Origin of the sequence: Cryobacterium sp. TMB1-7 (genome assembly GCF_004402435.1) — a bacterium.
Classification (GTDB): Bacteria; Actinomycetota; Actinomycetes; order Actinomycetales; family Microbacteriaceae; genus Cryobacterium; species Cryobacterium zongtaii.
Map to the genome: position 1 here is coordinate 1 of NZ_SOFZ01000009.1, position 57333 is coordinate 57333.

A 57333-nucleotide genomic window follows, 5' to 3' on the forward strand; every position below is an offset into this window, starting at 1 on the left:
AGACCAAATCCACGAACCTCGTCCGCGTTCCCGCCGGAAAAAGCTTGACCATCCAACACTCCTTGAATCAGAGCGTTGCTATGACCGTATGACTTTGCCGCGGGCTTCTGGGGCTCAACTCACAGTTCGCGGGGGCGTCAGCGGAGGATTTCTACCATCAGGACCCAGGCGTCGAGCATGGAGCCGATGACGGTGAGGATCACCCCGGCCGCGACCAGGTAGATGCCGGTGGAGGAGCCGGTGACGATGAGGAGCACCGCGCCCAGCGCGAAGGGAAACAGTTGAAGGGCCGCGAGCGGTAGATAGAGGGCCAGGGAGAACCGCCCACTCGCGCTGTTCCGTGCCCGGTGGCGGAGTGAGATCGTGTGCAGGACGACCGCCGGGCCCACGGCGACGAGCACCTCGACGCCCAGGACCGCCCCGGGCTGGCCGGGCACCAGAAGGAGGCCGCCGGTCACCACCACCAGCACGAGGGAGCCGACGGCGGCCGCGGCCCGTGCCGTCAGCCCGGGCAGCGCGAGGATCTCCCGGATGTTCACCGAGATCGCCACCATGACGAGGCCCGCCAGCGCCGCGGCGGCGCCCACCATGGCCACGGCGAAGTCACTCCAGCCTGTCGTCACTGTCTTGTCGCTGTCTCGTCGCTGTCTCGTCCATGGTTGCCTTCGCTCGGATGCCGACACGATAGCGCGACCGCTCCGATCGTCATGAACCCATCGGTGCCTGACACCGGCCACGGCGCGGGACCAATGACCCCCGTGTGACCAGCAGTTTGACAGCCGTTTGTTCTACGCTGGGGGCATGAGAAGGCGCAGCGGGGAACCGATCTACAGCACGGCGATTGCAGCGGGTCGCACAATTTTCGGAGCCTTCAGGCTCAGGCCGTCGGCGTCGGGCCTCACCAACCTTCCGGACGCCGGAGGGGCGGTCCTCGCCATCACCCACTTCGGCTACGCGGACTTCGCCCTCGTGGAGTGGATGACCTGGCGAAAGAACCGCCGGCACATCCGCTTCATGGCCAAGAAGGGTGCGTTCGACAAGCCCGTCGTCGGCTGGCTGTTGCGTGGGATGCGGCACATCAACGTCGACATGACGGCCGGGGCCCAGGCCTACGCCGACGCGGTGCGGGCGCTCAACGCCGGCGAACTCGTCGGGGTGTTTCCCGAAGGGGGAGTGAACGCGTCGTTCACCGTGCGGGACCTGAAGACCGGTGCGGCGCGGATGGCGATGGAGGCCGGGGTGCCCATCGTGCCCATCGCTGTCTGGGGTGGCCACCGGCTGCTCACGAAGAACCACAAGCCATCCGTGCGGGAGGCCTATCGCACCCCGGTCTCCTTCGCGGTCGGCACGCCGGTACGTGTAGACGCCGAGGACGATCCGCAGCAGGTGACCCAGCGACTGCACGGCGTGCTGCAGGAGCTCGTGGACGGCCTGCAGGCGCGTTACCCGGAGCCTGGTGCCGGCCGCTGGTGGCAGCCCGCCCACCTGGGCGGAACCGCGCCCACCCCGGCGGAGGCCGCCGCGACGGAAGCGGAACGACAGCGACGCAAGGCGGCCGCCAGAGCGGCCCAAACCCCGGCCGGGTGAACCGCGCCGTCCGCAGGTTGGCCACCGCGGGGTCGGCACCCACCGGCCCGAACCGGATGAGCTAGATGTGCTGCCCAGGGACGTTGGTCGAGGTGTGATTCAGCTGTAGACGGGTGAGGACCTCCGGTCGAGAGTGGAGCTGTCTAGTTCTCTCACTGTCGACCAGGAGGCCTCGTGTCCCACGCTAACGCTGCTTTAACTCCGATCCAACGTTCTCGTATCGGGAGGCTCGTCGTCGAGGACGGCTGGTCCGTCGCCCACGCCGCGCTCTACTTCCACGTCTCGTGGCGGACGGCGAAGCGGTGGTCCGACAGGTATGCCGCGATGGGCAGGGCCGGGATGCAGGATCGCTCGTCCCGGCCGCATTCCAGCCCGAATCGGACCCCGCAGCCGCTGGTTCGCAAAGTCGTCCATCTGCGGTGGAAGCAACGTCTCGGACCGGTCGCGATCGGTGCCAAGCTCGGCATGCCCGCCTCGACCGTCCACGCGGTGCTGACCCGCTGCCGGCTGAACCGGCTCCGCCACGTCGATATCCGCACCGGGGAACCGGTCCGCCGTTACGAGCACGAGAAACCGGGCGCGATGATCCACGTCGACGTGAAGAAGATCGGCAACATCCCCGGCGGCGGCTGGCGGTTCGTCGGCCACCAGCAGGGGATGAAGAACCGCTCGGCGACGGCGAAGCGCACGGGTCGCCGCGGGATTGCCGGCGATATGACCGTCGGCACCGCGTTCATCCACACCGTTATCGACGACCACTCCCGGGTCGCCTACGCCGAGATCCACAGCGACGAGCAAGCCGCCACCGCCGTCGGCGTCCTCAAGCGCGCGGTCTCCTGGCTCGAGGCCCGCGGCGTCACCGTCGAACGAGTCCTCTCGGACAACGGCTCCGCCTACAAATCCCATCTCTGGCGCGACACCTGCGCCGGGCTCGGCATCGCGGTCAAGAAGACCCGCCCCTACCGGCCGCAGACCAACGGAAAGATCGAGCGCTTCCACCGCACCCTCGCCGAGGGCTGGGCGTTCGCACGCCACTACAACTCCGAATCAGCCCGCAGGAACGCCCTGCCGGCTTGGCTCCATGAATACAATCACCACAGGCCCCACACCGGAATCGGCGGCGCCGTACCCATCAGCAGATTGACCAACCTGCCTGGGCAGCACAGCTAGAGCGTTTCGCCCAACGCCCGGTACTGGCGTTCGTGGTAGATCAGCGCCTCGTCGTCATCGCCGAGGCCGCCGCCCTCGATCTGCACTACGACCACAGCAGAGTTGTGCACGGTCACGCGCTCCACGATCCGTCCCACCATCCACGACGTCACGTTGTTGAGAACGGGCAGGCCGTACGGTCCCACCCGCCAGTGATCGCCGACGAAGCGCTCGGCGTTGGGTCCGGCCAGCCGCTCGGCCAGGGTGCGGTTGCGCAGCCCGAGCAGGTGGATGACGACGCGCTCGGTCTCGTTGATGGCCGGCCACGAGCTGGCCGACTTCGCCATGTTGAAGGTAGCCAGGGGCGGCACCGCCGACATGGACGCCAGGGATGTCGCGGTGAATCCGACGGGCTTGCCCTGAGCGTCCAGCGCGGTCACGACCGCGACGCCCGCCGCATGACGGCGAAACGCGTTCTTGAACGCGGCCAGGTCGCCAGGCGCGTTCGGGTCGGTGTCGAGGGCCGGGGCGTGGGGGAGACCTGCGGAGGGAAGACCTGCCGGTGCGGTGGTGCGTTCGTTCATAGTGGTGCCAATCGTTTCACCGATCAGCCTATTCCCGTGCGAGCACCGTTCTTGGATAAGCTGGAGTGACATGATCCAGACGATTGACCTTCGAGGAACGCGGCCTGCTCCGGCCGAACTTTTGGCCTCGGTGCCCCGGGCGCTCACCAGCGTCACGGTCGCCAGTGACGTTGCCGCCGAACTGATCGATGATGTGCGCGCACGCGGCGAACAGGCCCTGCTCGACCAGGCCGAGCGCCTCGACAGGGTACGCCCCGAGCACGTTCGCGTTCCGGCTTCCCACGTCGCCGAGGCCCTTGAGGCCCTCGACCCGGATGTCCGCGTCGCGATCGAGGAGACCATCCGCCGGGTACGCCTGGCCAGTGCCGCACAGGTGCCGCCCCTGGTGACCACCACGATCGCCGACGGCGCCGAGATCGTGCAGCGCTGGCGCCCCGTCCAGCGGGTCGGCCTCTACGTTCCCGGCGGCAAGGCCGTCTACCCGTCCAGCGTCGTGATGAACGTGGTGCCCGCGCAGGTGGCCGGGGTCACCTCCATCGCCCTCGCATCCCCGCCGCAGAGCCACTTCGATGGACGAGTGCACCCCACCATCCTCGCCGTCGCCGGTCTTCTCGGCGTCGACGAGATCTACGCCATGGGCGGCGCCGGCGCCGTGGGCGCCTTCGCCTACGGCGTGCCCGGCCTCGGCCTCGACCCCGTGCAGCTCGTCACCGGCCCCGGCAACGTCTACGTCGCCGCCGCCAAGCGGCTCGTTCGCGGCGTCACCGGGATCGACTCCGAAGCCGGACCGACCGACATCCTCGTGATCGCCGATGCCGCGGCCGACCCGGCCTTTGTCGCCGCAGACCTGGTCAGCCAGGCCGAGCACGACGAACTCGCCGCCGCCGTGCTCGTCACGGACTCCGCCGAGCTCGCCGAAGCCGTCGAAGCGCTCCTGAACGACCTGGCCACCACCACCACGCACGCCGAACGGGTCACCGCATCGCTGGGTGGCAGCCAATCGGCCATCGTGCTGGTGGACGACCTCGAGCAAGCCGCCGCGTTCAGCAACGCGTTCGGTCCGGAGCACCTCGAGATCCAGACCGAAGACCCCGACGCCGTCCTCGGCCAGATCGACAACGCCGGCGCCATCTTCCTGGGCCCGTACGCGCCGGTCAGCCTCGGCGACTATGCCGCCGGCTCCAACCACGTGCTGCCCACCGGGGGACAGGCGCGGTTCTCGGCGGCCCTCGGCGCGTACACCTTCCTGCGCCCGCAGCAGGTCGTGCGCTACACCAGAGACGGCCTCGCCGGCGTGGCCGACCACATCCTTGCCCTGTCCGCTGCAGAGGCGCTGCCCGCCCACGGTGACGCCGTCAGCGTCCGATTCAGCACGGCCGCGGAACGGTAGGCTCGTAGGCACAATGTATTGCCCGTTCTGTCGCCACCCAGATTCCCGTGTCATCGACTCCCGCACCAGCGACGACGGGCTCTCGATCCGTCGCCGCCGGCAGTGCCCGGAGTGCGGTCGCCGGTTCAGCACCACCGAAACCGCCAGCCTGAACATCATCAAGCGCAGCGGCGTGGTCGAACCGTTCAGCCGGGAGAAGATCGTCTCCGGCGTGCGCAAGGCCTGTCAGGGCCGCCCGGTCACCGACTCTGACCTGGCCATGCTCGCGCAGAAGGTCGAGGAGACCATCCGTCAGACCGGTGCGTCCCAGATCGAGGCCAACGACATCGGCCTGGCCATCCTCGCCCCGCTGCGCGACCTCGACGAAGTGGCCTACCTGCGCTTCGCCAGCGTCTACCAGGCATTCGATTCGTTGGAAGACTTCGAGAGTGCGATCGGCCAGCTGCGCACCGAGCACACCGCCGCGTCGGAATCCGATCTCGAACCCGAACGGTAGACGTGTACCCCACCCTTTTCAAGCTGGTGCTCACCCGGATCGACCCCGAGCGGGCTCACCACTTGGCCTTCGAGGTCATCCGGTGGATGCCGCGCCTCGGTCTCGGCCCGCTTGTGCACAGGTTCACCCGCCCGCGCACCGACATCGGGGTGGACACCCTCGGCTTGCATTTCGACTCGCCGTTCGGTGTTGCGGCGGGGTTCGACAAAGACGGCCACGCCGTCATCGGGCTCGGCCGGCTCGGCTTCGGGCACGTCGAGGTCGGCACGCTCACCGCGGTCGCCCAGCCCGGCAACCCCACACCGCGCCTGTTCCGTCTCGTATCCGACCGCGCTGTCATCAACCGGATGGGCTTCAATAACGGCGGTGCCGAGGCGGCCGTCGCGCGCCTGGGCCAGGTTCGCCGTACCCCCAGCCGTCCGGTCCTGGGCATCAACATCGGCAAGAGCCGAGTCACCGCGGTCGAAGACGCCACGGCCGACTACCTGGTCAGCACCGTTGCACTGGCCCCTCTCGCGGACTACCTGGTGGTCAACGTGAGCTCCCCCAACACCCCGGGCCTGCGTGGCCTGCAAGAACTCGATCAGCTCGCCCCACTGTTGCGGGCGGTGCAGGAACACGCCGGCGATACCCCGCTGCTGGTCAAGATCGCACCCGACCTCACCGATGACGAGGTGACCCGCATCGCCGGTCTCACCGTGGAACTCGGCCTGGCCGGCATCATCGCCACCAACACCACCCTCAGCCGGGAGAATCTGTTGACCGACCCGGCCGTCGTGGCCGAGGCCGGCGCCGGCGGGCTCTCCGGTGCGCCCCTGAACGACCGGTCGCTGTCCGTCCTGCGCCTCATCCGGGCCTCCGTGCCGGCCGAACTGTGCGTCATCTCGGTCGGCGGCGTCGAGACTGCGCAGCAGGTCGTCGAGCGTCTCGACGCCGGCGCCACCCTCGTGCAGGGCTACACCGGCTTTCTCTACCGCGGACCGCTCTGGGCACGCCAGATCAACCGCGGACTCGACAGACTCCTCGCGGGTCGTTCCACCGGCCCGATCCTCTCCTGACCGGCAGGCCGGCACCCGCCGGCGCCCGGCCACGAGTCAATCGGTGGGTCCGGGCGCTCCGGGATCAGTGATGAGTCCGAGGCCGGCCAGCTGGGCCGCGAGGCTCGCGCCGTCGGGTCCGTAGACCCAGAGCGGATCCGGCTTGGCCTCCACGGCGTCCTTGGCCCTACGGCCGGCCAGCACGGCCTCGCTCGGCGACAGCCGACGGATGGCGACCGCGGCGACGCACTGCGGGAAATCCTGTTGGAACTCGCTGTAAATCGCCTCGTCGTGCTGACCGTCGTCGCCGATGAGGACCCACTTCATGTCGGGGAACTCGTGCGCCAGCCTGCGCAGGTTGTCGCGTTTGTGCTCCTTGCCACTGCGGAACAGCCTGTCGTGGGTGGGTCCCCAGTCGGTGAGCAGCAGCGCCCCGGCCGGGTAGAGGTTACGGGAGAGGAACCGGCTGAGCGTCGGCGCAACATTCCAGGCACCTGTGGACAGGTAGATCACCGGAGCCCCCGGTGTCGCATCGGCGAGGCGGTCCAGCAGCACAGCCATGCCCGGCGTCGGAACGCGAGCGTGCTCGTCGAGGACGAAGGTGTTCCACGCGGCCAGGAGCGGACGGGGCAAAGTGGTGACCATGACGGTGTCGTCGACGTCGGAGATCACGCCGGTGCGCACATCGGGGGCGACCACGAAGACCGGAGCGTCGACGCTGCCGGAGGCGTGGGTGTGCAGCGAAGCGGTGTGCCAGCCCGGCTCGAGGTTGACCTGCATCACGGTGTCGACGACTCCGCCGCGGTCGGCCTGCACCCGGTGTGCCTTGCCGCCGATGTCGATGGTGACGGTGACGTCGTTGACCGGCACGCTGGTGAAGCTCCGCCAGCCGCGGATGCTCCCGTCACGTCTGTCGGTGCGACGCCGCTTGGGGGTGGTGCCGGTGGACTTCACGGGTTTTGCCAACAGGACGCGGCAGAGAATCCGCACGCGTTCCGTGGTGCCATAGCCGGTGTAAGGGATGACGACCGGCAGGTGTCCGCGCCGACGGGCGAACTTTTCCCGCTTGTCGTGAAGCCAATCCTCGATCCGCGCGGCTCGGTGCATGAGGCGCACGGGGTTGAGGGGAGTGGACGGTGTGGCGGGGGACTTTGACACAGTTCAGTCTCTCATGCGCCGCGGGGCTGCTCGGCACGGTCCCGGGGTGGAGAACCACCACGGCGACCCGCCCGGGGCAGCCGCTCCCACTCCGTTTGGGGGGTGTGTTCTGTGTCTGGGTGTCAGTCGGGGGCCCTAAGATTGTGACGTATATTCAAGGAGGACACGTGGCGCTGATCGACATATTCGGGGGAGACTCTGTCGCACAGGGGCGGCAGATCCGCACCGAGCCCATCCAGCAGCGCAGTGCCGCCAGGTTGACCGCACTTCTGGACGCTGCGGCCGAGGTCGTCGACGAGGTCGGTTTCGACCGCATCACGACGGCCATGGTCGCCGAACGTGCGGGAGCCTCGATCGGCACTGTGTACCGCTACTACCCCGATCGGGTCGCGGTCCTCGAGGGACTGCGCGAGCGTGCGGTCCAGCGCTTCCGGCAGCGTGTCGCCGACACCCTCAAGGAAACCCAGCCGGGAACCTGGTGGGAAGCCGTCGACTGCGGGATCTCGGCCTTCGTGGAGCTGTATCGCGCCGAACCCGGATTCCGCATCCTGCACTTCGCCGATCGTGAACGCGCCCAGTCCACCGGGCCGGACCAGCTGGATTCGGGATTCTTCGCCAACCAGATCGCCGGAGTCCTGTCGGAAGAATTCGGCCTGTCCGGTGGCCCCGACCTCATCTTCAGACTCGAAGTCGCCGTCGAAATGGCCGACTCCCTGCTGTCTCGCGCCTTCACCTGGAACACCCAGGGTGATGAGCGCTTCATCGCAGAGTGCCGACGCATCATGCACGACTACCTCGTCGGCTACTACGGTACGGACGCCTAGCCCGACTCGTCGCCTGTGGCGCTGACGACGAACCACGGCAATCCGCTTTGGATTCGGCTCCGAAGAATGATTGGCTGGTCATCCGCACTTGCCTGCTTCCGTCGCCCCGCATCCGCGGGAGCGAGGGACGTCAAGCCCGCACCGAGGATTGAGCCCAGCCATGATCGAGTTCCGTTCCGTCAGCAAGCGCTTCCCCGACGGCACCCTCGCAGTCGAGGATTTCAGCCTGGTCCTGCCCTCCCACAAGACCACAGTGCTCGTCGGGTCCTCCGGATCGGGCAAGACCACTCTGCTGCGGATGATCAACCGCATGGTCGACCCCACCAGCGGCTCGGTCGAGATCGACGGCGAGGACATCGCCACTCTGCCCCCCGTGAAGCTGCGCCGCGGAATCGGCTACGTCATGCAGAACTCGGGACTCCTGCCGCACCGCACCGTCCTCGACAACGTCGCCACGGTGCCGCTGCTGCGCGGCACGCCGAAGCGTCAAGCCAGGGCGGATGCCCTGGCGATGCTGGACACCGTCGGGCTGGACCGCGCGCTGGCCGACCGATACCCGAGCCAGCTCTCCGGCGGCCAGCAGCAACGCGTCGGCGTGGCCAGGGGGTTGGCCGTCAACCCGAACATCCTGCTGATGGACGAACCGTTCGGGGCAGTTGACCCCATCGTGCGCGCCGAGCTCCAGCAGGAGTTGGTTCGGCTGCAGAAGGAGCTGGACAAGACCGTCGTCTTCGTCACCCACGACATCGAGGAAGCGTTCCTGCTGGGAGACCAGATCGTGATCCTGCGGGACGGCGGCCGCATCGCCCAGGTGGGCTCGCCCGCCGAGCTGCTCGCCAACCCCGCCGACGACTTCGTCGCCAGTTTCGTGGGCGCCGATCGGGGCCGGCGGGCGCTGCACGTGGAGCGGCACGGGAATGAGGACGTCGTGGTCGACAGCGACGGGCGCCTCGCCGGTGTGCTGAAGCCAGAAAGCGCCCGATGACCTGGGTCCTGGCCAACCTCGGCCTGATCTGGGCGCGCACCCTCGACCACGTGGTGCTGAGCCTGCCGCCGATCGTGATCTGCTTCGTGATCGCCGTTCCGCTGGGCTGGTCCGCCCGGCGCTACCGGGTGAGCCGCGGGATCATCCTCACCGGCGCCGGCCTGCTCTACGCGGTGCCCTCGCTGCCGCTGATCTTCGTGCTGCCGGCCGTGATCGGCACCAGCCTGCTTTCCCCGGTGAACGTGATCATCGCCCTGACGCTCTACGGCATCGCCCTGATGGTGCGGGTCGTCGCCGACGGTCTCGCTTCGGTGGATGCCGACGTCCGCCAGTCCGCCTCCGCGATGGGCTATTCCACCTGGTCGCGGTTCTGGCAGGTGGAGCTCCCGCTGTCCGGCCCGGTCCTGCTCGCGGGCATGCGGGTCGTGGCGGTCAGCACCGTCAGCCTGGTCACCGTCGGCGCGGTGATCGGGGTGCAGAGCCTGGGCAGCCTCTTCACCGACGGTTTCCAGCGCGGAATCCAGGCCGAGATCGTCGCCGGTCTCGTCGCCACGGTGGCCCTTGCGCTCCTCTTCGACGGTGCGCTGGTGCTCGCCGGTCGGCTGCTGATGCCCTGGACCCGACGGGTCGCCCCGCCCAAGCCGAGTGTTCCTCTCGAGGTGAGCGCAGCATGAACCTCTTCGCCAGCGCCATCGACTGGATCCTCGACCCGGCCAACTACGTCGGGCTCAACGCAATTCCGCTGCGCATCGGACAGCACCTCGTCTTCTCCCTCGTCACCCTGGTGTTCGCGTCGGCTATCGCGATCCCGCTGGGCTACCTCATCGGTCACACCGGCCGAGGCCGCGGCCTCGCGGTGACGACTTCGGGAGGGCTGCGGGCCATTCCCACCCTGGGCCTGCTCACCCTGGTCGCGCTGTGGGTCGGCATCGGCGTCGTGGCCCCGTACGTGGCCCTCACGGTGCTCGCGATCCCGCCCATCCTGGCCGGCGCGTACACAGGGTTCGAGGCGATCGACCGGCGCACCATCGACGCCGCGCGCGCCGTGGGAATGAGCGAACTGCAGATCGTGCGGAAGGTCGAACTGCCCCTGGGCCTGCCCCTGTTGATCGGTGGGCTGCGCTCGGCCACCCTGCAGGTGATCGCGACAGCGACCCTGGCCGCTTATGTGGCCGATCTCGGTCTGGGTCGATATCTGTTCTCGGGGTTGAAAACCAGGGATTATGCCGAGATGCTGGGCGGGTCGATCCTCGTAATCCTGCTGGCCCTGGCGCTGGAGGGAATCTTTGCGCTGATCCAACGGTTTGTTGTACCGCGGGGTGTCTCCGGGCGCCTCGGCACCGCCCCCAAGCTTCGCACCGGCGGCCCCGCAGTCGCACGGTGATACATCTACCGAATCTTCGGTACCTGAGGAAGGACAACAGCATGTTCACAAACACACGAGGCCGGCTCGCGCTTGTCAGCGCGGTCGCGGTTGGGGCTGTCGTAGCCCTTGCAGGGTGCGCGTCCGGGGATCCCCTGGACGAGGGAGAGAGTTCGGCCGGATCCGAGACTCTGGTCGTCGGATCGCAGGACTACTACTCCAACGAGATCATCGCGGAGATCTACGCGCAGGCACTGGAGAACGGCGGTTTCACGGTCGACCGCCAGTTCCGCATCGGCCAGCGTGAGGCCTACCTCCCCGAGATCGAGGCAGGCTCGATCGACGTGTTCCCCGAATACAGCGGCAGCCTGCTCCAGGCCCTGGAGGCCGATGCCCCGACCGGCACCGCCGACGAGGTCTACACGGCCCTGGAAGCGGCCCTGCCGGAAGGCTTGACCGTGCTCGATCGGGCCGAGGCCAGCGACCAGAACTCCTGGACCGTCACCCAGGCGTTCGCGGACACCTACGGCCTCACCGACATCGCCTCGCTGTCCGAGGTCACCGAACCGATCACCGTCGGAGGCAACTCCGAGCTTGAGACCCGCCCGTATGGACCGACCGCCCTCAAGGAGGAGTACGGCATCGAGATCGCCGGCTTCACCCCGGTTGAGGACAGCGGCGGACCTCTGACGGTCAAGGCTCTTGTCGACAACAAGATCCAGCTCGCGAACATCTACACGGCGGATCCCAACATCACCTCGAACAACCTCATCGCCCTTGACGACCCCGACAACCTGTTCCTGCCGGACAACGTCGTGCCCGTCGTCTCCGACAAGGTCGACGACTCGGCGGCGGACATCCTGAACGCCGTCAGCGCTGCCCTGGACACCGACACCCTGATGGCCCTGAACGCCCAGAGCGTGAACGACCAGGCCGCGGCAGACACCATCGCGACGGAGTGGCTGACCCAGGAAGGCCTGATCTAGCCGCCTTCGTACACAAGAAACGGCCCCGTGATCTTCACGGGGCCGTTTCTTGTGTGTTCGGGTGTGTGCTCGGTGCCCTAGACGGCGGGACCGACCGGGATGTCGTTGAGCGTTCCCGGGCCGTCCACCAGGATGATCGGCTGCTTGCCTCCGTTGATCGCCACGATCTGGTCCCACGAACCGAGCGGACGTCGTGTCCCGGCCTCGACGACGTACACCGTGCCGTTGTCGGAGGTCTTCACGAAGACGTGCTCGATGGGTGCGCCGCCGCCCTGGGGAAGCACAGCGCAGGTGCCACCGGTCAGATCGGTCACGGGCATTCCATGAGTGACTCCGCCGGCCAGCGGGTAGATGCGATCTCCCGCGGCGAAATACTCCGTGGAATCGCAGCGCACGACACGCGTCAGGCTTCCGGCGGCCGCGGTATACGTGGCCAGTGACGCATCGGTCGCGTACGACCACGAGTTGATTCCGAACGCCGACGTCGTCGTGAACGAGGCCACCGGGATCTTGCGGGTGGCACCGTCAACGAAGTAGATCGTGGCGTCGCCCGGGCTGCGAACGAGCGAGGCGCCCGGCAAGTACGGGGAAGCAAGCGGGATCGCGGATCGGGCATCCTGCGAAATCCACACGATCTGAGGAGCGGAACCGTTGTTCAAGGCGAGCAGCGTGGTCCAGGTCGGTACGCCGCGAGCCGTGCCGGCCTTGACCCCGTAGACGGTGGGGCTTTCCGGCGAGATCACGAACAACGCGCCTGCAATGGTTTCGCCCCGGGGCAGCCGGGCGCACGAGTCGGCCGACAGGTCGGTGACCGGCAGGCCTGACGCTTCCGCGCCCTGCGCCAACTCGCGCAGAGAGCCGGCGGCCGCGAAGTAGGCCTTGCTGTCGCACCGAACGGTCTGCGTCAGTGCCGCACCCGTGGAGTAGGTGTCGAGCTGGGACTGCGGCACGGTTTTGAAGCCGTTCGCACCGAACTCGCTCGCCAGACCGAACGAGGCGATCGGGAGCTTACGGTCAAGCCCGTCGATGAAGTAGACGGTTGCCGAACTGGACGACCTGGCCAGGCTCATCGGTGCCAGCACGGCCTGGACGATCGGAAGCGCTGCGGCAGCCTGGGCGCTCATGGTGGCGATGTAGGGAACCGTGCCTCCGTTGAGGCTGATGACGGTCTCCCACGCGGTGATCGCGGTGCGACCGCCCGGCGACAGCATGTACACGGTTCCATCGTTGACCACGAAGAACTTGGTCATCTCGCCACCCACCGGCAACTTGGCCAGCTGGGCAGGGGAGAGGTTGACGGCCGCGGCACAGGCGAACCCGTACGAGGTCACGAGCTCACACGAGGTGAAACGATGCCGCACACCGGCTTGGACGAGCGAGATATCGCCGCTGCCCGCGTCACGCACCAGGGTGCTCGCCAGGAGGGGAGAGGTCGAGAAGCTGTCGAGGTAGCTCTGCGAAACGATCCGGAACGGGCCGAGCGCGCCGAGGGCGTTCAGGACGTCCATCGACGGAACGGCGTACTTCGTCGTTCCGGAGAGCAGGTAGATCGTGCCGTTCGATTCGGTGCGAGCGAAGTCGCCCCCGCCCTGGGTGTTGCCGAACCAGTCCGTGAAGATACGGAAGAAGTTGCGGTTGCCGTAGGTGGAGCAGCCGTCACCGGTGCCGTACATGTTGGCCAACGAGGCGCTGTTGGGTCGATACGGGGTGTAGTTGTAGAGGCCTGCCGTGGCCTGGTTCTCGATGTACACCTGTGACGATCCGCACCCGGCGTTGGGGTGCCACTGGATGGTGTTCGTCCGGCCGGCCTGGAAGTTGCGTCCGCTCGGTGTGGCCTGGTACTTCTTGTACTGGTATGCGGCGTTGTAGACCTGATTGAAGAAGCCGTAGTACACGGCGTCGCAGTCGGCGGTATCCGGGCAGCCGAACCCCGTCGCCTTGCGGTAGATGCCGGACGTGGGTGAGGTCGCACTCACCAGTCCCTGTTCTTTTTCCAGCAGGACCAGCATCACCTGCGGGTTGATGCCGCAGAGGGAGGACACCTGCCAGATGATCTCCGCAGCGCTCTGATTGGCCGGGCCGGGGTAAGCGGCGCAGCCGGCGGCCCGTTGCGGCTGATAGGACGAGTCTGCGCGGTAGTCCTTCAGGCAGACGTAGCCGGACCGGCAGGAGGGCACCTTGGAATTGAGGAACGCCTGCACCTGCGCGACGCTCATCGTGTTCGAGTTGTAGAACTGAGCGTCAGAGATGATGTTGCCGGGGTTGAAGTCGGCAGCCGAGGCGGCTTCCGCGCGGGACGGCGCCTGGCCGACCACCAAAAGCGGGGCAATGAGCACGACGGCGATGATCGCCGCGAGGAATCCCGTCCAGCGCCGAGCGCTCATCCGTAAGACATTCGGCAGACGGATCATGAGCGTTTCCCTACGTTGGCCAGCGCGTTCAGAGGTCAGATTCGGGTGGCCGCCCACAGGCAATCGCGCGCTCCCCCCCAGCAGCTGAACGCGTGTTGCCATTCAGTACTTTTAGGTACTCTATTACACTGCGTCGGCTACACCCCCTCGATGACACTCCGGCGACAGCACCCCATCTCGCGGGTCAGCGCGGCTCTTTGGAATTCCCGTCGTTAGACTGGTGGGTGAACGTCGCGGCAACATGGCCCTGGGCCGCAGGAGATCCGATCGATAGTCACCAGAGAGTCCTAATCAGAATGTTAAGCACATTTTCGCTGGAACACACGGTTTGCAGCGACGCTGACGTCGATCGTGCCGCGTCCGCACCTAGCGCAGACGTCAGTCGCTCATGACGTCGTCGAGCGCTCGCGCGATCCAGGCCCTTTCCGTCGACCTGATGATGCCGTTCTACGGCGATCCGGCCCTGTTCCGGCTTGCCGTGGAGAGTGTTCTGGCGCAGACGGATCCGAACTGGCGACTCGTTGTGATCGATGATCAGTATCCGGATGCCGCCCCGGGAGCCTGGGTGGCCGGTCTGGACGATCCCCGCATCGTCTACCTCCGCAACGAGATCAATCTGGGCGTGAGCGGCAACTTCAAGAAGTGCGCCGAACTGGCCACCGCGGATTTCACGACCATCGTCGGATGCGACGACCTCCTCCTGCCCAACTACGTGGCCCGGATTCGTCAGCTTGTCGAGGAATTCCCCGAAGCGGACTTCGTTCAGCCGGGGGTCCAGGTCATGGACGCCACCGGCCAGGATGTCCTGCCCCTGGCTGATCGGGTCAAGGGCTGGTATCGGCCGCGCGTGGCCGGGGCGACGCAGATCTCGGGAGAACGGCTGGCATCGAGTCTTCTCGCGGGCGCCTGGACCTACTTCCCGTCCATCGCGTGGCGCACGTCACGTCTGCACCGACACGGCTTCCGGGACGACCTCGATGTCGCCCTCGACCTCGCCCTGCTCATCGACATCGTCGTAGCCGGTGGCACGCTCGTGCTCGACGACCAGCCGAGTTTCCGGTATCGCCGGCACTCCGGCAGCGTCTCCTCATGGAAGGCCGACGACGGGTCCCGCTTCGTCGAAGAGCAGCGCTACTTCGCGGAGTGTGCGGAGCGGATGACCGCCATGGGGTGGAAACGTGCGGCGCGGGTGGCCTCGCGCCACTACTCTTCCCGGCTCAACGCCGTGACCCGCATCCCCGCGTCCATCACGGCCAGGGACCGCCGGGGCACCCGCGCTCTTCTCGGCCACGCCCTGGCGATCACGCCGGGGGACCGCTCCCTCGGGAGCGTCTCGGTCCCGCCGGTCGGGGCCAGCCCGGTGAGGATCGCCCAGGACATGTCGTCGGTCCTCGCGCGTACCCTGATCGTCATGCCGGCCTTCAACGAGGAAGAGTCGGTCGGTGACGTCGTGCGTGAAGTCTTCTCCGCTCTGCCGGGGGTGCACTGCCTGGTGGTCAATGACGGTTCGGCCGACCAGACGACGGCCTTTGCCCGTCGCGCCGGCGCCGTCGTCGCTGAGCTTCCCGTCAACCTCGGGGTCGGCGGTGCCATGCGACTGGGCTTCAAGTACGCCATTGCTCACGGCTTCGACAATGTCGTTCAGATCGATTCAGACGGCCAGCATGATCCGGCGAACGTGCTGGCCCTGCTCGAGCGACTCGCTGACGCTGACCTGGTCATCGGTGCCCGCTTCGCCGGAGTCGGCGACTACGAGGCACGCGGACCTCGCCGATGGGCTATGCGTGTGCTGTCCGTCATTCTCAGCCGGACCGCGCGGACCACGCTGACCGATACGACCTCCGGGTTCAAGGCCTCCGGGCCTCGTGCGGTCGCACTGTTCGCGTCGCACTATCCGGCGGAATATCTGGGCGATACCATCGAGGCCCTTGTCATCGCTTCTCGTGCCGGCTGCCGCATCGAACAGGTGCCTGTCATCATGCGGGTGCGCGCAGGGGGGCAGCCGTCACACAACCCGCTTCGATCCGCCGCTTACCTCGGCCGGGCCTTCGTCGCCCTGTGCTTCGCACTCATCCGTCCGTCGCTGCCACTTCGACCGGAGGCCTGAGTCCGTGAGCTTTTCCACCTATATCATCGGCGTCCTTGCCGCTCTCGCGACGCTGGGCGTTGTGATCGAGATGCTGCGCCGACGTCGCCTGCGCGAGCGCCACGCGCTGTGGTGGGTCATCGCCGGCCTTCTCGCGCTTGTCATCAGCGTGTTCCCCGACACTCTCATCTGGGCGGCGGCGCGCTTCGGAGTGGATGTGCCGACCAACCTGGTCTTCTTCGTGAGCATCGCCGTGTTGTTCCTCGTCTGTATCCAGCACAGCGCCGAATTGACCGATCTGGAAAGCAAGACCCGCACTCTCGTGGAGATGTCCGCATTGCAGGATCTGCGCCTCCGGGAGTTGGAAAGCCGCGTGGATTCCGAAGATCTGCACGGTACCGCGACCGGCCGCGGAGAGCGGCTGCAGGATACCCAGGAGCTCTGACCCGAGCGCTAAACTTTCCGCGGCGTGGGCAGCCCGCCGTGATTCCTTTCCTCCCGTCCTCGGTCGCCCCCGCCGAACGGTTCAATAGATGCGGACACAGCAGCGGCATGAAGACAGCAGCAACCAGCGATACGTCATCGGCACCATTGGATCGCACCGGCCGACGATGGCGGGTCTTTGTCACCAGTTTTGTGGTCATCCTGGCCCCGATGCTGCTGTGGGCCCTGGCGTCGCCGATGATGTCAGCACCCGATGAGGCGTCGCATGCGATCCGCGCCGCCGCCGTCGCCCGCGGACAGATCGAGAGTGTGCCCTGGGACCAGGACCTGTCGCTGGCTCGCGCTGAGGTCCCGCGGTCCGTTGCCCACGCCCACGAACTCAGCTGCTACAAATTCCGGCCGGATATCTCTGCCGGCTGCGTCCGCCCTGTCGAGGGCGATCCGACCGACATCGTGGTCACCGGTACGTCCGCCGGGCTGAACAGCCCCGCCTACTACGCCATCGTCGGGCTGCCGACGCTGGTGATGGACGGGACACCTGCGCTGTATGCGATGCGAGCGCTCAGTGCGGTACTGTCCGCCGCCGCCCTGGCCGTGATGTTCATGCAGTTGATGCAGTTGCCCCGGTCCCGATGGGTCATCGTCGCTGCCGCGGTCGCGGTGACGCCGATGGTGCTGTATCTGGGCGGGTCGATCAATCCCAATGGCGTCGAAGTCGCGTCAGCGGGGGCGCTGTTCGCCACCCTGGTGCTCACCCTGCAGACACCGGCCTCCAGACGTCTCCTGTGGGAACGGGCAGCACTGGTAGTCGTCACGGCCGCGGCGCTCCTGAGCACACGAAGCATCTCGCTGCTCTGGGTGCTGATCATCGTCGGAGCGGCACTCGTGTTCGCCAATCCGCGTGTCGTGGCGGGTCTGGTCCGCCAACCGGCTGCCTGGGTGGCGATCGGAGCATGCGGCCTCGTCAGCGGACTGACGGTCGCGTGGTACCTCGGCCTGGCCACCTTTGCGGAGCACCCCACCGCCAATACCGGGAGTAGCCCGACCATCGAGTTCTTCACGATGGTGCTGCGTACGCTCGACTTCAGCGACGGGCTGATCGGGTTCTTCGGTTGGACCGACACACCGTCGCCCAGCTTCAGCATCATCGTGTTCAGCTTCGGCATCGTGACCGTGCTGGTCGCCGCCGTGGCCTGGGGATCGCGGCGGGGAAAGTTCGCCGTTCTCGGCCTGGCCCTGGTCATGGTGCTGGTGCCGGCGATCACGCAGGCCATTCTGATCAGTTCGATCGGCAGCATCTGGCAGGGTCGCTACATGCTGGCCATGATGATGTGTCTCCTGGTCGCCTGCGGCCTGGCGATCGACGATTCCGATCATCGGCCACAGCCTTCCGCGGGCCTCAAACGCTTCCTGATCACCCTGCTTGCTCTTTTGTCGATCGGGCAGGTGTTCTCGTTCGTCTCCACCCTCCGGCGGTACATGGTCACGGTCAATGGCGGCATCGAAGCCATGTTCATGGCGCCGAGTTGGCAACCGCCGGTGGGATGGCTCATTCTCACGGCCGTTCTCGTCGCCGCCGTGACCGTGGGTGCGCAGCTCACGTACCGGGCGGCATTCCGCGAATCCCGCACGGCGGTGGGCCCGCTCGACGCCGCCAGGCCCGAACCGGCCTCTGCGGCTTAACCGCGCAGACGTTCCCGGGGGACCGTCCCGGGGACCGTTCTGGGGGGCAACCCCGAACGTCAGGTCGTCAGCAGCAGCGCCGGCGGCAGCAGGAGCAGGGCGACGGTCGTGCAGACCACCAGGGTGCGCGCCGTCGTGCTCAGCCCAGGGACGTTGCCCAGCAGACGGCTCACCCGCGGCCCGACCAGGTCGGCCGAGGAGACGTCGTCGAGGCCGCCCGCGGCCGCGAGCGGCGTCTGGGTACCGGAGACCTCCGACAGGTGGGCGGTGCCCACGAGCGCGATCGCCCTGGCCAGGGTGCGGTCGTCGACAGCCTGCCTGGCCTGGTCGTCGGCCATCATCTCCACCAGCAGGGCCACCGCATTCTCGGCGCGGTTGGCGATGGGGAACCAGGGCAGGGCGCTGTGCCAGGACTTGAACGCCAGCAATACCACGTGGTGCTGCTGACGCAAGTGGGCGCGCTCGTGCGCCACGACGCCACGCAGCTGGTCGGCATCCAGCAGGTGCAGCAGACCTCTGGACAACACCGTGGCCGACCTGGTGCCCCCGGGCAAGCAGTACGCGATCGGCGCGGCATGGTCGATGACCCTGGTGCCCTCGGTATCGAAGGGCAACGGATCGCTGAGCAGTCCGATCAGGGTGTGGTGGCGACGGCGCTGCCGCTCGGCGCGGATGAACGTGGCACTGAGGTTGAGCAGCAGGTGGGTGCCGAGGATCAACGCCAGGCAGAGCGCCATCACCCCCGCCAGCGTGGCCCCGGCGGGTAGAGTGCCGGCCGCGACGTGCCCGGCGAGGGCGCCGAGGGCCGACACGGGGGTGGCTCCGAACGGGATCAGGCCGAAGACCAGCAACGAGCCGATCATCGAGATGCCACCGGCCAGGGCGATCGACTGCCACAGGGCGAGGGCCAGGCCGGGCGCGCGAGGCGGCCAGTCTGCCCCGGCAAGGAGAATCGGAACGGGCCAGGCCAGGAGTACGGCCAGCGCCATCAGGGCCAGTGCGGTGTTGAGCACGGCGCGCTACCCGGCCACGGCCGACAGGCTCGTGCCGGGGATGACGGCCATCGTCACTCCGGCGACGGGCCGATGCTCTCGAGCAGGGCGCGCAGGGTCTGCGCCTCCTGCGGGCTGACGTTGCCGATGAACCGGGCCAGCGTCGCCGTGCGGTCGCTCGTCGTGCCCAGAACCTCGTGCATGAGCTCGGCGGTGTGCTGTGCCCGGGAGCTCACTGCCGTGTACCCGTGCGGCCGGCTATCGCGGTCGCGAGTGACGAAGCCCTTGCTCTCCAGGCGCGACAGCACGGTGAGCACCGTCGTCGTTGCGAGGGGCTTCGCGCCGGTGGCGGCGGGATCGAGCAGAGCATCACGCAGTTCGTTGGCGGTCAGGGGAGCGTCGGCAGACCAGAGCAGGTCCATCAACATTCGCTCGAGCACGCCCAGACTTCCCATGAGGAAACTTTACCAAGCGAAACGGCGCTTTCTACCGAACGTAGAATAGTAGTCTTCTACGACACGTAGAAAAACCGTCTTGGAGGGCAAATGAACGAGTGGCTTGATCCGTTACTCCTGTCGCGCTGGCAGTTCGGCCTGACGACGATCTACCACTTCCTGTTCGTACCACTGACCATCGGCCTGGTCACGACGGTGGCGATCTTCCAGACCGCCTGGTACCGCACCAACAAGGCCATGTACCTCCAACTGACCCACTTCTTCGGCAAGATCTTCCTGATCAACTTCGCCATGGGCGTCGTGACCGGCATCGTGCAGGAGTTCCAGTTCGGCATGAACTGGTCGGACTACTCCCGATTCGTCGGCGACGTCTTCGGAGCGCCCCTGGCCTTCGAGGGCATCACCGCCTTCTTCCTCGAGGCCACCTTCATCGGCCTGTGGATCTTCGGCTGGGACAAACTGCCCAAGGGCCTGCACCTGGCCACCATCTGGCTGACCACGGTGGGCAGCATCGCGTCGGCGTACTTCATCATCGCCGCGAACGCCTTCATGCAGAATCCTGTCGCGTACCAGATCAACGAGGAAAAGGGTCGGGCCGAGCTCACCAGCATCGGCGAGCTGCTCACCAACCCGATCGCCCTCGCGGCCTTCCCGCACACGATCTTCGCCTGCTTCATGGTCTCCGCCGGCCTGATCATCTCGGTCGCCGCCTGGCACCTGTCCCGCAATCAACACCTCGAGACCATGCGGCCCGCGCTCAAGTTCGGCCTCTGGATGATGGTCATCTCCGGAGCCCTCACCACCCTGATGGGAGACCAGCTGAGCCTGGCGATGGTGGCGGCGCAGCCGATGAAGATGGCCGCGGCCGAGGCCATGTACAACACGGCCACCGGCGCCGAGGCCTCCTTCTCGATCTTCACCCTCGGCACCCCCGACGGTGTCAGTGAACTCTTCTCCGTGCGCATCCCGTACCTGCTGTCGTTCCTGTCCACGCACACCTTCGACGGCACGGTGGAGGGCATCAACAACCTCCAGGAGCAGTACGTGCAGCTCTACGGTCCTGGCGACTACGCGCCGATCATCTGGGTCACCTACTGGTCGTTCCGGTGGATGATCGGACTCGGCATCGCCCACATCCTCGTCGCCGTCGCCGGCCTCTGGTTCACCCGCAAGGGACGGAGCCCGAAGACCTGGATGTGGAAGATCGCGATCTGGTCCTTCCCGATGTCGTTGCTGGCCATGAGTGTGGGCTGGGTCTTCACCGAGATGGGCCGACAACCGTGGCTGGTCTTCGGCCTCCTCAAAACCGCAGACGGTGTCTCGCCGAACGTCAGCGGGCTCGAGATCCTCATCTCTCTGATCGCCTTCACCCTGCTCTACGGCGCCCTCGCCGTGGTGGAATTCCGCCTGATCCTCAAGGCGGTCCAGAAAGGGCCGGACGACGCTCCGGCGCCGGACCCGGTGTCCGGCGAAATCAAGCACACGACCACGGTCTACTAGGAGCTCACCATGGAACTCAATATCCTGTGGTTCTGGATCATCGCCGCGATGTTCATCGGCTACTTCGTCCTCGACGGGTTCGACTTCGGGGTGGGCATGTCCCTGCCGTTCCTCGGCAAGGACGACACCGACCGCCGGGTCCTGATCAACACCATCGGCCCGGTCTGGGACCTCAACGAGACCTGGGTCATCGTGGCCGGCGCCTCGCTGTTCGCCGCGTTCCCCGAGTGGTACGCCACGATGTTCAGCGGCTTCTACCTGGCGTTGCTGCTCATCCTGCTGGCCCTGATCGCACGGGGCGTGTCGTTCGAGTACCGGCATCAGCGGCCCGAGCTGAAGTGGAAGAAGTCTTTCGACACCATGATCGTGGTCGGTTCGGCCGTGCCCGCCCTGCTCTGGGGTGTGGCCTTCGGCAACGTCGTCCGCGGCGTGCCGCTGGATGAGAACTTCAACTACATCGGCAGCTTCTTCGATCTGCTGAACCCCTACGCGTTGCTCGCGGGCCTCACCACGCTGCTGCTCTTCTTCACGCACGGCGTGATCTTCGTCTCCACCAAGACCGAGGGCGACATCCGGGTGCGGGCCCGCGCCCTTGCGATCAAGTCGGGGCTGGTCACCATCGTCGTGGCAGCGACCTTCCTGGTCTGGACAACGCTCGCCTACGGCACCCTCGCCTCCGGCATCCTCGCCGCCGTCGCGGCCGTGGCCCTGATCACCGCCTACCTGGCCAACCTGCGCGGCAACGAGCGCACCGCGTTCGGCCTCATGGCCGTCACCATCGGTTTCGCCGTGCTGACCCTGTTCGCGTCGCTGTTCCCTGATGTGATGCCGGCCAGCAACGATGTGGCCAACAGCCTGACCATCGAGAACGCTTCGTCCACGCCGTACACGCTGCAGGTGATGAGCTGGACCGCGCTGATCGCGGCCCCCGTGATCCTGGGCTACCAGGGGTGGACCTACTGGGTGTTCCGCAAGCGGATCAGCCGGTCGCACATCGAAGCCGCCGTACACTAAAACGGATGCGTCCCCTCGATCCTCGGCTTCTCACCCATGCCTCCGCAGCCCGGTGGTTCCTCCTCGTCGGTGCGGTTCTGGGCCTGGCCCAGACCCTCACCATCGTCGCGTTCGCCTGGTTCCTGAGCCAGAGCATCACGCTCGCGGTCAGCGGCGAGTCGCTGGAGTCACTCAGCAGCACCGTCTCCGCGCTGGCCGCCGTGGTCATCCTGCGCGCCACACTGGTGTGGCTTCTCGAGGTCGCCGCCAGCCGGGGGGCCGCAGCCGTGAAGAGTCAGCTGCGCACCGCGGTTCTTCGCCGGCTGGCTGAGCGAGGACCGGACTGGCTGGCCGGCCAGCAATCCGCCAGGGTTGCGACAGTGGTCACGAGCGGATTGGACGCACTCGACAACTACTTCGCGAGGTACCTGCCCCAACTGCTGTTGACGGCCATCGCCACGCCGATCCTGGTGCTGGTGATGCTCTGGCAGGACCCGGCCAGCGGCATCACGGTGATCATCGTTCTCCCGCTCATCCCCGTGTTCATGATCCTGATCGGCCAGGCCACCCAGGTCGTGCAACGTCAGCAATGGGATGCCCTGCAACGGCTGTCGGCGGGTTTCCTCGATGTGGTCGGCGGTCTGGCCACCCTGAAGATCTTCGGTCGGGACCGCCGCCAAGCCGCCCGCCTGGGCAACCTCACCGACGAGTACCGGGGCCGCACCATGAAGGTGTTGCGGGTCTCGTTCCTCAGCGGATTCGCGCTGGAGCTCGCCGGCAGCCTCTCGGTGGCCCTGATCGCCGTGTCCATCGGACTGCGGCTCGTCGACGGGTCGTTGCTGCTGGGTGTGGGCCTGTTCGTGCTGCTGCTGGCGCCGGAAGCCTTCCTGCCGGTGCGACAGGTCGGCGCACAGTTCCACGCCGCGGCCGACGGCCTCGCCGCGGCCGAAGAAGTCTTCGCCATTCTGGAAGACGACGACCTCCCGGACCGTATGCCCCGGGTCGGTTCGGAAGGGACGGCCGGCGCGACTGTTCCCGCAACGCCCCACGACGTCGACAGCGTCGACACCCTCCGCTTCGACGCGGTGACCATCCGCCGCGGCGACGCCACGATTATCGACAGTCTCCGCGCTGACTTCGCCGCCGGGCAGCTCAGTGTGCTCAGCGGCCCGAGCGGCGTGGGCAAGTCCACCCTCATCGGTGCCCTTCAGGGCTTCATTCCGTACGACGGCCGGCTGTTCCTCGGCGCCAAGGCCGTGCTCCCCGACGACAGCCGGCATTGGCTCGCCTGGTCCGGGCAACGCGCCGGCCTATTTTCCGGCAGTATCTCGAGCAACGTCGCCCTCGGCGCAGACGTCACCGACGATGCCCTGGTCACCACCGCGCTGCGGTGGGCGGGCGCCGGCGATCTGGATCCCGCACTGCGCCTGGGTGTCAACGGGGCCGGACTGTCCGGCGGTCAATCCCAGCGGGTCGCCGCCGCGAGGGCCATCTACCGGTGCATCTCCCTGGACTGTCCGGTCCTCGTGCTCGACGAGCCGAGTTCGGCTCTCGACACGACCGCCGAGCAGGCCCTCATCGAGGGACTGCGCCGGTTGGCCGGCCAGGGCCGCATCGTCATCGTCGTGAGTCATCGCCCGGCCTTCGTGTCCGCCGCCGACCACGTCGTCCACCTGAACGAGGTCGCCCATGTCTGATCGACGTTCTCCCTTCGCGCTGGGTGTGTCCACGGCGACCCGGTCCGTGCTCAGACTCGCCCAACCGCCGGCACGCCGCAGCCTGCCCGGCCTCGCGGCCGGGGTGGGCAGCGCCGCCAGTGCGGTGGCGCTCCTGGCCTGCTCGGCGTGGCTCATCACCCGCGCCGCCGAAATGCCGCCGATCCTGTTCCTCGGCCTGGCCGTCGTCGGTGTACGCGCGTTCGCCCTGTCCCGCGCGGCGCTCCGCTATCTGGAGCGACTGCTCAGCCACGATGCGGCGTTCCGCCAGCTCGGAGAACTGCGGCTGGGCATCTTCGCCCGTCTGCTGCCCCTGGCCCCCGCCGGACTCGCCGGCACCAGGAGGGGCGACCTACTGACCCGGCTGGTGCGCGATGTCGACGACCTGCAGGACCTGCCGCTGCGGGTAGTGCAGCCCCTGGCGACCTCTGGCCTGGTGGCCGTTCTCAGCGTCGTCGGGGTCTGGTGGGTGCTGCCGTCGGCGGGGCTCACCCTGATGGTGTGCCTGATCGTGGCCGGCATCGTCGGCACCCTCGCGACAGCGGCGCTGTCGGCCCGCTCCGAGCGCGACCTGGCACCGCTTCGAGGTGCCCTGGCCGACGAGGTGCTCGAGGTCGTCGAGAACCTCGACGTGCTCACGGCCTTCGGCGCCCTCGAGACCCGACTGACCGAACTCGCAGCGGTGGAGAACAGGCTGCGGACGGCGTCGCTCCGCAGCTCAACGGGAGCCGGAGTGCAGGCCGCCGTGATCTCACTGTGCGCCGGCGCCGCGACCGTACTCGCACTCATTGCGGCAATCCCGGCCCTGGGCTCCGGCGGTGTGTCCGGCCCCGCCCTCGCCGTGGTCGTGCTGATTCCCATGGCAGTGTTCGAGGTCTTCGCCATGATCCCCCCGGCCATCAGTGCCTGGCGCCAGGTCCGCTCCAGTGCCGAGCGGGTGGCGACGGCGGTGCCCGAGACGATTCCAGCCGAAATCCCGTCGGATGTCGCCCTGCGAGAGGCATCAGAGCCGACCGCCGTCGTTCCTCAGACCGGCAACCCGCTCATTGAGCTCACGGCGCTGGGAGCCAGCTGGCCGGGAACAGATCATCCCGCGCTGGCCGGGGTGACGCTACGGCTGAACGCCGGCGACCGCGTCCACCTGGCGGGGGCCAGTGGAGCGGGCAAGACCACCCTCGCGCAGACCTTGGTGCGTTTCCTCGACTACACAGGGTCATACAGGGTCAACGGCGTCGAAGCCAGAGACCTGGCTCCGGCCGAGGTGCGGCGGATCGTGGGACTGTGCGAGCAACGACCGTGGCTGTTCGACGACACCGTACGGCAGAACCTGCTCTTCGCGCGGGACACCGCCACCGACGATGACCTTCTCGACGTGCTCGCCCGGGTCGGGCTCGCCGACTGGGTTCGCCGGCGCGGCGGCCTGGATGCCCGGGTGGGCGAGCGCGGGGCCCTCGTCTCCGGCGGCCAGGCCCAGCGGATAGCCCTGGCCAGGGCGCTGCTGGCCGACTTCCCGGTCCTCATCGTCGATGAGCCCACGGCCAACGTAGACACCGGACTCGGCGACACTCTCGTGCGGGACATCCTGTCGGCGGCGGCCGGCGCCGGCCGGGCCGTGTTGCTCATCTCGCACACCCCGGTTCCGGTCGGGCTGATCACGAGCACCTACACTCTCACGGCCGGATCCGGCCTGAAGCTGGACCCTACTCCGGGGGAAGCTCTCGTTCCATGAATCTGGCCTCCCGGCGCTTCAGCCAGCGCTTGACGAGGACCACAACCACGCCGAAGGCAGCGATCGCGCCGACGAACAGGTACCCCGCGAAGTGCAGCTGGTCTGAAATGCTGCGGTATCCCTCGGCCGCCGCGGCGCCGACGCTCACGTAGGCCACGGTCCAGAGCACACAGGCGGGCACCGTCCAGGTCAGGAAGGTGCGGTACCGCATGGTGCTCATGCCCACGGTGAGCGGGATGACCGAGTGCAGCACCGGCAGGAACCGCGAGAGGAATACGGCGATCCCGCCGCGCCGTGCCAGGTAGCGCTCCGCGGCCGCCCAGTTCTTCTCACCGATGCGCCGGCCGAGCCAGCTGAGCCGGATCCACGGGCCGAATCGGCGCCCCAGATAAAAACCGATGCTCTCACCGGCCAGTGCGCCCAGGATGACCGCCAGCACCAAGCCGACGTATTCGACGGGTCCCTCCACGGCCGTGCTCGCCACGATCACGATGGTGTCGCCAGGGACGACCAATCCGATCAGCACCGACGTCTCCAGGAGCATGCCCACGCCCGCCAGCAGGGTGCGCACGACGGGGTCGACGGAGCTCACGGCGTCCAGGATCCAGTTGAGTACGTCGTTCACCTCGCCAGCCTAAAGCGTGTGCCTGCGCGGGTGGTGTGCGCCCGTGCGTGCGGGCGTGGCTGGGGATCAGTCATCCCCTGAACTGGGTGCTGGACCCTGCAGAATGCGTGCACGACCATGGACCATGGCAACAAGGATGCGCGGCCCCCACCCTGGCGAAACCGTCAGGATGGTGCGCACCGCCGCCGCATCGTGATCCAGCGCCGAAGCGCCCTGCACCTGCTCTGGGCGATGCCCCTGGTTTTCGTGGTCAGCCTGCCCGCGCTCGCTATCGCCAGACTCAGCTGGTGCCCATGGGGCGGGTGCAGCAGCTGGCAGGGACCGTACCCCGCAGACACCGGCACGGCGATCACCGCCTGCATCGCTGCCGCCGTGGCCATGACCCTGGCTCTCGCACTTATCCCGTGGCTCAGGCCGCGTACCATCAGGATCGCCTTGGCTCTGCTGACCGGTGCCTGCTGGGGCCTCGTCATCGCGCTCATCGCCCACGAGCTGTAGACAGGGCCACGAGGACAGGCCTGCCCCTCCGGGAGTCATCTCCGCGGCTCTAGGCTGAGAGGATGCCGTCGACACCCAGCCTCCCGCAACCGGACGTCACCCAACGCCCGGCCCCGATGCTGCCCGACCCGGTGTTCTCCCGTCGGCTCCCGCACTGGATCGACCCGGCCGCGGCCTTCGATCTATTGCACCGCGAGGCCAGCCATGCCGTCTGGCTGGACGCCGGAACCGGCGCGACGGCAGGTGTGAGCTATCTGGCGGGCGCCCACGACGGCTCTCGTTTCGTCACCGCCTCGGCCCGGACCGGAACGGTAACGTGTTCCCGGCCGCTCGACGCCGCCACTGAGGCCCGTACGACGGCCGGCACCATCTTCGACTTCCTGCGTGCCGACCTGAACACAGTGCGCGCGACGTCGGCGGACGGGACCTCTCCGGACGAGGTCGGTTTCCGGCTCGGCTGGATGGGCTGGTTCGGCTACGGTCTGGCGGCGACCGCCGCCGGTCTCCGGGCGGGGGAGCAGGCCGGCGATGCTCCCGATGCCGCGCTGCTCTACGTCGACCGTGTCATCGCCTTCGACCACGCCGCCCGCACGGTCACCCTGCTCGCGAGCAGCGGACCCGACCTCTCCCCTGCCGCCATCGAGGAGTGGGCACTGCACATCTCTCGGGACCTCAGCTCTCGGAACCTCAGCTCTCGGGACGTCAGCAGCCGGCTGCCCGACTCCGCTCCGCAGGACACGCCGGCGCGACCGCTGCTGCATCTGGCATCCGCCACGGCCGTCGACGTGCGTTGGCGGCACGACGCCGGCGAGTACGCGCGCCTGATCGAGGCCTGCCAGGATCGCATCGAAGCCGGCGACGCCTATCAGCTCTGCCTCACCAACGAGGTCACCATCGCCGGCAGCTTCGACCCCGTCACGGTGTACCGGCAGCTGCGCGCGGGCAGTCCGAGTCACCACGGCGGCCTACTCAGGTTCGGCTCGCATGCGCTGTTGAGTGCCTCTCCGGAGGAATTCCTCTCCGTGACACCACGGGGTCGGGTGCAAACGCGTCCCATCAAGGGCACCAGGCCTCGATCTCCCGATCCGGTCACCGACCGGATGCTCGCCACCGAACTGCTCGCCAGCGACAAGGAGCGCGCCGAGAACCTGATGATCGTCGACCTGATGCGCAACGACCTCGGCCGGGTGGCCGCCCTCGGTACGGTCGCGGTGACGTCGTTGCTGCAGGTCGAGAGCTACCCGCACGTGCACCAGTTGGTCAGCACCGTCGTCGCCCAGCTGGCGCCGGGGATGACCGCGGTCGACGCCATCGAAGCCACCTTCCCGGCCGGGTCGATGACCGGGGCGCCCAAGGCCAGCGCCATGAGCATCCTCGCCGCGCTCGAAGGTGGCGACCGTGGCATCTACGCGGGGGCCTTCGGCTACCTCGGCAACGACGGCGCCGTCGATCTGGCCATGGTCATCCGCAGCATCGTGCTCGGCCCGGCGGGCGCCTCGATCGGAACCGGGGGAGGCATCACGGCGCTCTCGGTGCCCGCCGAGGAGATCGAGGAGACCCGGATCAAGGCCAGGGCCCTGATCGGCGCGATCCTGGCGTCCGCCGCGGCGCCGGACCCGGCGGATGGTCAGGGTTTAGTAACCTAGGAGCTTGGGCGTCGCCAACGGGGTACAGACCCGCTGTGCAGAACGCCACCTCACCACAATGAATGAGAGTCACGTGGCACACGAGCACGACACCATGTCCAACGGCCCCGAGGACGAAGACGGTTACGACTTCGCCGCCATCCAGGCGAAGTGGGCGCCGATCTGGGACGAGCTGGAGCCGTTCCGCACCAGCGACCCCGACGACACCCGGCCGCGCAAGTACGTGCTGGACATGTTCCCGTACCCGTCCGGCGACCTGCACATGGGCCACGCCGAGGTGTACGCGCTCGGCGACATCGTCGCCCGCTACTGGCGCCAGCAGGGTTTCAACGTGCTGCACCCGATCGGCTGGGACTCCTTCGGCCTGCCCGCCGAGAACGCCGCCATCAAGCGCGGCATCGACCCGCGCGGCTGGACCTACGACAACATCGCGCAGCAGAAGAAGAGCATGAAGCTCTACGCGGCATCCTTCGACTGGTCCCGCGAGCTGCACACCAGCGACCCCGAGTACTACAAGTGGAACCAGTGGCTGTTCCTGCAGCTGTACAAGAAGGGCCTGGCCTACCGCAAGGACAGCTGGGTCAACTGGGACCCGATCGACCAGACCGTGCTCGCCAACGAGCAGGTGCTCGCCGACGGCACCAGCGAACGCAGCGGCGCCGTCGTGGTGAAGAAGAAGCTCACCCAGTGGTACTTCAAGATCACCGACTACGCCGACCGCTTGCTCGATGACCTCAACCAGCTCGAGGGCACCTGGCCGGCCAAGGTCCTGAACATGCAGCGCAACTGGATCGGCCGCTCCATCGGCGCCGACGTCGACTTCACCATCGAAGGTCGCGCGGAGCCGGTCAGCGTCTTCACGACCCGCCCGGACACCCTCTTCGGTGCCACGTTCATGGTCGTCGCCCCCGACGCCGACCTGGCTGCCGACCTCGTCGCCGACGCCTCACCCGAGGTGCGCGAGCGCTTCGCGGCGTACCTGGTGCAGGTGCAGAACAGCACCGAGATCGAACGCCAGGCCACCGACCGGGAGAAGACCGGCGTCTTCCTCGAACGGTACGCGATCAACCCCGCCAACGGTGAGCGCCTGCCGATCTGGGCCGCGGACTATGTGTTGGCCGACTACGGTCACGGCGCCGTGATGTCGGTTCCGGCCCACGACCAGCGCGACCTCGACTTCGCCCTGCGCTTCGACCTTCCGGTACGCGTCGTCGTCGACACCACGGCGCCGGTCACCGGTGTCATCCCGGTGATCACCCCGGGGATGCTGGACGGCTCCGAAGAACTGCCGTCCCTCGACTCCGACGCCCTCGACCCCGCCCAGACCGGCGTCGCGCTCACCGGCGACGGCCGCCTGGTCAACTCCGGGGCCCTCAACGGCCTCACCAAGGCCAACGCCATCAAGCGGATGATCGACAAGCTCGTCGCCGACGGCACCGGGCGGGCGGCCAAGAACTACCGCCTGCGCGACTGGCTGATCTCCCGTCAGCGCTACTGGGGAACCCCGATCCCGATCATTCACGGCGAAGACGGCACCGAGATCCCGGTTCCTGAGGACCAGCTGCCGGTGTTGCTGCCGCCCACTGACGGCCTCGACCTCAAGCCCAAGGGCACCTCCCCGCTCGGCGGTGCCGCGGACTGGGTGAACGTCGTCAACCCCATCGACGGCACCCCGGCCAAGCGCGACGCCGACACCATGGACACCTTCGTGGACAGCTCCTGGTACTTCCTGCGCTTCCTCAACCCCACCGACGACACCAAGGCGTTCGACCCGAAGGAAGCCGACAAGTGGGCCCCCGTCGACCAGTACGTCGGAGGTGTCGAGCACGCCATCCTGCATCTGCTCTACGCCCGCTTCATCACCAAGGTGCTCTTCGACCTCGGCTACGTCACCTTCACCGAACCGTTCACGGCTCTGCTGAACCAGGGCATGGTCATCCTCGACGGTGCGAAGATGTCCAAGAGCAAGGGCAACCTGGTCTACTTCACCGAGGAGGTCGACAAGTACGGCGTCGACGCCGTCCGGTTGACCATGGCGTTCGCCGGCCCGCCCGAAGACGACATTGACTGGGCCGACGTGTCCCCGGTCGGTTCGGCGAAGTTCCTGGCCCGTGCCTGGCGCGTCGCGCGCGACGTCACCAGCGCCCCGGATGTGGAGTGGAAGACCGGGGACGTTGCCCTCCGCCGCGTCACCCACCGGTTCCTGGCCGACGCCCCTTCGCTGATCGAGTCGTTCAAATTCAACGTCGTCGTGGCGCGAATGATGGAGCTCGTCAACGCGACCCGCAAGGTGATCGATACCGGTGCCGGACCGGCCGATGCCGCCGTGCGCGAAGCCGCCGAGGTCACCGCGATGGCGTTGAACCTGTTCTCCCCGTACACGGCCGAAGACATGTGGGAGCGGCTCGGCTACGAACCGTGCGTCGCGCTAGCCCTGTGGCGGAAGCCCGACCGCAGCCTCCTGGTCGCCGAGTCGGTGACCGCGGTGGTGCAGGTCGACGGCAAGGTGCGCGACCGCCTCGAGGTTTCCCCGAAGATCAGCAGCGACGATCTCGAGGCCCTCGCCCGTGCGTCGGCAGCCACGATCCGTTCGATCGGCGACCGCGAGATCATCAAGGTGATCGTGCGGGCGCCCCGGATGGTGAGCATCGTCACCAAGCCCGCCGCTTAGGCCGCACGCCCCGCCTCCACAGTCGGGCCCGGCTCCGCCCCGCGCACAGGTTCCCCTCAGGGGCCGGTGCGCGGGGCGGAGCGCTGTAACCACCACTAACGTGGACCGGCTCTAAGACCCCGGCGCCCCGCGGGGGGTTCCTCCACAGGCTGGCCGGTAGTCGCCCCGACACAGATCCCCTCACGGAACCGGTGCGAGTGGCGGCGCTGTTTAGCCTGTCCGCATGGATTTTGACCCGTTCGCCAGTTTGACGCCGTCATCCCGCACGCGCTCTGGGGAGCCAGGGGCCCTGTCGGCCGGCCCCGGTCGCACCCGCATACGCGTCGGGGTGGGCGCGGCCATCGTCCTGTTGCTCGCGGCGCTGGGCATCAGCGTGACCGTGACCGCCATCGGGCAGGTCAGCCACAGCGTTGCGGTGCCGGCGAATCCGGGCGCGGACCCGCTGGTGGACGACGCGAGTGCGAGCCAGACAGCGGATCCACCCACCGGCGCGACCCCGGAAGCGCAGGCCGACCCGCGCGGCACCGGTGCGCCGACCGGCGAAGCGGAAGCACCCGGAGTGTTTGTGCACGTGCTGGGTGCCGTCGCGCATCCCGGCCTGTTCGAAGTGCACGAGGGTGCCAGGGTCATCGACGTGGTCGCCGCCGCTGGCGGTCTGCTCCCCACCGCAGACGAGGCCGGCCTCAATCTGGCTAGACTCGTCGCCGACGGCGAGCAGCTCTACGTTCCGGCGCACGGCGAGGTCGTGCCCGGTCCGCCTGCCGGGGCGCAGGCCGGAGGCGCCGGGACGCCCGGCGGCGCACCCGGCGCCGCGAACGGGGGTGCAGCGGCGAAGGTCAACCTCAACACGGCCACGTTGGAGGACCTCGACACGCTGCCTCGGATCGGCCCGGTGATGGCCCAGCGCATCCTCGACTACCGCGCGGCGGAGGGCAGATTCGCGAGCATCGACGATCTGCGCAACGTGACCGGGATCGGCGAGAAGACCTTCGCCGCGCTCACGGACCTGATCACCGTATGAACCAGGACGGCATGACCCGAAGCCGGAACAGCGTGGACCTGCGGCTGGTGCTGCCGGCCGCGGCATGTTGGTTGTCGGCCGGGCTGCTGGTGGCGACGACGACGGATGCAGCCCTCGTGGCCGGCCTGGCTGCGGCCGCCGCCGTCCTGCTGACCGTCGGTGCACTCGTGACCGGGTCGCGAGCACGTGGCGCGGGCTTCCTGGTGCAGCGCGTCCGCCCGGTACTGGCTACCGTGGCCGTGTGCTGCGTTGCGGCCGCATTGGCCGGGCTGTCCGTCGCGGTGCAGGCGCCGGTGCGGTTGCCCGAATCCGTTCGCGCTGTCGCAGCCGAACACGGCGAGGCCTCCGTGGTTCTCACGGTCTGGTCGGCGCCGGCGCAGAGCAGTCGGTCGGCCATCGGGGGTGGGGCGCAGATGCGGTTCCGGGCCACGCTCACCACCATCGGCGAGCCACCCGGTCAGGCGAGCACGGGGGAGGCTTCCCCAGCCGGGACCGGCCTCTCGGTGCCCGTCGTCGTATTCGCCCCGGCATCCGCTGAGACCCCCGCCATCGGCGAGGGGATCCGGATGACGGGCACTCTCGGCGCAACGGAGCCGGGTGACGCGGCCGCCGTCCTGATCTTCGGGCGAGCCCCACCGGAACCGGTTCACCCCGCGCCGTGGTGGCTGGCCTGGGCGAACGCCGTTCGCGAGGGGTTCGCGACAGCGTCCGCCGAGCTGCCCGGTGATGGAGCGGGCCTGCTGCCCGGGTTGGCGATCGGCGACACCACGGCGGTGGATGACAGCCTCGACCAGGACATGAAGACGAGCTCGCTCAGCCACCTCACCGCGGTGTCCGGAGCCAATTGCGCCATTGTGCTCGCCATCGTCCTGGTGGCAGCAGCCGCGCTGGGCCTCGGCCGGGGGTGGCGGCTGGTCTGCGGGCTGGTCGTGCTGGCCGGCTTCGTGGTGCTCGTCACTCCGGAACCGAGCGTGGTGAGGGCCGCGACCATGGCGACCATCGTTCTGCTCTCAGGTTCGCTCGGTCGGCCAGGGCGGGGGCTCCCTGCCCTGGCCATGGCCTCGCTGTGTCTGCTGATCTTCGATCCCTGGCTGGCCCGCAATTACGGCTTCGCGCTGTCGGTGCTGGCCACCCTCGGGCTGCTGGTGTTGGCGGGGCCGCTCAGCCGTCGGCTCAGACGCTGGCTTCCCACACCCGTCGCCGCGGTACTCTCGATCCCGATCGCCGCTCAGCTGGCCTGCCAGCCGGTGCTGGTCATGCTCAGTCCGACGCTCCCGGTGTACGGGGTGCCGGCGAACCTGCTCGCAGCCCCCGCCGCGCCGGTGGCCACCGTTGCCGGCCTGGTCGCCTGTCTGCTCCTGCCGTGGGCACCCGTTCTCGCGACCCCGCTGGTGTGGCTGGCCTGGCTGCCGGCCACCTGGATCGCCGCTGTCGCGACCACGACCGCCGGTATGCCTGCCAACAGCCTGCCCTGGCCGGGTGGACCGTTCGGAGTGGTCCTCATCGTGGCCTGTACCGTCGCCGTGCTGACTGTGCTTGCCGCCCGAGGCTCCGGCCGGGTGACAGTGCTGGTGCGGACCGTGAGCGGGACCTTGGTCTGCGTGGTCGCCGGGTGGGCGATCGGAGGCGCGGTCGGCTACGAGGCGGGCCGGGCCGCAGTCTTCCCCACGGCCTGGCAGATCGCCGCCTGCGACATCGGCCAGGGCGATGCCGTGCTCGTGCGTGACGGTGCGTCGGTCGCGCTCGTCGACGTGGGCCCGGACCCGGCGCTGCTGGCCGACTGCCTGGACACCCTCGGCATCGACAGGGTCGATCTTCTGGTCCTCACCCACTACGACCTGGACCACATCGGCGGTCTGGCCGCGGTGATCGGCCGGGTGGACACCGCACTGGTGGGCCGGCCGGAGACCAGCCAGGATGCGGCGCTGCTCGACCGGCTCGCTGCCGGCGGGGCCGACGTGCGCGAAACCGCCCGCGGCGACACCGGCGCCCTCGGCGCACTGACCTGGGAGATCCTGTGGCCGATCCGCGGCTCGACCCTCATGCAGACCGGGAACCCCGGTAGCGTCAGCATGGCGTTCGACGGCGGCGGCATCCGGTCGCTTTTCCTCGGCGACCTCGACGAAGAGGCGCAAAAGGGGCTTATGGCCGCCGGTCAGATCGGTGCCGTCGACGTGGTCAAGGTCGCCCATCACGGTTCTCGCGACCAGAGTGCCGCCCTCTACGCCGAGATCGAGGCGAGCATCGGAGTCGTATCGGTCGGTGCGGACAACGGCTACGGACACCCCACCAGGTCGGTGCTCGACATCCTCGGCGCGGCGGGAACCACCGTGCTGCGCACCGACCGGGACGGGATGGTGGTGGTCGCGCCCGGCACCGGTGCCCCGACGGCCCGCCGGGGACTCGTGGTCTGGACGGAGAAGGTCACAGGTGCCGGTTAGGCTGGGTTGGTAGCGAAGGGAGCCGCGTGGCCGCACGAACAACCGCACAGGCACGAACCGGCAAACCGGCCGCCAAGGCCGGCGCGGCGAAGATCCCGCAGCTCGCCTGGCATCAGGTGCGCCCGGCGCCCGTCGTGCTCGTCTCTGGTACCGAGACCTTCCTCGCCGAACGCGCCATCCGGTCGCTGCGGGACTTCCTCAAGCTGGAGGACCCCAGCCTCGAGGTCAGCGACATCCAGGCCGACAGCTACGCGCCCGGTGAGCTGCTCACCCTGGCCAGCCCCTCGCTGTTCGGCGAGCCGCGGCTGATCCGCGTGAGCAACGTCGAGAAGTGCAGCGACACCTTCCTCACCGAGGCCATCGATTACCTGCAGAACCCCGCAGACGACACCTACGTCGTGCTGCGCCACGGCGGCGGCGTGCGCGGCAAGAAGCTCCTGGACACCATCCGCAGCGGCGTGGGCGGCGCCGTGGAAGTGGTCTGCGCCGAGCTCAAGAAGGATTCGGACAAGCACGACTTCGCCACCGCCGAATTCCGCTCGGCGGGCAAAAGAGTCACCCCGAGCGCATTGCGGTCGCTGGTGGCCGCGTTCTCCGACGACCTGGCCGAGCTCTCCGCCGCCTGCCAGCAGCTCATCGCCGACACCGGAGCCGAGGTCACCGAGACCACGGTGGACCGCTATTACGGCGGCCGAGTCGAGACCAACGCGTTCAAGGTCGCCGATTCCGCCATCGCCGGGCGTCTCGGCGAGGCACTCGTCACCCTGCGGCACGCGCTGTCGTCAGGAGCCGACCCGGTCCCGATCGTCGCCGCGTTCGCCAGTAAGATCCGCACCATGGCGAAGCTGTTCGGCGTGCGCGGCGGGTCCGCCCAGCTGGCGGCCACCTACAGCCTGGCCCCCTGGCAGGTGGAGCGCGCCCAACGCGATATGCGCGGCTGGAGCGATGACGGTCTGGCCCGGTGCATCGTGATGCTCGCCGAGACCGACGCGGCCGTGAAGGGCGCCGGCAGAGACCCGATCTTCGCGCTCGAGCGGCTCGTCACGGTCATCGCCAAACGCGGCGAATGAGGGCGGCCGGTCACGGACCGGGCGGCCGAGGCCGACTCAAGGCTGGCCGGACACCGTGACCGAGGAGCGGTTCAGGTAGATCCACACCCCGTCGGTGAACTCGGGGTCGCCGCAGATATCCCCGCTCACCTTCACCGGCAAAATGGTTGAGGAGCCGGCCAGATCGGCCCGCGATGCCGTCGCGGCGAACGACGCCGGCAGGGACGGGCAGTATTCCAGCTGGACCCTGCCATACAGGTCGGTGAACTGCACCATGATCCGCTGGGTGGGCATCGGCAACAGTACCGTGAGCACCACCGCGAGAGCGGCCAGCGCGAGGCCGACGACGCCGAACACCGACCCGAGGATGGTCAGCCCCCGCCGAGGGGCTGCCGTGTGTGCTGCCGGGTGCGCTGCAGGCTGAGCTGCCGGCTGCGCGGCAGCTTCGGTGGCCGGCGGCGTTGCGGCGGGCGCAGTGATGGACGGTGCGGTGATGGACAGTGCGGCGGTGGACGGTGCCGTGTTGGGGGGCGCGGTGGGCAGCGAGGCCGCGAACAGGACGCAGGCCCCGGTCAACACGAGGATGAAACCGAGCAGCCCCGCGAACACCCAGGGGTTCAGGCCCTCGTATGCGGTGACTGCGGGGGCCGACCAGAGGCCGACGGCGATGACGGCGGCTGCCACGGCGAACGCGCCGCCGAGGAACCGGGCCTGATGGCGCCAGGCGGACGGTTTCACCGGGCCGGTCTGCTCGCTTGTCACGACGCCACCATAGCGTCGGCCGGGCACCTCGGAAAGGGCCGGCCGGATCCGGCGGCAACACAGAAAACCCCCGCCCAGGAGGGCGGGGGTGTGTCTGTACTTCTGAACTGCTGAAGAGCGGTGCTGCTTAGAGCGCGTTGACAGCCTTGGCGATAGCGGACTTCTTGTTCGCTGCCTGGTTCTGGTGGATGACGCCCTTGCTGACGGCCTTGTCGAGCTTCTTGGAAGCAACGGCGAGGCTGGCGACAGCCTTGTCCTTGTCACCAGCGGTGACGGCGAGGCGCGTGGCCCGGATGGCGGTCTTGAACTCGCTCTTGACCGCCTTGTTGCGCTCCTGCGACTTCTTGTTCGTGAGGATCCGCTTGATCTGCGACTTGATGTTTGCCACGTTTTATACGCTTTCGTTAGGTTCTTGTTCGGATGGGCCGCCCGGCGATAGAGGGCACCGTGCGGCGAAAATCGTGTGGGGTGGGACCCAACACGCAAGCCAACAGGCAACGATACCAGTTATCTGCCCGGCTGGCTGACCGAATCGGGGGAGCTCTGATCGAGATCGGCCTCGATCTCAGTGATGATGCGCCTGAGCACAGTATCAAACCGGTGCGGCCGATGCAGGCTGACCAGGTGGCCGGCCCCGGGAACCGTCACGAGGGTGCCTCGCTGCGCCGCCGCGAGGAACCGTCGTTGGTGCAGGCGGAAGTGATCGTACGCGCCGTTGACCAGCCAGACCGGTCCGGGGAACGCCCTGAGATCGGCTAGCGGCGACAACCGCCCCGTCGCCGCGAGGCCCGCGTCCATGACGTCCAGGCCTACGCCGCCGGCGAGCACATCCCGCACCCCGGCCGGCGGGAGCATCCGCCGGACCAGGAAGGTGTGCAGCCAGAGACCGCGGTCCGGGAACCTGTGGATGATCCGGGCGAGCCAGCGATAGGCGGCCAGTCCCGGCCCGCCCGGTTCGAACGACGACCCGGCGGCCACCAGGCCGAGCACCCGGTCCGGGTTCCTGGCCGCGTAGGCGATGGCGTAGTAGCCGCCGAGCGACAGTCCGACGAGCAGCACCGGCCCCTCGACGGCGTCCACCGCCCCATCGATGGCACCGAGCGCACCGTCGAGGGTGAACGGCTCGCCCAGGCGCGAGCCGTGGCCGGGCAGGTCCACGGCGACAACCGGATGTCCCGCCGCCGCCAGCCACTCCAGCTGGTGCCGCCACATGCTGGCCGAGGTGCGGATCCCGTGCACGAGCACGACGGGGACCCGGTAACCGGCGGTGGGCATCAGGCGCCCCGCAGGGTGCCCGACGCGCGGGCGCTGGCGACGGCGGAGGTCCGCGACCCGACGCCGAGCTTGCCGAAGATGTGCACAAGGTGCGACTTCACCGTCGCCTCGCTGAGGAACAGGTCCTGACCGATCTGCCGGTTGGAGCGGCCGGCCGCCACGAGGGTAAGCACCTCGACCTCGCGGGGGGAGAGCCGGCCCTCCGGAACGAGCGACCGATCGGCCAGCCGGGTCACGATGGCCGGAGCGAGTGCGCTCTGTCCCGCCGCCGCGGCCCGCACGGCGGCGACGAGTTCGGCGGGCGGCGCGTCCTTGAGCAGGTACCCGCTGGCGCCGGCCTCGATGGCACCGAGGATGTCGGCATCCGTGTCGTAATTGGTGAGGATCAGCACGTGCGGGGCGCCGGGTCGGGACCGGACCAACCGGGTGGCCTCCGCGCCCTGCATGGGGGTGCCCGGTGGGTCGGTATTGGGCAGCGCACCACCGAACTGCAGGTCCATCAGCACCACGTCGACCCGGCCGGAGGCGGCCAGGGCCACGGCTTCCTCCGCCGTGCCGGCCTCCAGCTCGACCTCAAGGTCCGGCTCGGCGCCGAGCATGGCGCGCAGTCCCGCCCGCACCACGGGGTGGTCGTCCGCGAGCAGCACCCGGATCATGCCAGCGCCTGACGAATCGGGAATCGCACCGCGACCGCGGTGCCCAGGTCCGGTGCGGACTCCAGGACGAAGGAGCCGCCGAGCGCTTCGACACGTTGCCGGATGGCGACCAGGCCGAACGAGTCCGGACTCTGAGCCGTGGCGTCCGTGAGGGTGAAACCGCGCCCGTCGTCGACGACGTCGAGGGCCACCTCATCGGTCATGTAGCTCAGGGTGACCTCCGCGCGGTTGGCGCCGGCGTGTTGGGCGACGTTGGCGAGCGAGCCCTGCGCGATCCGCAGCAGGGTCGTCTCCAGCGACATCGGCAGCGCGATCGGGTCACCCGTCACATGCAGGCTGACCCTGGTGGCATGGTCGCCGACCGGTGCGGTGCGCTCTGCCGACGAGGCGAGCCTGGCGAGTGCGCCCGGCAGGGTCTGGCTGTCCAGGGCCGGCGGGGTGAGCTCCCGGATGAACCGGCGGGTCTCCTGCAGATTGGCTGCCGCGGTATCCCTGGCCAGGCGCAGGTGCTCCAGGGCCGCCGGATCGGACACCCGGCCCTCGACGGCGTGCAACAGCATCTGGATGCTCGACAGCCCCTGCGCCACGGTGTCGTGGATCTCCCTGGCCAGGCGTTCCCTCTCGGCGAGGGTGCCCGCGTCACGTGCGGTGGCCGCCAGCTCGGTGCGGGTGGTGAGCAGATCTTCGTTCAGGTTCTGCCGTTCGGCGGCCTCGCGCAGCAGTGCCCGGTAGCCCAGGCCCACCGCCACCGCCACGCCCGCGCCCACCAGCGGGCCGAGGGTGGCGCCCAGGCTCAGGCCCACGTGGAAGCTCATCGCCCAGATCGTCAACAGCACGCTGAGCAGGACCAGGGGGATGCCGGCCCTGAGGGGCAGCACGTGCAGCTGCAGGAAGAACAGCGGGAAAACGATGAAGGCGGCATCCGGTGCCAGCAGGGTCAGTGCGAGCCACTCCACCAGCAGCACGGCCATCCAGACCGGCACGACCCATCGCCACGGCCGCCGCCGGGCCAGCTCGCTGCCGCCGACATAGCTGGCCAGGAAGAGCAGCGACAGGCTCACCACGGCGACGGGGTTCGGCACCGCCCCCAACAGGGTCCGCACGATGACCAGCCCGGTCAGCCCGATGATCAGAACGTGCAGGCCGATCCGCAGGCCGGAGAACACCGGGGTGAGCGCTGAGTGCGGAAGACCCTCGCCGATGCTGGCGGGCGGCATGGGATCCCGGCGGAGCGGGGAGGTGCGGAGTGCGAGGCTGGACATGGTGCGCCCAGCCTAATCAGGACCGCTGGTTCCGTCATCCGTCGAATGGATGACCGACTGCCACCCGGGCAGGTCACACCGATGCTGCGGGGCATGGGAGAATTGGGCCATCATGTCACCGAGAGCTCTCAAGGCGCTGGAACCGGCCGCCACCGCCCCCGCGTTCATCCGTAACTTCTGCATCATCGCGCACATCGACCACGGCAAGTCCACGCTGGCCGACCGGATGCTTCAGATCACCGGCGTCGTCGACGACCGTTCCATGCGTGCCCAGTACCTGGACCGGATGGACATCGAACGCGAACGCGGCATCACCATCAAGAGCCAGGCGGTGCGGATGCCGTGGGAGATGGACGGTCAGACCTACGCGCTGAACATGATCGACACCCCCGGCCACGTCGACTTCACCTACGAGGTCTCCCGCAGCCTGGCGGCCTGCGAGGGCGCCATCCTGCTCGTCGACGCCGCCCAGGGCATCGAAGCCCAGACCCTGGCCAACCTCTACCTGGCGCTCGAGAACGACCTCACCATCATCCCGGTGCTCAACAAGATCGACCTGCCGGCCGCCGACCCCGACAAGTACGCCAAGGAGCTCGCCAGCCTCATCGGCGGCAGCCCCGACGACGTGCTTCGGGTCTCCGGCAAGACCGGCGTCGGCGTGTCCGAACTGCTCGACCGGGCCACCTCGCTGATCCCCGCCCCCGTCGGCGACGCGAACGCGCCGGCCCGCGCCATGATCTTCGACTCCGTCTACGACAGCTATCGCGGCGTCGTCACCTACGTGCGCATGATCGACGGGCACCTCAGCCCGCGCGAGAAGATCCAGATGATGTCGACCCGCGCCACCCACGACATCCTCGAGATCGGCGTCACCAGCCCGGAACCCACCCCCAGCAAGGGCCTGGGCGTCGGAGAGGTCGGCTACCTGATCACCGGCGTGAAGGACGTGCGCCAGTCCAAGGTCGGCGACACCGTCACCACCGCGATGAAGCCCGCCACCGAGGCGCTACCCGGCTACACCGAACCCAAGCCGATGGTGTTCTCCGGCCTGTACCCGATCGACGGCAGCGACTACCCGGCGCTGCGCGAAGCGCTCGACAAGCTCAAGCTCTCGGATGCGTCGCTGGTCTACGAGCCCGAAACCTCCGTCGCCCTCGGCTTCGGCTTCCGGTGTGGCTTCCTCGGCCTGCTGCACCTGGAGATCATCACCGAGCGCATCGACCGGGAGTTCAACCTCGACCTGATCACCACCGCGCCCAGCGTGATCTACGAGGTCACCACCGACGACAAGAAGACCGTCACGGTCACCAACCCGAGCGAGTTCCCCAACGGCAAGATCGCTGTCGTCGAGGAACCCATCGTCAAGGCAGCGATCCTCGCGCCCAAGGACTACGTCGGCGTGATCATGGAACTCTGCCAGGGTCGCCGCGGCACCCTGCTCGGCATGGAGTACCTCGGTGAGGACCGGGTCGAGATCCGGTACACGATGCCGTTGGGCGAGATCGTGTTCGACTTCTTCGACCAGCTCAAGAGCAAGACCGCCGGCTACGCGTCCCTCGACTACGAGCCCATCGGCTCGCAGGAGGCCGATCTGGTCAAGGTCGACATCCTGCTGCAGGGCGAACAGGTCGACGCCTTCAGCGCCATCGTTCACCGCGACAAGGCCTACGACTACGGCGTGCTGATGACCGGACGGCTCCGGAAGCTCATCCCGCGCCAGCAGTTCGACGTGCCCATCCAGGCCGCCATCGGAGCCCGCATCATCGCCCGCGAATCGATCAGCGCCATCCGCAAGGACGTCCTCGCCAAGTGTTACGGCGGCGACATCTCCCGCAAGCGCAAGCTGCTGGAGAAGCAGAAGGAAGGCAAGAAGCGCATGAAGATGGTCGGCAGGGTCGAGGTTCCGCAGGAGGCTTTCATCGCCGCGCTCTCCGGCGACGAGCCGGCCAAGAAGGAAAAGAAGTAACGATCATGCGCCGCTCGACCTTCACCGACGCCGCCGTGACCTACGCCGCCATCGGCGGCACCCTGGCCCCCGACCTGATGCGCTACCCGCCCAAGGGCCACCGCCCGCTGGAGCGTACGGTGCGCCTGGGCAGCGGCGAGGAACGGTTCCGGGTGGCCACGACGGCGTTGATGACCTGGGGCATCCAGCGCGGCAGCGGCATCGACGTCACCGACCTCGACGCCGGCACCGGCGTGCAGTACACCGGCATCGTCTTCACCGAGAACGGCACCCCGGCGCCCAACCAGGAACACCCGGTGAACGAGGCCACCTTCGCCGAGGACGGCACCGCGTTCATCAGCAACGGGATGACCGCCAAGCTGGCCATCCCCACCGGCCCGTTCACCGTCGCCGCACCGGTGCGCGTCGTCTACGTTATCGACGAGGCCGACAAGATCGGCTTCGCCTACGGAACCATGCGCGGCCACCCGCAGACCGGCGAGGAATGCTTCATCGTCGACCGTCGCGCTGACGACTCCGTCTGGCTCACCATCCGCTCCTTCTCGCGTCCCAGCACCTGGTACTACACGCTGGCCTGGCCCATCCTGCGCGTCCAGCAGGAGCGCTACACCCGCAAGTACCTGCGCGCCCTGCACCCCGTCGGACGAGGCTGACCGGATGGCTGGACCGCACCCGGTCGGCGACCCCGCACCACTGGATGGCCTCATCCCGGCTTCGGCCGCGCTCGGCGCCTCGACCCGCGACTTCGGGGTCTACCTGCACGTACCGTTCTGCAAGGTGCGCTGTGGCTACTGCGACTTCAACACCTACACCGCCACGGAACTGCGCGGGGTGAAGCAGAGCGACTACGCCAGCCAGGCGGTCCTCGAGGTGGAGTCCGCCGCCCGCATCCTGGCCGAATCCGGTGTGCCGGCCCGGCCCGCCGCGACGGTCTTCTTCGGCGGCGGCACCCCCACGCTGCTGCCCGCAGACCATCTGGTGCGGATGCTGCATGCCGTGCGCGACACCTTCGGCATCGTGCCGGGCGCCGAGATCACCACCGAGGCCAACCCGGACTCCGTCGACCTGGCCTATCTCCGCCAGCTCAAGCAGGCCGGTTTCACCCGGGTGTCCTTCGGCATGCAGTCCGCGGTACCGCGGGTCCTGGCCACCCTCGAGAGAACGCATGATCCCGAACGGGTCCCGCTCGTGGTGGCCTGGGCGCGCGAGGCGGGCCTGGACGTGAGCCTCGACCTGATCTACGGCACACCGGGGGAGACCATCGAGGATTGGCGGGCCAGCCTGGACGCGGCCATCGGCCAGCAGCCCGACCACATCAGCGCCTATTCGCTCATCGTCGAGGACGGTACCAAGCTGGCCAGGCAGATCCGCCGGGGCGAGCTCGTCCAGCCCGACGAAGACCTGCAGGCCGACTTCTACGAACTCGCGGATGCGCGTCTGGCCGAGGCCGGTTACGGATGGTACGAGGTCAGCAACTGGTCCCGGGGAACCGAACACCGGTCCCGGCACAACCTGTCCTACTGGCGCAGCGCCGACTGGTGGGGCATCGGCCCCGGCGCGCACAGCCACGTGGGTGGGGTGCGTTGGTGGAACGTCAAGCATCCGGCGGCGTACGCCGACCGCATTCTGGCCGGCCACTCACCGGCCGCCGGACGGGAAACCCTGGACGAGGCCACCCGCGAAACCGAACGGGTGCTGCTGCTCACGCGCATCCGTGAGGGAATCCCGGTGGCGACGTTGTCGACGCTCGGCCGCCGAGAGGTCGCCGGTCTGATCGCCGACGAGCTCATCGACGCTCGCGCGGCCATCGGCGGCAACATCGAACTGACCCTCACCGGTCGGCTGCTCGCCGACGCCGTGGTGCGCCGACTGCTTTCCGACTAGTGAGGCCCGGTTCTTACGATCAGCTGACGAACTTGATCGTCAGCGGGTAGGTGTACCACTCGCCCTTGTTCGCGGCGATCGCGGCCATGATGCTGAAGACGATGCTGAGGATCCAGGCGGCGGCCAGGATCAGGAAGCCGACGAGGATGACGGTGAGAATCGATCCGACCAGGTAGGCGATGGCCAGGGTGATCTGGAAGTTCAGGGCCGTCGCGGCGTGTGCGCGGATGAACGGACCGCGGTCCTTGAGCACGATGTAACCGATCAGGGCGGGCAGGAAGCCGAAGAGGATTCCGCCGATGTGGATCAGGGTCGCCCACAGCTTCTCGTCGGCCGGGCTCAGCTGGCTGGGTGCCTGGTACGGGTTGGCGGGGGGAGGCGTTGCCTCAGACATTAAATCTCCTTCGTGGGCGCTCGGGGGAGCGAGGATGGTGCTGGTCGAGCTGTCACCAGAATAGCGCCGGTCTCGGGCGCCCGCAGTGAGAAAACTAGCTGATCGGGCGCTAGTTGATCAGGCGCAGCGCGAACGGGTAGCGATACGGGCGGCCGTCTCGGGCGCTGACAAAACCGAGTACCGAGAAGATCGCGCCGATCAGCCAGAGCACCCAGGTGAGCGAGCCGAGCCCGGCCAGCAGGCCGAAGGTGAGAAGTGCCAGGACGGTGCTGAGCACGCTGATGGCGAGATAGCCGATCAACAGCGTGATCTGGAAGTTGAGCGCCTCCTTGGCCTCGCCGGCGGTGAATCGCCCGCGCTCCTTGAAGACCAGCCAGATGATCAGGGCCGGCAGGAACGAGAGGATGCCGCCCAGGTGCGCCAGGGACGCCCACAGCTTGTCCTGCTCCGGAGTCAGCGCAGCAGCGGTGCCCGACCCTGTCGGTTGTCCAGGCCCATTGGGATAGCTCATGACGATGCCCTTCGACGTGCAAGTGGATTCAGCGATGGAGAACAGCGGTGGATACCGCCACGGAGATACGTGTGCCACCACGGTACTGCGCGAATTCGTCCGTGAGCAACGGGTATCCCAGACGCCCGCGTTATGATTGGCAGTCATACGAAGAGAGTGCCAGCCGTCGGCGGCACAAACGGGAGAGGGAGGCGAGCGTCCAGTGGTATCAGACCGCAGCCTCGAAGTCCTTCGGGTCATCGTGCAGGACTACGTGGCCTCCCGCGAACCGGTCGGGTCCAAGTCGATCGTCGACCGGCACGCTTTCGGCGTCTCGGCCGCCACGATCCGCAATGACATGGCCCTGCTCGAAGAGGAAGAACTCATCGTCGCGCCGCACACGTCGTCGGGGCGCATCCCCACCGACAAGGGCTACCGACTGTTCGTGGATCACCTGGCCGACCTGCGTCCACTCACGGGCGTCCAACGGCAGGCCATCGAGGTCTTCCTCGGCCAGTCCGCCGATCTCGACGAAGTGCTCGCCCGCAGTGTCCGCCTGCTCTCCCAGCTCACCCACCAGGTGGCCCTGGTGCAATACCCCTCGTTGTCGCGGGCCACGGTGCGCCACATCGAGCTCGTGCCGCTCAGCGACACCCGGGTGCTCTCGGTGCTGATCACCGACTCCGGCAGGGTGGAGCAACGGGTCGTTGAACTGCCGCGCCCGATCGAGGAAGCCGCCCTGGCTGAGCTGCGCTCCAGGCTGAACGCCGTCGTCGGCGGCCTCGGCATGGCGGCCGCCGCCACGGCCCTGAGCGGCCCGACCGGTCTGGGATCGCCGGAGCAGACCGAGCTCGTCGATCTCATCACCGGCACCCTGCGCGATCAGGTCGGAGCGAACCGGCAGGACCGCCTGGTCATGGCCGGAGCCGCGAACCTCGTGCGCACCGAGGAAGACTTCACCGGGAGCATCTATCCGGTTCTCGAGGCCATCGAGGAGCAGGTGGTGCTGTTGCGCCTGTTCGGCGAAATGGCCACAGACCAGCACGGCGTGTCGGTGAGCATCGGCCGGGAGAACGCACCGTTCGGGCTCGGCGAGACCTCCGTGCTCACCAGCGGCTATACCTCCCGCGGCGACGCCGCCCGCCTGGGTGTGCTCGGCCCGACCCGGATGGACTACTCCAACAACATGGCGGCCGTGCGCGCCGTCGCCCGGTACCTCTCCCGACTGCTCGGCGAGAACTAGCCGCCCCACACCTATCTCGACCCGACTTCCCCACCCCAGAACCCCAAGGAGAGCCAGCTTTGGCTGACCACTACGAAGCACTCGGCGTCGCCCGCGACGCCAGCACCGACGAAATCAAGAAGGCGTACCGCAAGCTCGCCCGCCAGCTGCACCCCGACGTGAACCCCGGCGCCGAGGCGTCAGAACGGTTCAAGACCGTCACGCACGCGTACGACGTCCTCAGCGACCCCAAGCAGCGCCAGAACTACGACCGCGGCGGCTCCGGCAACGGCCAGGGCGGCGGCTTCGACGCCGGCAACTTCGGCGACATCTTCGAGACCTTCTTCGGCGGTGGCGGCGGCGGCAGCCGTGGTCCCCGTTCCCGGCGTGAACGCGGCCAGGATGCCCTCATCCGCGTCGAACTCGACCTGGACGAGGTCATCTTCGGCACCCACCGCGACATCGAGGTGGACACGGCGATCGTCTGTGCCACCTGTTCGGGCACCTGCTGCCAGCCGGGTACCTCCCCGGTCACCTGCGACATCTGCCACGGCACCGGCAGCATCCAGCGCGCCGTGCGTTCGCTGCTCGGCAATGTGATGACCTCCAGCCCCTGCGGCTCCTGCCGCGGCTACGGAACCATCATCGCCACCCCGTGCGTCACCTGCCAGGGCCAGGGCCGCGTGCGTGCCCGCCGCACCGTGCCGGTCGACATCCCCGCCGGCGTGGACACGGGCCTGCGCCTGCAGATGCCCGGCAGCGGCGAGGCCGGGCCGGCCGGTGGCCCGAACGGTGACCTGTACCTGGAGATGAAGGTGCGCCACCACGACGTCTTCAGCCGCGACGGTGACGACCTGCTCTGCACCCTCGAGGTGCCGATGACCGACGCGATCCTCGGAGCGACGGCCACGGTGAAGGCCCTCGACGGTGACATCGAAGTGGAACTGCGCCCCGGCGTACAGGCCGGCGAGATCCTCACGGTCAAGGACCGCGGCGTCACGAGGCTCCGCGGCAACGGCCGCGGTGACCTGCGGGTCGGCGTGCAGGTGCTCACCCCCACCAAGCTCGACCACAAGGAGCGGGAACTGATCGAGGCCTTCGCCGCCAGGCACAAGGTTCCGGCGCCCGCCCTCAGCCAGTTCCAGCAGGGCCTGTTCGCGAAGCTCCGCGACAGGTTCCTCGGCTAGGACCACGTTCGATGGCGCACTTCTTCCTGTCAGAGACCCTCGGCGCCTCCGCCGACGGCTCGCCAACCGCGGACCCCGCGGTCGGGGCCACGGTGAGCATTACCGGGGCTGAGGCCAAGCACGCCGTCACCGTCAGCCGGGTGCGCCCCGGCGAGACCCTGCTGCTCGGTAACGGCGCCGGCCTGGTGCTCGGCGTCACGGTCCTGTCGGCCGCGCCGGCCGAGCTCACGGCGCGGGTGGACACCGTGACTCGGACGCCGCCGGCCGTGCCGCGCATCCTGCTCGTACAGGCCCTGGCCAAGGGTGACCGCGACGAACTCGCCGTGCAGGCCGCCACCGAACTCGGCGTCGACGGGGTCATCCCGTGGGCCGCCGCCCGGTCGGTGGCCCGCTGGGAGGGCGTCAAGATCGCCAAGGGGCAGGCGCGCTGGTCCGCCATCGTGCGGGAGGCCAGCAAGCAGTCCATCCGGCCGTGGCTGCCCGACGTGCTGCCGCTGACCAGTACCAAGCAGCTGGCCCAGCTCGCTGGGACCAGCCGGATGCTGTTGCTCGAGCCGACCGCCGAGCTCAGATTGACCGCGATCGCCGTGCCCACCGACGACCGGGATATCGTGCTCGTCGTCGGGCCGGAGGGCGGCATCGCCCCGAGTGAACTGGACATCCTCGAGCAGGCCGGCGCCAGCCGGGTGCGCCTGGGCGATACCGTGCTGCGCACCTCGACGGCCGGCCCCGCCGCGGTCGCCATCCTGAACGCAACCCTCGGGCGCTGGTAGGAGCGCTTAAGATAGAACCATGGCTTCCTCCGGTGCAGAACCCACGATCTTCAGCCGCATTATCGCGCGCGAAATTCCCGCGACCATCGTCGCGGAAACCGATGACATCATCGCGTTCAACGACATCGCCCCGCAGGCGCCCGTGCACGTCGTGGTGACCACGAAGTCGCAGCAGTACCGCAACGTCGGTGAACTCGCCGCGGGGGACCCGGCGCTGTTGGCCGAGCTGATCGCCGTGGCCGGCCGGGTGGCCGACGAACACTGCGCCGGCGAGTACCGCCTGGTCTTCAACACCGGAGCCTCGGCCGGTCAAACCGTCTTCCACGTGCACGCGCACGTCCTCGGTGGCGCTCTTGAGGAGGGCACGCTTGCTGCCCTCTGACGCCGAAACTCCCGACGGCGGTGCGCTCGACGTGGTGCGCAAGCTCCTGGTGGACGGCGTCGCCATGGTGCGCCTGCTCGGCCCGCAGGACCGGTTCCTCAGCACCATCGAGAAGGAATACCCCGACGTCGTCGTGCACGTGCGCGGCAACGAGGTCACCCTCACCGGCGCGGCGGTCTCCGTCGAGGCCGTGGTGCGGTTGATCGAGGAGCTCCAGCTGCTGCTCCGCACCGGCGCCGACCTCGGCGAGGCCGAGGTGAGCACCTCCGCCAGGATGCTCGGGGCCGACGCGACCTCTAGCCCCTCCACGGTGCTCGGGCAGGCCATCCTCACCTCGCGTGGCCTCACCGTGCGGCCCAAGACCCTCGGGCAGAGCGACTACGTCAACGCGATCGACGAGAACGCCATCGTCTTCGGCATCGGCCCGGCCGGCACCGGCAAGACCTACCTCGCCATGGCCAAGGCCGTGCAGGCCCTGCAGCGCAAGGAGGTCGACCGGATCATCCTCACCCGGCCGGCCGTCGAAGCCGGCGAACGGCTCGGCTTCCTGCCCGGCACCTTGACCGACAAGATCGACCCGTACCTGCGACCGCTCTACGACGCCCTGTTCGAGATGATGGACCCCGAGCTGGTGCCCAAGCTCCTCGCGGCCGGCACCATCGAGGTGGCCCCACTGGCCTACATGCGCGGCCGCACCCTCAACTCGGCGTTCATCGTGCTCGACGAAGCGCAGAACACCACCCCGGAGCAGATGAAGATGTTCCTCACCCGCCTCGGCTTCGGCTCCCAGATGGTGGTCACCGGCGACATCACCCAGGTAGACCTGCCCGCCGGCGCCAGCGGCCTCCGCCTGGTCACCAAGGTCCTCGACGGCATCGACGACATCGCCTTCGTGCGCCTGACCAGCGCCGACGTCGTGCGCCACAGTCTCGTCGGCCGCATCGTCGACGCCTACACCGAATACGACGCGCAGAAGCAGGCCCAACGCTACGAAAGCGAACAGGCCCGCGACTTCGCCTCCCGCGCTCCGCACCAGGGGAACCCGCGCGATCGCACCCCGAAACGGAGATCCAGTTGAGCATCGAAATCAACAACGAGTCGGCCATCCCGGTCGACGAAGCCACCATCCAGCGCCTCGCCGCCTTCGCGCTGGACACCATGCATGTGCATGCCGACGCCGAACTGGCCATCGTCCTCGTGGACGAGGGCGCCATGGAAGCGCTGCACGTGCAGTGGATGGACGAGCCGGGTCCCACCGACGTCCTGAGTTTCCCGATGGACGAGCTGCGCCCGGGCACCGAAGACGCCCAGACCCCGCCGGGTCTGCTCGGCGACATCGTGCTGTGCCCGCAGGTGGCCCAGGGCCAGGCCGAAACCGCCGGCCACAGCACCCTCGACGAACTGCTGCTGCTCACCGCGCACGGCGTGCTGCACCTGCTCGGTTTCGACCACGCCGAGCCCGACGAAGAGAAGGAAATGTTCGGCATCCAGCGCGACATCCTGATCGGCTTCGCCATGCAGGAACGACGCCGGCCCCGATGATCGTCGGGTGGTTCCTGGCCGCCGCCATCCTGCTCGTCGCCTTCGGCGGGCTGATGGCCGCCGTCGATGCGGCGATCATGTCCCAGTCCAGGGCCGATATCGCCGAGCTCGCCGTGACGGCGCGATCCAAGCGGTCCCTGAGCGCGATCGCCGCCGACACCGGCGCGCACCTGAACGCCATCAACTTCGTGCGCATCATCGCGGAGACGACCGCAGCAGTAATGGTGACCCTGGTCTTCGCCACGACCATCGACGCGATCTGGCTTGCCCTGCTGTTGTCGGCCCTGCTGATGACGGCGGTGTCCTTCGTCCTCGTCGGGGCGAGCCCCCGCAGCGTCGGCCGGGCTCATCCGCAGACTCTGCTCATGCTCACAGCCGTCCTCGTGCACTTCCTCAGGGTGCTTCTCGGCCCGGTCGCCAACGCCCTCGTCGCCCTCGGCAACCGGGTCACCCCCGGCCGAAGCCGGCTTGCCACGTTCACCTCAGAGGACCAGCTGCTGAGCATGGTCGACGAGGCCACCGAACTCGACGTGATCGAGGAAGACGACCGCGAGCTGATCCACTCGATCTTCGAGTTCAGTGAGACCGTCGTGCGCGAGCTCATGATCCCGCGCACCGACATGGTCACCATCGACGCCGACTCCAGCGTCGGTGCGGCGATGGGTCTGTTCCTCAGCAAGGGCTTTTCCCGGGTCCCCGTGGTCGACGGCGAAGTCGACGACGTGACAGGCATCCTGTATCTGCGGGACGTGTCCAGGCTGGTCTACGAACGGCCCCGCAACCTCGAGACGTTGCGGGTGGGCGAACTCGCCAAACCCGCCCAGTTCGTGCCGGAGTCCAAGAAGGCCGACGCGCTACTGCGCCAAATGCAACTGGAGTCGAACCACCTGGCCATGGTCGTCGACGAGTACGGCGGCATCGCCGGCCTGGTCACCCTCGAGGACCTGATCGAGGAACTCGTCGGGGACATCTCTGACGAGTACGACCGGGACGTCGTCGAGATCGAGGATCTCGGCCACGGCCGTTTCCGGGTCAGCGCCCGCCTGCCCGTCGATGAACTCGGAGAACTCTTCGACCTCGACCTCGACGACGACGAGGTCGACTCCGTCGGCGGACTGTTGGCCAAGGCGCTCGGCAGGTTGCCGGTCGCCGGCTCCGAAGCCAGAACCAGCGGATTGATCCTCACCGCGGAGCGAACCGAGGGTCGACGCAAACGAATCAGCACAGTGCTGGTTGAACCAGACAAGGCGTTGAGAAACGCACAGTCCGCATTCCTGGGAATGCCGGACACCGAAGGAGCACACGGCAATGACACAAGAACCTGATTTCCGGGCGGGATTTGTATCCTTCGTCGGGCGCCCCAACGTGGGCAAGTCCACCCTGACGAACGCCCTGGTGGGAGAGAAGGTGGCGATCACCTCGTCGAAGCCGCAGACCACCCGCCGCGCCATCCGGGGCATCGTGCATCAGAAGAACGGCCAGCTGATCCTGGTCGATACCCCCGGCATCCACCGGCCCCGCACGCTTCTCGGTGAGCGGTTGAACAGTCTCGTGCAGTCGACGCTCAGCGGCGTCGACGTCGTCGGCCTGTGCATCCCGGCCAACGAGCCGATCGGCCCCGGCGACAAGTTCATCAACGAACAGCTGGACAACTTCCCGCGCGCCAAGAAGGTGGCCATCGTCACCAAGATCGACATGTCTTCCAAGACCAGCGTCGCCAACCAGCTTCTCGCGGTCTCGCAGCTGCGCGATTGGGAGGCGATCGTGCCGATCTCGGCGACCAGCCGCATCCAGCTCGATGTGCTCAGCAGCGAGCTGCTGCGCCTGCTGCCGCTCAGCGACGCGCCGCTGTACCCGGCGGATGCCGTGACCGACGAAAGCCTGGAATCGCGCATCTCCGAGTACATCCGCGAGGCGGCGCTCGAGGGCGTCACCGACGAACTGCCGCACTCGATCGCCGTGACGATCGACGACATCATCGAACGTGACGACCAGGAACTCGTCGAAATCTACGCCAACCTCTTCGTGGAGCGGGACAGCCAGAAGGGCATCATCATCGGCAAGTCGGGCAGCCGGCTCAAGGACGTCGGCATGCGCGCCCGCAAGCAGATCGAACCTCTCGTCGGCAAGCGGGTATTCCTCTCGTTGCGGGTCAAGGTCGCCAAGGAATGGCAGCGCGACCCGAAGCAGCTCGGTCGGCTGGGCTTCTAACCGAGCGCCCGGTCGGGTCCGGTCGCACCAGACCCTGGAACCTGTCCTCGCGGGCGACCGACCTCACCCATCGGTCGACCCTGTCGAGACCCTCGCTGCCCGTCCCTTTGGCTCAGAACTGCGTTCGATATGTGCTCGAGAATTTGCTGACATTTCCTCGCATATAGGTGCGATTCGTGAGAGAATGGGGGTATGGACGACGAGCTGGATAGTGGCTCCACCGCACCGACGGGAATGACTCCCACCGGTCCGAACCTGCACGACTGGAACACCGGTCTGGCCGGTCCGGATCCCCTCTCGGCCGTGGATGCCGCCAGTCNTCGGCCGTGGATGCCGCCAGTCTGAGCGGCACTTCCGACACGAAGACCGCCGCTGCCGCCGGCCCTGCGGCCGGCCCCGCGACGGGCTCGTCCCGTCCCGGTCGGGCCGGTCGGGGTCCGTCTAAGCCGCGGCCTGAGTGGCGGGATCCGGCCGAGCTGCCGGGGGTGCAGCGCGCGCATACCGGTGCGTTCGGTCAGAAGCTCCAGGCGTTGGATGATGCGGCGCGGATGGTGATGGCGGTGATGGGCTCCATTGACGTGAACGCGTTGAGCGACCCTGAGGTGGTCGCGTTGACGCAGATGGTCGAGCGGACCGGCCGGCCGGTGGATGCGGCCCGGGTTAGCACGGCGACCGTGGTGGGTTACCGGTCCCGCAGCGGGCTGGGCACGGAGTCGTTGGCGTGGCGGTTGGGGGCGTCGCACCAGAATGATCTGCTGATCGGGCTGACCGGCACGTCGGTGCCGGAGATGAAACGACGCGTGGCCCTGGGTGAGAAGGTCGCCCCGCGGATGTTGGGCGGCATGGTCCTCGAGCCCGAGTTCCCGTTTGTGGCCGCGGCACTGAGCGCCGGGGAGATCGGTCTTGATGCGGCGGAGAACATTGTGAAGGGCCTGGCCGACTACAAAGTGCACGGCCGCTTCGACGCGGACCAGTCGCTGGTGGACGGTGGTGAAGCCGAGCTGGTGGAGTCCGCGACCGGGTCCGTGTTCGGCCGCACCCCTGGACCCGGCGACATCGCCACCGCCACCGCTGCCGATGATGCCGGCGCCGGCGCTGGTGCCGGACAAGTCTGCACCGGCCCGGTCCGGCGTTTGGGTGCGTCGGCGGGGTTCACTTTCCCGGCGGACCGGATCCGGGAGATGGCGGCGACGTGGCAGGCGGTGTTGAACCCGGACGGGGCCGCGCCCACCGCGGAGATCCTCGAGGCGAAGTCCACGTTCTCATTCGGCAAACTCAGCCAAGGCCTGCATCCGTTGCGCGGTGGGGTGACGCCGGAGCTCAAGGGCATCATGCAGAACCTGTTCGACACGTTCCTGTCCGCGCGCAGCGCTCCCGCGTTCCCGTCCGCGGAGGAGCAGCAGCGCATCGAGGCCGGCGAACTGGTGCCCGGTGAGATCCTCGACGAGCGCGACGGCGGTCAGAAACGTGCCGATATCCTCCGTGGCATCCTGGTCCAGGTCGCCCAAGACCCTCGCACCCCGACCATGGGCGGGATGCCGCCGACGGTGATGGTGCACGTGAACGCAACCGACCTCGTCAACGGGGTCGGGGTTGGCTGGATCGACGGCGTCGAGGGCCCCGTCTCGATGAAGACGATCAATCAGATGGTCGACAACGGTGGCTTTCGGCCGATCTTCTTCGGCGGCACCGGCGCCGTCCTCGCCCTGGGCGATAAGGTCCGGTGTTTCACGCCGCTGCAACGCAGGGCGATCACCGCCCGAGACGGCGGCTGCATCATCCCCGGCTGCACCTGCCCACCGCAATGGACCGAAGTGCACCACGTGAAGCCGTGGCAGCACGGCGGCCCGACCAACGTCTCGAACGGGGTACTGCTGTGCTGGCGCCACCATCACGGCATCGACAACGCCGGCGGCTGGAAAATCCGGATGGTCCTGGGCATGCCCGAAGTCAAAGCCCCCCACTGGATCGACCCCACCGGCACCTGGCGCACACCACCCCAACACCGCGCCCACGACCCCAAAACCCGACGGCCACCCCACACTGAATGACTGGGGGCACCCGGGCGGTGAGGACTGACTCTGCAGCCGACCCTGCCGCCGACCCTGCCGCTGACGCTGCCGCGACTTTGCCAGAATGGTGTCGGGCACGGTCCATCTGGGCGCCGGAGCCTGGATCGAAGGAGTCAACATGTCGCAGGTAACAATGTCTGAGCCGGTCATTGCCGTTGTCGGCGCCGGGGCCGTGGGCGGCCTGCTCGCTGCGCTGCTGGACCGCGCCGGCGTCGAGGTCGTTGCCGTCGCCAGACCGCAGACCGCTCGAGCGATCGCGGCGGAGGGACTCACCATCCACAGCCCGCACTTCGGCGACGGTGTCTCGAGGATCACCGCGGTCACCGAGATACCCGACGGTGCCAACGTCATCCTCGCCACCAAGGCTTTCGCACTCCCCGCCGTGACCGGCTCGCTCGCTCAGGCGCGGCCCACTGAGGTGGTATCCCTGCTCAACGGCATCGAACACCTGGCGATCCTCCGCGACCACGCACCGGGAGCCCTCGTCGCCGGAGCCTCGGTGGCGGTCGAATCGACGAGGCTCAGCCCCACCGTGATCGAGCATCGCAGCCCGTTCCTTCGGCTCACCGTTCCGGCCACTGCCGCCGACTCCGGCATCACCGCGGCGTGGCGGAAGGCCGGACTCGACGTCACGGTGGCCGGCACCGACCAAGAGGTGCTCTGGGCCAAATTTCGCTTTCTGGCCCCGATGGCCTTGCTCACCTCGTACTGGCGGTTGCCCATCGGCGCCGCCCTCGAACGCGACGCCGCACTGACGACCGCGGTGCTGACCGACGTGGCTCGGGTCGCCAGCCTGGACGGCGTGCCCACGGACGCCGGGCAGCTGGCCACGGCCCTCGCCGCGTTGCCGGCGTCTATGCGCTCGTCGCTGCAGAACGACCTGGAGGCGGGGCAGCGAAGCGAGCTGGATGCCATCGGGGGAGCCCTCGCCCGCCGCGGTCGCAGTCTCGGTGCGGACACCGCCGCCGTGGATGGGCTGTTGGCGGACCTCACTGCGAGATGACTTTCGGAACGGCTACATCGCTGGGATGACTTCCCGGGGACGCCGGGATGATCTGGTGGCCGGAACCCGGACGCGGCTCTGGGGGAGCCCTACGCTGTAACCATGCCGGTTCCAGGGTTTCTCACGCGTGCCGCCCCGCACCGCTGGGCACTTGAACCCGCGCTCGGTCTGGCTGTGGCCCTGGTGTGGGGGATCCCGGCCCTCTGGGCGGGCCAATCGGCGGCACTGCTGGCGGTCTGGATGTTCGCGATCGCGGTGGGACTGTCCCGCTTCGCCCCTCTGCTGGGGCTGACCATCGGCGCTGTCGCCACACTGGCCGTGGTCACCGCCGGAACCGGCCACTTGACCGGGCCGGGCGCCGTACCGCTGCTGCTCACCTCCGGCTGCCTGGCGGTCTGGGGCGCCGGACTCCACGGGCGGCGCTGGGTCAGGTTCGTCGGCCTGGCCGCGGGGCTCCTCCTCGGCATGCTTGTCACAGTCTTCCTCTTACTGCCTCTGTCGATGCAGGGGGCGCAGGACCTGGACGGGACGCTCCGGTTCTTCGGCGACCTCGGATTTCGGCTCACCGGCGGCTTCCTGGCCGCCCTCGCTCTCGTAGGCGGCTGGGCGCTGGCGCTGGTCGTTCGGGGCCGGGCCGATCGCCGTGGTGCCGCAGGGCCGGTCGAGGCAGATGCCCTCACCCTGGAGACCTGGCTGATGCTGCCGCAGGGCGCACCGACGGGCACGGTGACGATGGGCGTTCCGATCCGAGGCCCCCTCAGCGCCCTGCTCGGTGACCGCACCGGCGGCCGGCTCGTCTTCCGCCCGGTCTCACGGCGCACCGTCACCGTCGACGTCGGAATCGCGGTCACCTTCTCCCTCTTCTGCCTCATCATCGATGCCGGCAATGGCATCGTGTCGTTCCTCGTATTGGTCGGCTTCACGGCCGCCCTGGCCGTGCGCCGGCTGTCACCGGGCCTGGCCCTGACGATCGCCTGGGTCAGCGCCCTCGCCCAGATGCTGGCCGGGCTGCCGGTGCTGACCGGCAACTTCGCGGTGTTGGCCGTTCTGTACGCCACGGCGGCCTACGGCGACAGGATGCTGCGCTGGGTCGGCCTGGTTTCCGTGGGGATCGGCGCCGTACTCGCCGCCGGCTACATCGCGGTTATCCAACAGGGCGCGCTCTCCATCGGCGAGGCACTCGCGCAAGGCAACGCGGCCGGCCTGGTCTGGTCCTTCGTGGCCACCCTGATCGCGAGCGTCGCGGTGCTCGGTCTCTCCTGGACCCTCGGACTACTCATGCGAACCTGGCAGACCGCCAGGGCGGGCCGGCTCAGCCAGCATCGAGCGGTGGAGGAACAGCGCGTCGCGCAGCGCAGCGTGGTCGTCGAGCAGGAACGCAACCGCATCGCCCGCGACATGCACGACGTTGTCGCCCACTCCCTGGCCGTGGTCATCGCCCAGGCCGACGGGGCCCGGTACGCGCGTGCCGCGAACCCCGAGGCCGTCGACGAGGCGTTGACTACCATCTCGACCACGGCCAGGGACGCCCTGGGCGACGTGCGCATCCTGCTCACCCGTCTGCGCCAGGACGCGGCCGACGGACCGCAACCCGTGCTCGCCGACCTCGACCGCCTGGTGGCGCAGATGCAGAGCACCGGGCTCGACATCGAGTGGACCACCACGGGCACACCCACCACCCTGGGCTCCGGCGCCCAGCTGGCCGTCTACCGCATCGTGCAGGAGGCCCTCACCAACGCCCTCCGGCACGGTGACGCTGGTCGGGCGGTATATTTGAGCCTCGCCTGGACGGACGGATGGGTTGCGGTGACGATAGACAACGCGGTGCGACCGAGCCCGGCCGCCGACGCATCCGGTGTACTCGGCCACGGACTACCCGGCATGCGCGAACGGGCGCTCCTCGCCGGCGGCTCGTTGACCGCGGAGCCCATCGGCGGCCGGTTCATCGTGGCCGCGCGCCTGCCGGCCATCACCACCAGTGCCCTGGTACGGCCCACCGTGCTGACCCCGGCCCCGCCCCGACCAACGGAGAACGCCCATGAGTGACGTCCACCCGGAGGATGCTCCGCGCATCCGGGTCGCCCTCGTCGACGACCAGGCCCTCTTCAGGGCCGGGATCCGCATGCTGGTCTCCTCCCAGGACGATCTGGAGTTCGTCGGAGAGGCCGGCAACGGCGCCGCCGGCGTCACCATGGCCGCCGCTGTCTTCCCCGACGTGATCCTGATGGACATCCGCATGCCCGTGATGGACGGCATCGACGCCACTGCGGCCATCATCGCCGCCGCCACCCTGGCCGGAACGACCCCGCCGCGGATCATTGTGCTCACCACCTTCGAACTCGACGAGAGCGCCAGCCGGGCCATCCGCGGCGGGGCGAGCGGCTTCCTGCTCAAGGACGCCGATCCGGAGTTCCTGCTCGCCGCCATCCGCACCGTGCACGCCGGCAGCGCCGTCATCGCCGCCTCCGCCACCCGCGAGCTCTTTGCCCACTTCGACGCTCCGGCCCCGGAGCAGGAGGTGCCGGTGGCGTACACCACCCTGACCAGCCGGGAACGGGACATCTTCGCCCTCGCCGCCCTCGGCCTGAGCAACGCCGAGATCGCCGCAGGTGAGTTCCTGAGCGAGGCCACCGTCAAGACTCACATCAGCCGCATCCTGGCCAAGCTCTCGCTGCGCGACAGGGTGCAGCTCGTGGTCTTCGCCTTTCAGCACCGCCTCACCCAGTAGCTCTGC

The 57333-nt window shown here is 68.3% G+C and carries 52 protein-coding genes and 1 pseudogene; 39 read left to right on the forward strand and 14 right to left on the reverse strand.

The annotated features are described in order from the left end of the window. Window positions 1-137 precede the first annotated feature (137 nt). Complete coding sequence (locus E3O60_RS02900; protein ID WP_134497092.1) at window positions 138-623, reverse strand: hypothetical protein; 486 nt, start codon at window positions 621-623, stop codon at window positions 138-140. Window positions 624-801: 178 nt separating this feature from the next. Here E3O60_RS02900 and E3O60_RS02905 point away from each other — a divergent pair, with 178 nt between their 5' ends. Then, window positions 802-1587, forward strand: coding sequence for a 1-acyl-sn-glycerol-3-phosphate acyltransferase (locus E3O60_RS02905; RefSeq protein ID WP_088456072.1), 786 nt, complete (start codon window positions 802-804; stop codon window positions 1585-1587). 174 nt (window positions 1588-1761) lie between these two features. After that, window positions 1762-2757, forward strand: coding sequence for an IS481 family transposase (locus E3O60_RS02910; protein ID WP_134497094.1), 996 nt, complete (start codon window positions 1762-1764; stop codon window positions 2755-2757). On the opposite strand, the gene E3O60_RS02915 is transcribed toward E3O60_RS02910, so the two are convergent. Then, on the reverse strand, window positions 2754-3320 hold the full coding sequence (locus E3O60_RS02915; protein WP_088456073.1) for a flavin reductase family protein: 567 nt from the start codon (window positions 3318-3320) through the stop codon (window positions 2754-2756). The genes E3O60_RS02910 and E3O60_RS02915 overlap by 4 nt on opposite strands. 70 nt (window positions 3321-3390) lie before the next feature. Here E3O60_RS02915 and hisD point away from each other — a divergent pair, with 70 nt between their 5' ends. The 3 genes from hisD to E3O60_RS02930 are packed head-to-tail and all read left to right on the forward strand — an operon-like array spanning window position 3391 to window position 6264. Continuing rightward, complete coding sequence (hisD, locus tag E3O60_RS02920; RefSeq protein ID WP_088456074.1) at window positions 3391-4710, forward strand: histidinol dehydrogenase; 1320 nt, start codon at window positions 3391-3393, stop codon at window positions 4708-4710. A gap of 13 nt (window positions 4711-4723) precedes the next feature. Then, window positions 4724-5206: a transcriptional regulator NrdR gene (gene nrdR, locus E3O60_RS02925; protein WP_134497096.1), complete on the forward strand. Its 483-nt coding sequence runs from the start codon at window positions 4724-4726 to the stop codon at window positions 5204-5206. Window positions 5207-5208: 2 nt separating this feature from the next. Beyond that, entirely contained in the window at window positions 5209-6264 is a 1056-nt protein-coding gene (locus E3O60_RS02930) for a quinone-dependent dihydroorotate dehydrogenase (RefSeq protein WP_134409422.1), read from the forward strand. 36 nt (window positions 6265-6300) lie between these two features. Here the strand turns inward: E3O60_RS02930 and E3O60_RS02935 are convergent, their stop codons facing one another. Continuing rightward, window positions 6301-7350 (reverse strand): App1 family protein, encoded by a 1050-nt coding sequence (locus E3O60_RS02935; protein WP_088457979.1) that lies wholly within the window; start codon window positions 7348-7350, stop codon window positions 6301-6303. A 218-nt stretch (window positions 7351-7568) separates the two neighbouring features. Here E3O60_RS02935 and E3O60_RS02940 point away from each other — a divergent pair, with 218 nt between their 5' ends. The 5 genes from E3O60_RS02940 (at window position 7569) to E3O60_RS02960 (ending at window position 11559) form a co-directional block, all read left to right on the forward strand. After that, window positions 7569-8225, forward strand: a complete 657-nt coding sequence (locus E3O60_RS02940; protein ID WP_088456077.1) for a TetR/AcrR family transcriptional regulator — start codon at window positions 7569-7571, stop codon at window positions 8223-8225. Between the two features lie 160 nt (window positions 8226-8385). Beyond that, window positions 8386-9210 carry an ABC transporter ATP-binding protein gene (locus E3O60_RS02945; RefSeq protein WP_088456078.1) on the forward strand — a complete coding sequence of 275 codons (825 nt, stop codon included), beginning with the start codon at window positions 8386-8388 and terminating at the stop codon, window positions 9208-9210. After that, the gene (locus E3O60_RS02950; protein WP_134409421.1) at window positions 9207-9884 is read left to right on the forward strand and encodes an ABC transporter permease; all 678 of its coding nucleotides are present in this window, start codon (window positions 9207-9209) and stop codon (window positions 9882-9884) included. The genes E3O60_RS02945 and E3O60_RS02950 overlap by 4 nt, the downstream gene beginning before the upstream one ends. Next, window positions 9881-10594 carry an ABC transporter permease gene (locus tag E3O60_RS02955; protein WP_134409420.1) on the forward strand — a complete coding sequence of 238 codons (714 nt, stop codon included), beginning with the start codon at window positions 9881-9883 and terminating at the stop codon, window positions 10592-10594. The genes E3O60_RS02950 and E3O60_RS02955 overlap by 4 nt, the downstream gene beginning before the upstream one ends. 41 nt (window positions 10595-10635) lie before the next feature. Further along, complete coding sequence (locus E3O60_RS02960) at window positions 10636-11559, forward strand: ABC transporter substrate-binding protein (RefSeq protein WP_088456081.1); 924 nt, start codon at window positions 10636-10638, stop codon at window positions 11557-11559. Between the two features lie 77 nt (window positions 11560-11636). Here E3O60_RS02960 and E3O60_RS02965 read toward each other — a convergent pair whose 3' ends face one another. Continuing rightward, window positions 11637-13943, reverse strand: a complete 2307-nt coding sequence (locus E3O60_RS02965; RefSeq protein ID WP_134409419.1) for a hypothetical protein — start codon at window positions 13941-13943, stop codon at window positions 11637-11639. Between the two features lie 466 nt (window positions 13944-14409). On the opposite strand from E3O60_RS02965, the pseudogene E3O60_RS18820 reads away from it, so the two are divergent. The 4 genes and pseudogenes from E3O60_RS18820 to E3O60_RS02985 form a co-directional block, all read left to right on the forward strand. Continuing rightward, window positions 14410-14901 (forward strand): annotated as a pseudogene (locus tag E3O60_RS18820) (glycosyltransferase family 2 protein); the annotation flags it as partial. 447 nt (window positions 14902-15348) lie between these two features. Beyond that, window positions 15349-16077, forward strand: coding sequence for a glycosyltransferase family 2 protein (locus E3O60_RS02975; RefSeq protein ID WP_088457980.1), 729 nt, complete (start codon window positions 15349-15351; stop codon window positions 16075-16077). A 4-nt stretch (window positions 16078-16081) separates the two neighbouring features. Continuing rightward, entirely contained in the window at window positions 16082-16501 is a 420-nt protein-coding gene (locus tag E3O60_RS02980; protein ID WP_088456083.1) for a DUF2304 domain-containing protein, read from the forward strand. A gap of 107 nt (window positions 16502-16608) precedes the next feature. Then, entirely contained in the window at window positions 16609-18183 is a 1575-nt protein-coding gene (locus E3O60_RS02985; RefSeq protein WP_134409418.1) for a DUF2142 domain-containing protein, read from the forward strand. Window positions 18184-18242: 59 nt separating this feature from the next. Here E3O60_RS02985 and E3O60_RS02990 read toward each other — a convergent pair whose 3' ends face one another. Both E3O60_RS02990 and E3O60_RS02995 read right to left on the reverse strand, forming a co-directional pair. Then, complete coding sequence (locus E3O60_RS02990) at window positions 18243-19196, reverse strand: M56 family metallopeptidase (RefSeq protein WP_240632447.1); 954 nt, start codon at window positions 19194-19196, stop codon at window positions 18243-18245. Window positions 19197-19249: 53 nt separating this feature from the next. Continuing rightward, the gene (locus E3O60_RS02995; RefSeq protein WP_088456085.1) at window positions 19250-19630 is read right to left on the reverse strand and encodes a BlaI/MecI/CopY family transcriptional regulator; all 381 of its coding nucleotides are present in this window, start codon (window positions 19628-19630) and stop codon (window positions 19250-19252) included. A 90-nt stretch (window positions 19631-19720) separates the two neighbouring features. On the opposite strand from E3O60_RS02995, the gene E3O60_RS03000 reads away from it, so the two are divergent. From E3O60_RS03000 to cydC, 4 genes are read left to right on the forward strand one after another with little or no spacing between them, the layout of a single operon-like run. Further along, complete coding sequence (locus tag E3O60_RS03000; protein ID WP_088456086.1) at window positions 19721-21130, forward strand: cytochrome ubiquinol oxidase subunit I; 1410 nt, start codon at window positions 19721-19723, stop codon at window positions 21128-21130. Between the two features lie 9 nt (window positions 21131-21139). Next, window positions 21140-22144 carry a cytochrome d ubiquinol oxidase subunit II gene (gene cydB, locus E3O60_RS03005; RefSeq protein ID WP_088456087.1) on the forward strand — a complete coding sequence of 335 codons (1005 nt, stop codon included), beginning with the start codon at window positions 21140-21142 and terminating at the stop codon, window positions 22142-22144. 5 nt (window positions 22145-22149) lie between these two features. Beyond that, window positions 22150-23820, forward strand: coding sequence for a thiol reductant ABC exporter subunit CydD (gene cydD, locus E3O60_RS03010; RefSeq protein ID WP_134409417.1), 1671 nt, complete (start codon window positions 22150-22152; stop codon window positions 23818-23820). Continuing rightward, window positions 23813-25567 (forward strand): thiol reductant ABC exporter subunit CydC, encoded by a 1755-nt coding sequence (gene cydC, locus E3O60_RS03015; RefSeq protein WP_134409416.1) that lies wholly within the window; start codon window positions 23813-23815, stop codon window positions 25565-25567. Before cydD ends, cydC begins: the two co-directional genes overlap by 8 nt. On the opposite strand, the gene E3O60_RS03020 is transcribed toward cydC, so the two are convergent. After that, entirely contained in the window at window positions 25539-26192 is a 654-nt protein-coding gene (locus E3O60_RS03020) for a DedA family protein (RefSeq protein WP_088456090.1), read from the reverse strand. The two genes, cydC and E3O60_RS03020, sit on opposite strands and share 29 nt — an antisense overlap. 117 nt (window positions 26193-26309) lie before the next feature. On the opposite strand from E3O60_RS03020, the gene E3O60_RS03025 reads away from it, so the two are divergent. The 6 genes from E3O60_RS03025 (at window position 26310) to holA (ending at window position 35539) form a co-directional block, all read left to right on the forward strand. Next, window positions 26310-26690, forward strand: coding sequence for a hypothetical protein (locus tag E3O60_RS03025; RefSeq protein ID WP_134409415.1), 381 nt, complete (start codon window positions 26310-26312; stop codon window positions 26688-26690). A gap of 62 nt (window positions 26691-26752) precedes the next feature. Next, window positions 26753-28336, forward strand: coding sequence for an anthranilate synthase component I family protein (locus tag E3O60_RS03030; protein ID WP_241980332.1), 1584 nt, complete (start codon window positions 26753-26755; stop codon window positions 28334-28336). A gap of 94 nt (window positions 28337-28430) precedes the next feature. Further along, window positions 28431-31007, forward strand: a complete 2577-nt coding sequence (gene leuS / locus E3O60_RS03035; protein ID WP_134409423.1) for a leucine--tRNA ligase — start codon at window positions 28431-28433, stop codon at window positions 31005-31007. 223 nt (window positions 31008-31230) lie between these two features. Then, window positions 31231-32028, forward strand: a complete 798-nt coding sequence (locus E3O60_RS03040) for a helix-hairpin-helix domain-containing protein (protein WP_088456092.1) — start codon at window positions 31231-31233, stop codon at window positions 32026-32028. An 11-nt stretch (window positions 32029-32039) separates the two neighbouring features. Beyond that, window positions 32040-34469, forward strand: coding sequence for a ComEC/Rec2 family competence protein (locus tag E3O60_RS03045; RefSeq protein WP_166788913.1), 2430 nt, complete (start codon window positions 32040-32042; stop codon window positions 34467-34469). 26 nt (window positions 34470-34495) lie between these two features. After that, a complete protein-coding gene (gene holA / locus E3O60_RS03050; RefSeq protein WP_134409413.1) occupies window positions 34496-35539 on the forward strand; it encodes a DNA polymerase III subunit delta in 1044 nt (347 codons plus the stop codon). A gap of 36 nt (window positions 35540-35575) precedes the next feature. On the opposite strand, the gene E3O60_RS03055 is transcribed toward holA, so the two are convergent. From E3O60_RS03055 to E3O60_RS03075, 5 genes are all read right to left on the reverse strand, one after another. Beyond that, window positions 35576-36280, reverse strand: a complete 705-nt coding sequence (locus E3O60_RS03055; protein WP_088456095.1) for a hypothetical protein — start codon at window positions 36278-36280, stop codon at window positions 35576-35578. A 127-nt stretch (window positions 36281-36407) separates the two neighbouring features. After that, entirely contained in the window at window positions 36408-36668 is a 261-nt protein-coding gene (rpsT, locus tag E3O60_RS03060) for a 30S ribosomal protein S20 (RefSeq protein WP_088456096.1), read from the reverse strand. A 119-nt stretch (window positions 36669-36787) separates the two neighbouring features. Continuing rightward, window positions 36788-37555, reverse strand: a complete 768-nt coding sequence (locus E3O60_RS03065; RefSeq protein WP_088456097.1) for an alpha/beta fold hydrolase — start codon at window positions 37553-37555, stop codon at window positions 36788-36790. Continuing rightward, window positions 37555-38211 (reverse strand): response regulator transcription factor, encoded by a 657-nt coding sequence (locus tag E3O60_RS03070; RefSeq protein ID WP_134497098.1) that lies wholly within the window; start codon window positions 38209-38211, stop codon window positions 37555-37557. The genes E3O60_RS03065 and E3O60_RS03070 overlap by 1 nt, the downstream gene beginning before the upstream one ends. After that, window positions 38208-39473, reverse strand: coding sequence for a sensor histidine kinase (locus tag E3O60_RS03075; protein WP_241993195.1), 1266 nt, complete (start codon window positions 39471-39473; stop codon window positions 38208-38210). Before E3O60_RS03075 ends, E3O60_RS03070 begins: the two co-directional genes overlap by 4 nt. Window positions 39474-39585: 112 nt before the next feature. Here E3O60_RS03075 and lepA point away from each other — a divergent pair, with 112 nt between their 5' ends. The 3 genes from lepA to hemW are packed head-to-tail and all read left to right on the forward strand — an operon-like array spanning window position 39586 to window position 43323. After that, window positions 39586-41439 (forward strand): translation elongation factor 4, encoded by a 1854-nt coding sequence (lepA, locus tag E3O60_RS03080; protein ID WP_088456099.1) that lies wholly within the window; start codon window positions 39586-39588, stop codon window positions 41437-41439. 5 nt (window positions 41440-41444) lie between these two features. Then, window positions 41445-42092: a DUF1990 family protein gene (locus E3O60_RS03085; RefSeq protein WP_134409410.1), complete on the forward strand. Its 648-nt coding sequence runs from the start codon at window positions 41445-41447 to the stop codon at window positions 42090-42092. A 4-nt stretch (window positions 42093-42096) separates the two neighbouring features. Next, window positions 42097-43323, forward strand: coding sequence for a radical SAM family heme chaperone HemW (gene hemW / locus E3O60_RS03090; protein WP_134409409.1), 1227 nt, complete (start codon window positions 42097-42099; stop codon window positions 43321-43323). Between the two features lie 19 nt (window positions 43324-43342). Here hemW and E3O60_RS03095 read toward each other — a convergent pair whose 3' ends face one another. Next, entirely contained in the window at window positions 43343-43717 is a 375-nt protein-coding gene (locus E3O60_RS03095; protein WP_088456102.1) for a DUF4870 domain-containing protein, read from the reverse strand. Between the two features lie 109 nt (window positions 43718-43826). Beyond that, the gene (locus tag E3O60_RS03100; RefSeq protein WP_088456103.1) at window positions 43827-44228 is read right to left on the reverse strand and encodes a DUF4870 domain-containing protein; all 402 of its coding nucleotides are present in this window, start codon (window positions 44226-44228) and stop codon (window positions 43827-43829) included. Window positions 44229-44430: 202 nt separating this feature from the next. Here E3O60_RS03100 and hrcA point away from each other — a divergent pair, with 202 nt between their 5' ends. The 12 genes from hrcA (at window position 44431) to E3O60_RS03160 (ending at window position 57327) form a co-directional block, all read left to right on the forward strand. Beyond that, a complete protein-coding gene (gene hrcA / locus E3O60_RS03105) occupies window positions 44431-45450 on the forward strand; it encodes a heat-inducible transcriptional repressor HrcA (RefSeq protein ID WP_088456104.1) in 1020 nt (339 codons plus the stop codon). A 59-nt stretch (window positions 45451-45509) separates the two neighbouring features. Beyond that, window positions 45510-46616 (forward strand): molecular chaperone DnaJ, encoded by a 1107-nt coding sequence (dnaJ, locus tag E3O60_RS03110; protein WP_088456105.1) that lies wholly within the window; start codon window positions 45510-45512, stop codon window positions 46614-46616. A gap of 11 nt (window positions 46617-46627) precedes the next feature. Beyond that, complete coding sequence (locus tag E3O60_RS03115) at window positions 46628-47389, forward strand: 16S rRNA (uracil(1498)-N(3))-methyltransferase (RefSeq protein ID WP_088456106.1); 762 nt, start codon at window positions 46628-46630, stop codon at window positions 47387-47389. 19 nt (window positions 47390-47408) lie between these two features. Beyond that, a complete protein-coding gene (locus tag E3O60_RS03120) occupies window positions 47409-47771 on the forward strand; it encodes an HIT domain-containing protein (RefSeq protein WP_134497100.1) in 363 nt (120 codons plus the stop codon). 64 nt (window positions 47772-47835) lie between these two features. Further along, entirely contained in the window at window positions 47836-48849 is a 1014-nt protein-coding gene (locus E3O60_RS03125) for a PhoH family protein (protein WP_088457985.1), read from the forward strand. Beyond that, the gene (ybeY, locus tag E3O60_RS03130; RefSeq protein WP_088456108.1) at window positions 48846-49313 is read left to right on the forward strand and encodes an rRNA maturation RNase YbeY; all 468 of its coding nucleotides are present in this window, start codon (window positions 48846-48848) and stop codon (window positions 49311-49313) included. Before E3O60_RS03125 ends, ybeY begins: the two co-directional genes overlap by 4 nt. Next, window positions 49310-50638 (forward strand): hemolysin family protein, encoded by a 1329-nt coding sequence (locus E3O60_RS03135; protein ID WP_134409408.1) that lies wholly within the window; start codon window positions 49310-49312, stop codon window positions 50636-50638. The genes ybeY and E3O60_RS03135 overlap by 4 nt, the downstream gene beginning before the upstream one ends. Continuing rightward, window positions 50622-51524 (forward strand): GTPase Era, encoded by a 903-nt coding sequence (gene era, locus E3O60_RS03140; protein WP_088456110.1) that lies wholly within the window; start codon window positions 50622-50624, stop codon window positions 51522-51524. The genes E3O60_RS03135 and era overlap by 17 nt, the downstream gene beginning before the upstream one ends. A 326-nt stretch (window positions 51525-51850) precedes the next feature. Continuing rightward, window positions 51851-53575: an HNH endonuclease signature motif containing protein gene (locus tag E3O60_RS03145; protein WP_134497102.1), complete on the forward strand. Its 1725-nt coding sequence runs from the start codon at window positions 51851-51853 to the stop codon at window positions 53573-53575. 139 nt (window positions 53576-53714) lie between these two features. Beyond that, the gene (locus tag E3O60_RS03150) at window positions 53715-54599 is read left to right on the forward strand and encodes a ketopantoate reductase family protein (RefSeq protein WP_134409406.1); all 885 of its coding nucleotides are present in this window, start codon (window positions 53715-53717) and stop codon (window positions 54597-54599) included. A 102-nt stretch (window positions 54600-54701) separates the two neighbouring features. After that, window positions 54702-56645: a sensor histidine kinase gene (locus E3O60_RS03155; RefSeq protein WP_240632450.1), complete on the forward strand. Its 1944-nt coding sequence runs from the start codon at window positions 54702-54704 to the stop codon at window positions 56643-56645. Further along, entirely contained in the window at window positions 56638-57327 is a 690-nt protein-coding gene (locus tag E3O60_RS03160) for a response regulator transcription factor (protein WP_134409405.1), read from the forward strand. Before E3O60_RS03155 ends, E3O60_RS03160 begins: the two co-directional genes overlap by 8 nt. Window positions 57328-57333 lie beyond the last annotated feature (6 nt).

Bases quoted from the DNA above. Each gene is read 5' to 3' on its own strand.
- E3O60_RS02905 (WP_088456072.1), top strand. From the start codon at position 802: ATGAGAAGGCGCAGCGGGGAACCGATCTACAGCACGGCGATTGCAGCG.
- E3O60_RS02915 (WP_088456073.1), bottom strand. From the start codon at position 3,320: ATGAACGAACGCACCACCGCACCGGCAGGTCTTCCCTCCGCAGGTCTC.
- hisD (WP_088456074.1), top strand. From the start codon at position 3,391: ATGATCCAGACGATTGACCTTCGAGGAACGCGGCCTGCTCCGGCCGAA.
- nrdR (WP_134497096.1), top strand. From the start codon at position 4,724: ATGTATTGCCCGTTCTGTCGCCACCCAGATTCCCGTGTCATCGACTCC.
- E3O60_RS02935 (WP_088457979.1), bottom strand. From the start codon at position 7,350: ATGCACCGAGCCGCGCGGATCGAGGATTGGCTTCACGACAAGCGGGAA.
- E3O60_RS02945 (WP_088456078.1), top strand. From the start codon at position 8,386: ATGATCGAGTTCCGTTCCGTCAGCAAGCGCTTCCCCGACGGCACCCTC.
- E3O60_RS02950 (WP_134409421.1), top strand. From the start codon at position 9,207: ATGACCTGGGTCCTGGCCAACCTCGGCCTGATCTGGGCGCGCACCCTC.
- E3O60_RS02955 (WP_134409420.1), top strand. From the start codon at position 9,881: ATGAACCTCTTCGCCAGCGCCATCGACTGGATCCTCGACCCGGCCAAC.
- E3O60_RS02960 (WP_088456081.1), top strand. From the start codon at position 10,636: ATGTTCACAAACACACGAGGCCGGCTCGCGCTTGTCAGCGCGGTCGCG.
- E3O60_RS02965 (WP_134409419.1), bottom strand. From the start codon at position 13,943: ATGAGCGCTCGGCGCTGGACGGGATTCCTCGCGGCGATCATCGCCGTC.
- E3O60_RS02975 (WP_088457980.1), top strand. From the start codon at position 15,349: ATGTCGTCGGTCCTCGCGCGTACCCTGATCGTCATGCCGGCCTTCAAC.
- E3O60_RS02985 (WP_134409418.1), top strand. From the start codon at position 16,609: ATGAAGACAGCAGCAACCAGCGATACGTCATCGGCACCATTGGATCGC.
- E3O60_RS02995 (WP_088456085.1), bottom strand. From the start codon at position 19,630: ATGGGAAGTCTGGGCGTGCTCGAGCGAATGTTGATGGACCTGCTCTGG.
- E3O60_RS03000 (WP_088456086.1), top strand. From the start codon at position 19,721: ATGAACGAGTGGCTTGATCCGTTACTCCTGTCGCGCTGGCAGTTCGGC.
- cydB (WP_088456087.1), top strand. From the start codon at position 21,140: ATGGAACTCAATATCCTGTGGTTCTGGATCATCGCCGCGATGTTCATC.
- cydD (WP_134409417.1), top strand. From the start codon at position 22,150: ATGCGTCCCCTCGATCCTCGGCTTCTCACCCATGCCTCCGCAGCCCGG.
- cydC (WP_134409416.1), top strand. From the start codon at position 23,813: ATGTCTGATCGACGTTCTCCCTTCGCGCTGGGTGTGTCCACGGCGACC.
- E3O60_RS03025 (WP_134409415.1), top strand. From the start codon at position 26,310: ATGGACCATGGCAACAAGGATGCGCGGCCCCCACCCTGGCGAAACCGT.
- E3O60_RS03030 (WP_241980332.1), top strand. From the start codon at position 26,753: ATGCCGTCGACACCCAGCCTCCCGCAACCGGACGTCACCCAACGCCCG.
- leuS (WP_134409423.1), top strand. From the start codon at position 28,431: ATGTCCAACGGCCCCGAGGACGAAGACGGTTACGACTTCGCCGCCATC.
- E3O60_RS03040 (WP_088456092.1), top strand. From the start codon at position 31,231: ATGGATTTTGACCCGTTCGCCAGTTTGACGCCGTCATCCCGCACGCGC.
- E3O60_RS03045 (WP_166788913.1), top strand. From the start codon at position 32,040: ATGACCCGAAGCCGGAACAGCGTGGACCTGCGGCTGGTGCTGCCGGCC.
- E3O60_RS03065 (WP_088456097.1), bottom strand. From the start codon at position 37,555: ATGCCCACCGCCGGTTACCGGGTCCCCGTCGTGCTCGTGCACGGGATC.
- E3O60_RS03070 (WP_134497098.1), bottom strand. From the start codon at position 38,211: ATGATCCGGGTGCTGCTCGCGGACGACCACCCCGTGGTGCGGGCGGGA.
- E3O60_RS03075 (WP_241993195.1), bottom strand. From the start codon at position 39,473: ATGTCCAGCCTCGCACTCCGCACCTCCCCGCTCCGCCGGGATCCCATG.
- lepA (WP_088456099.1), top strand. From the start codon at position 39,586: ATGTCACCGAGAGCTCTCAAGGCGCTGGAACCGGCCGCCACCGCCCCC.
- E3O60_RS03085 (WP_134409410.1), top strand. From the start codon at position 41,445: ATGCGCCGCTCGACCTTCACCGACGCCGCCGTGACCTACGCCGCCATC.
- hemW (WP_134409409.1), top strand. From the start codon at position 42,097: ATGGCTGGACCGCACCCGGTCGGCGACCCCGCACCACTGGATGGCCTC.
- E3O60_RS03095 (WP_088456102.1), bottom strand. From the start codon at position 43,717: ATGTCTGAGGCAACGCCTCCCCCCGCCAACCCGTACCAGGCACCCAGC.
- E3O60_RS03100 (WP_088456103.1), bottom strand. From the start codon at position 44,228: ATGAGCTATCCCAATGGGCCTGGACAACCGACAGGGTCGGGCACCGCT.
- E3O60_RS03115 (WP_088456106.1), top strand. From the start codon at position 46,628: ATGGCGCACTTCTTCCTGTCAGAGACCCTCGGCGCCTCCGCCGACGGC.
- E3O60_RS03120 (WP_134497100.1), top strand. From the start codon at position 47,409: ATGGCTTCCTCCGGTGCAGAACCCACGATCTTCAGCCGCATTATCGCG.
- E3O60_RS03125 (WP_088457985.1), top strand. From the start codon at position 47,836: ATGGTGCGCCTGCTCGGCCCGCAGGACCGGTTCCTCAGCACCATCGAG.
- E3O60_RS03135 (WP_134409408.1), top strand. From the start codon at position 49,310: ATGATCGTCGGGTGGTTCCTGGCCGCCGCCATCCTGCTCGTCGCCTTC.
- era (WP_088456110.1), top strand. From the start codon at position 50,622: ATGACACAAGAACCTGATTTCCGGGCGGGATTTGTATCCTTCGTCGGG.
- E3O60_RS03150 (WP_134409406.1), top strand. From the start codon at position 53,715: ATGTCGCAGGTAACAATGTCTGAGCCGGTCATTGCCGTTGTCGGCGCC.
- E3O60_RS03155 (WP_240632450.1), top strand. From the start codon at position 54,702: ATGCCGGTTCCAGGGTTTCTCACGCGTGCCGCCCCGCACCGCTGGGCA.
- E3O60_RS03160 (WP_134409405.1), top strand. From the start codon at position 56,638: ATGAGTGACGTCCACCCGGAGGATGCTCCGCGCATCCGGGTCGCCCTC.